Origin of the sequence: Pseudomonas japonica (assembly GCF_900188455.1) — a bacterium.
In the GTDB taxonomy this organism is placed as follows: domain Bacteria; phylum Pseudomonadota; class Gammaproteobacteria; order Pseudomonadales; family Pseudomonadaceae; genus Aquipseudomonas; species Aquipseudomonas japonica.
Genome location: NZ_FZOL01000008.1, coordinates 172,816 through 230,486 on the forward strand (window position 1 = coordinate 172,816; position 57,671 = coordinate 230,486).

The window sequence follows — 57,671 nt, forward strand, 5'->3', positions numbered from 1 at the left end:
AGTTCGAGGATCCGCAGGGTGCTGTCGTACAGCCCTGGCTCGCCCCAGAGCAGGAAGGCGCCGCACTCGCCCTCGCCGAGTTCATCGGCGATCAGCCGGCCATACAGTGCCGCCCGCTGGCGGTGCCAGTCGCGCACCGCGCCCTGGTAGTCGGCGGCCCCGCCGTCGCGCCGCGGATCATCGACCTGGACCAGACGGTAGGGACGCTTGACCAGTTGCTCCAGCAACGCCTTGCGCAGGTGCAGCATGTCGTCGTTGCGCTGGTGCTTGTCGAGCACGAAGAAGACATCCGCGCGGTTCAGCGCGTCGACGGCTTCCAGGGTGATCTGGCGCGGGTTGCCCGGGCCGATGCCGATCAACAGCAGGTGTTTCATGGACGAACTCCCGAAATGCAGCGGCCCATTGTCGACACAGCGGACGCGGACTTACCAGATCGAGAAGTTGTAGCTGACGATGACCCGGGTTTCGTCCATGTCGCGGGCGAAGCGTTCGTAGTTGCTGCGATAGGTGGAATTGCGCAGGCGCACGCTGAGGTCCTTGAACGTGCCGCGCTGGACCTGGTACTTCAGTTCGCTGTCGCGCTCCCATTCCTTGCCTTCGGCGAGGCTGCCGGGGACCTGGATATGCTCGCCGCTGATGTAGCGGGTGAAGAAGGTCAGGCCGTTCACCCCCAGCGCCTTGAAATCGTAGTCGTAGCGCAGTTGCCAGGAGCGTTCCCGGGCGGCGGCGAAATCGTTGACCTGGGCGTAGTTGACCAGGTACGGGTTGCTGCCATCCAGATACGGCATGGCGCTGTCACCGAACATGCGCTGCCAGCCGGCGCTGATCTTGTGCCCGGCCAGGCTGTAGCCGAGCATGCCGCTGAAGGCGCGGTGGTCGATCTCGCCGGCACGGGCGCGGCCGATATCGTCGCTCTTGATCAGGCGCAGGTCAGCGGACAGGCTGCCGACATTCAAGGGCTGGTTGGCGACCAGACCGAGAAAGTGCTGGCGATAGATATTCTCCAGCTTCGCCACCTGGTAGTGGGCGCTGATGCGCTCGTTGACCCGGTAATCGAGCCCGGCCAGGTCGAAATGATCGGCGCGGGTGTCGCAGGCGTAGCGCTTGTTCTTGCAATGCACGCGGATGTCCTGGGCATCGCTGGAATCGCGGGCGGTGTACTTGTCCAGGCGGGTCAGGGTGAAACGCAGGTCACGGAGCTCTTCCGAGGTCAGCGACGCCCCCTGGAACATCGTCGGCAACAGGCGGCCGTCGTTGTACTTGAGCAACGGCATGTCCGGCAGCATCGCGCCGTATTTCAGCACGGTCCGCGAGACACGCATTTTTCCGGCGACGCCGAGCTTGGCGTACTGATCCACCGAGTGCCGCGGATCATGGCCACTGGAGGGCAGCAGGCCACTGTTGCTGTCGGCGGAACTTGAATCGAGTTTCAGCCCATACATGCCCAGTGCGTCGACGGCGAATCCCACGGTTCCTTCGGTATAACCGGAACGCACGTCGAGCATAAAACCCTGCGCCCATTCTTCGCGTTTCGAAGCGCCCTGCGCGGAACTGCTGTGACCATCGCGAAAGTCGCGATTGAAGTAAACATTGCGTGCTTCGAGGCGCGCGCTGCTGTCTTGGATAAAACCGCCGGCCTGCGCCGAAACAGCACCGAACAGCCCCGCCAGCGCACATGACGCGCGCCCGCAAGAGCCGGAAAAAGGGACAAACATGAGGACCACGAATCCGAATAAGAAACCAACAAGCAGCCCCGCGCAAACACCCGGGGCGATGATCGCCGCGGCGTTGCGCACGACGCCTGCCGATTATCCGCGAGCGCTCTGCCACGGGCCATTGGACCATGGTCGCAAGGTTCCATGAAGGCCGTCCGCCAATACCCCGGGAAGACGAACATGAGCAAGTTTGAAAGTTCCCGGCGAGGTGCCATAAAAGTTTGCTGTTAGTCCATGGCCAGCTGGCTACACTGTTAACTATGCTGTTATTACAGCCCCTGTGGACCTCGTGTTATTCGCGTCGATCATCGCGCGCCGCGGCGGCGTCCACCGCCAATAAAGGAGTGATTACCGTGTCCAGACTTGCAGAGTTTCGTGCCGCCGAAAAAGCCCTTCAGGAACAGCTCGCACAACTGGAGGCAATGAAAAAGGACGCCGGCCTTAAACGTGAAATCGAATTCGAACAGAAACTTGTCGCGCTGATGAAAAGCTATGACAAGGGCCTGCGCGACATCATCGCCATCCTCGATCCTGCCGCGGTCGGCAAGGCCGTGCCCAAGGCGACGAAGCAACGCCGCGCGCGGGTGGTGAAAGTCTATGAAAACCCGCACACCGGCGAGCTGATCGAGACCAAGGGTGGCAACCATCGCGGCCTGAAATCCTGGAAAGAACAGTACGGCGGACCAACGGTAGAAAGCTGGTTGCGCAAATGAGTTTCGCTTCACATATTTTTCACAAGCACTGGATCAGGATGAAGGCTGCTAAAGGACTAGCGCCCCATGCGCCCGCTTCGGCGGGCTTCTAATTCAAACGCCCCGTGAGCTTCGGCCACGGGGCGTTGTCGTTTGCGCAATTGATTCAGTTCCGTATGATGGCCGCCTGATTGTTCCGCCGGCGTCACTGGCGTCGGCCTCTACTGCGGAGTGCCCATGAGCCTGCAAGATCTCGATACCTTCCCTGGCGTCACCGCGCAACCCGATGCCGCCACCGCCAACTTCGTCTTCAACCACACCATGCTGCGGGTCAAGGACATCACCCGGTCCCTGGACTTCTACACCCGCGTGCTGGGTTTCAGCCTGGTGGAGAAGCGCGATTTCCCGGAAGCGGAATTCAGCCTGTACTTCCTCGCCCTGGTGGACAAGGCGCAGATCCCCGCGGATGCGGCCAAGCGTACCGAGTGGATGAAATCGATCCCCGGCATTCTCGAACTGACCCATAACCATGGCACCGAGAACGACCCGGCGTTCGCCTATCACAACGGCAATACCGACCCACGCGGCTTTGGCCATATCTGCATTGCGGTACCGGATATCCGTGCCGCCTGCGCGCGCTTCGAAGCGCTGGGCGTGCCCTTCCAGAAGCGCCTGAGCGACGGGCGCATGAAGCACCTGGCGTTCATCAAGGACCCGGATGAGTACTGGGTCGAGATCATCCAGCCGACCGAGTTCTGAGCCACGAAAAAATGCCGCGATCATCGCGGCATTTTTGTTGGTGCATGTGGTGTTGCCATTGGCCTCATCGCTGGCGCCGCCAGCGCCCACAGGTTCCGGCTGGCACAAAACCCTGTGGGAGTCGGCGTTGCCGACGATCAGGCCCTGACCGGCACCGCAGCCATTCAGGGCTTACTCCGTCCGCCAGGCCGCCACCAGCACCTCTCCCCGCCCCCGCGTCGCCAGGCAGTAATACAGTGGCAACGTCACCACCAGGCCCACCAGCCACGACAGGTCCGCCCCCTCCACCAGATTGGCGTAAGGACCGACATACAGCGACGTGTTGGCGAACGGCAACTGCACCAGGATGCCGCAGGCATAGGCGATGATCGCGTGCGGGTTGAAGCGCCCGTAGATCCCGCCATCGGCGGCGAAGATCGAGGCGATGTCGTAGTTGCCACGCTTGATCAGGTAGAAATCGATCAGGTTGATCGAGGCCCACGGCACCAGCACCAGCAGCAGCGCCAGGATCAGGCCGATGAAGTGGCCGATGAAGTCCGAGGTCGCGCTCAGCGCGGTCAGGCAGCACGCCAGCAGGATCACCCCGGCGAGGACCACGCGCACCTTGATGCTCGGTGTCCAGGCACTGGCGAAGGTCTGGATCGCGGTGACGATGGAAAGCACCGCGCCGTACAGGTTCAGGGCGTTGTGACTGATGATGTTGAGCAGGAACAGCACCATCAGGATCGGCCCCAGCCAGCCGGTGGCCTGCTTCACCGCATCCATCGCCTCGGTACCTTCCGGAACGCAGAGCACGGCAATGGCACCGAAGCTGAAACAGAGGATGGTGCCCAGGGTCGCACCGAAATAGGTGGCCCAGAACGGTTTGGCAATCCCTACTTCACGGGGCAGGTAGCGCGAGTAGTCGGAGGTGTACGGCGAGAAGCTGATCTGCCAGATCACCCCCAGCGACAGCGTGGCGATCCAGCCGGACAGGTTGAAGCCACCGCGGCTGAAGAAGTCCGCCGGCAGGTCCTGGGCGAACAGCATGATGAAACCGGCCAGCAGGGCCGAGCCCATCACCCAGGTGCCGATGCGGTTCAGGGTATGGATGAAGCGATAGCCGATCACGCCGATGGCGGTGGCGCTCAGGGCACCGAGGATGATCGCCGTCGGCATCGGCACGCTCGGGGCGATGCCATGGATCGACTTGCCCGCCAGGACGATGTTGGAAATGAAGAAGCCGACATAGATCAGCGCGGTGAAGAACACGATCAGCAACGCACCGTAGCGGCCGAACTGACCGCGGCTCTGCACCATCTGCGGAATCCCCAGCTGCGGCCCCTGGGCCGAGGCCAGGGCGATGACGATACCGCCGAGCAGATGGCCGAGGACGATGGCCAGCAGGCCCCAGAACAGGTTGAGGTGAAACACCTGGACCACCATGGCCCCGGTGACGATCGGCAGTGGCGCGATATTGGTGCTGAACCACAGCGTGAACAGATCCCGCGCCTTCCCATGGCGCTCTGCTGGCGGTACGTAATCGACCGTATGGTTCTCGATCAACTGGTGTTGCGAAGACGGCTGGGACATGGGCAAAAAGCTCGAAAGGTTCTGTTTTTATCTTTGTAGGAAACCGCTAGCGACAGGCGGCAGGCGGCGCCGAAGCTGAAGACCATATTATGGTATTCCAAGCTTTTGACAACACTGATTCGCTGTTTTGCCGACCAACTGATCTGTCTTTCTTAACCTCTCCCTCGCCCTTTCATACCCACAGATCCCCGTATTCATTGGGATTCGACCTGAATCATGACGTTCGTCCGGGTCGAAAAATTCCCCTTGCAAATTAGGTATTACGGTATACCATCAGACACATCAACGATAAAAACGCGGACCAAACCGCTGTATCCGAGGACCACGCCATGATCGACGCAACCGTCTACAAGAACGTTCTGGGCTCCTTCCCGTCCGGCGTTACCGTGATCACCACCCTGGACGACGACGGCCAGATCGTCGGTCTGACCGCCAGTGCCTTCAGTTCCCTGTCGATGGAGCCGCCGCTGGTGCTGTTCTGCCCCAACTACAGCTCCGACTCCTACCCCGTGCTGATCCGCAACAAGCGCTTCGCCATCCACCTGCTTTCCGGCCAGCAACAGGCCGAGGCCTACGCTTTCGCGAAAAAGGGCAAGGACAAGGCCCAGGGCATCGAGTGGACCCTGAGCGCGCTGGGCAATCCGTTGCTGGCCAACGCCACGGCGATCATCGAGTGCGAGCTGTGGCGCGAATATGAAGGCGGCGACCACGCCATCATGGTCGGCGCGGTGAAGAACCTGATCGTTCCGGCGGAGGCGCCAAGCCCGCTGGTCTACTGCCGCGGCAAGATGGCCAGCCTGCCGGCTTTCGCCTGAGCCCCTGTTCCCGCAGCCCCTATTCTTGTGACAGGTGCCGCCTGTCCAACCCGTCAGCCGTCGCCCGACTCGCCGGGCGACCGATAACAAGAGCCGAGGAAACACCTCATGAAATTTTCGTTGTTCGTGCACATGGAACGCTGGGATGAACAGGTCAGCCACCGGCAGTTGTTCGAAGACCTGACCGAGCTGACCCTGATGGCCGAGAAAGGCGGCTTCAGCACCGTGTGGATCGGCGAACACCACGCCATGGAATACACCATCTCGCCAAGTCCGATGCCGCTGCTGGCTTACCTCGCCGCGCGCACCGAGACCATTCATCTGGGCGCCGGCACCATCATCGCGCCGTTCTGGCACCCGATCCGCGTCGCCGGCGAATGCGCCCTGCTCGACGTGATCAGCAACGGCCGCATGGAAGTGGGCCTGGCCCGCGGCGCCTACCAGTTCGAGTTCGACCGCATGGCCAACGGCATGCCGGCCTCCGAAGGTGGCGCGGCCCTGCGCGAGATGGTTCCGGCGGTACGCGCGCTGTGGCAGGGCGACTACGCCCACGACGGCGCGATCTGGAAATTCCCCACCTCCACCTCGGTGCCCAAGCCGATACAGAAGCCGATGCCGCCGATGTGGATCGCCGCCCGCGACCCGGACTCGCACAACTTCGCCGTCGCCAACGGCTGCAACGTCATGGTCACGCCGCTGATGAAGGGCGACGAGGAAGTGGTCGACCTGAAGAACAAGTTCGAAGCCGCCCTGGCCAACAACCCCGGGGTGCCGCGTCCACAACTGATGGTGCTGCGCCACACCCATGTCCACGCGGAAAACGATCCCGAGGGCTGGAAGATCGGTGCCCAGGCGATCAACCGCTTCTACCGCACCTTCGATGCCTGGTTCGGCAACAAGCAGACCCCGGAAAACGGCTTCCTGGCGCCGAGCCCGGAAGCGAAGTTCGCCGAACGTCCGGAGTTCGAGCTGGAAAGCCTGCACAAGACCGCGATGATCGGCACACCGAAGGATGTCATCGAGCGCATTCGCTACTACCAGGAACTGGGTGTCGACGAGTTCAGCTTCTGGTGCGACAACAGCCTGCCGCACGAAGAGAAGCGCAAGTCGCTGGAGCTGTTCATCAAGGAAGTGGTGCCTGCGTTCCAGTGAGGGCACGTTCGTCGGGCCGGGGAACCCTGGTCCGACGCTGTGGTATATCGGTAGGAGACTTCCGATTTTTCCGCAGCGAGGTCAGGACGATGAAAACCCTTAGTTGTGAGCACCGCGACTACATCATCACCGCCAGCGTCGAAGCCCATCCCGGCATCCCCACGCCCTATGCCGCTGGCTGTCTGATCACCGATCCCCAGGGCCATACCAGTCGGCGCATATCGTTACCGTTGAAAATGGCGTTCATAGCCGACCTGGAAAATGCCCAGCATGCGTCGCTGGCCCATGGCCGATGGCTGGTGGATCAGCAACTGGATAAACATCACCGCTCTTTCGCTTGACACATCACGGCGTGGGAGCGGATTCATCCGCGATGGCGGACCACGCGATCGGCGGCGAAGCCGTCGTAAAACCTGAGTCCCGCATCTACCTGACACACCCGGGACTCAGGTTTTATGGCCGCTTTGCGGCCAATCGCGGATAAATCCGCTCCCACGCCGTCCGCGCACTACCCTCCCTCCGCTCCAACCACCTATCCCCTTCCTGTAGAAATTTCTCGATACCTATTGCACATCAAATATTATGGTATACCATCAGACAACAAGACCTGAACACACGCCACAGGAGCCCCGCCCCATGAGTTTCGAAATCCGCAAGATCGTCACCTACTCCGAAGAAACCCGCATCGAAGGCGGCAAGGCCACCGACAAGCCGGTGACCATGGTCGGCCTGGCCGTGGTGATCAAGAACCCATGGGCTGGTCGCGGTTTCGTCGAGGACCTGAAGCCGGAGATCCGTGCCAACTGCTCCGACCTCGGTGCACTGATGGTCGAGCGCCTGACCGCCGCCATCGGCGGTGCGGACAAGATCGAGGCCTACGGCAAGGCGGCCGTGGTCGGCGCCGACGGCGAGATCGAGCACGCCTCCGCGGTGATCCACACCCTGCGTTTCGGCAACCACTACCGTGAAGCGGTGCAGGCCAAGAGCTACCTGAGCTTCACCAACAAGCGCGGCGGCCCGGGCACCTCGATCCAGATCCCGATGATGCAGAAGGACGACGAAGGCCTGCGCTCGCACTACATCACCCTGGAAATGCAGATCGAAGACGCCCCGCGTGCCGACGAGATCGTCGTGGTCCTCGGCGCCGCCGACGGCGGCCGTCTGCACCCGCGCATCGGCAACCGCTACATCGACCTGGAAGAGCTGGCAGCGGAAAAAAACCAATAACAACAATTCCACCGGGCCGGGGCGTGGGTCGCACCACGCCCGACGCTGAAGGAGCGCCCCACCATGATTCAGCCTGTCGCTGAACGTACACCCGCCGGTACCAGCTACCTGGACAGCGGCCAGGGCCAACCCGTGGTACTGATCCACGGCGTCGGCCTGAACAAAGAAATGTGGGGCGGACAGTTCGTCGGCCTCGCCAGCGATCATCGGGTCATCGCCTATGACATGCTCGGCCATGGCCAGAGCCCGCGTCCCGCCGCCGGTACCGGGCTGCAAGGCTACGCCGCGCAACTGCTCGAACTGCTCGACCATCTGCAGATTTCCCAGGCGACCGTGATCGGCTTCTCCATGGGCGGCCTGGTCGCCCGCGCCTTCGCCCTGCACTACCCGCAGCGCCTGTCCGCGCTGGTGGTGCTCAACAGCGTGTTCAACCGCAGCCCCGAGCAGAGCGCCGGGGTCATCGCCCGCGCCGCCCAGGCCGCCGAACACGGCCCCGACGCCAATGCCGAAGCGGCCCTGGCGCGCTGGTTCAGCCGTGAATACCAGGCGGCCAACCCGGCCCAGGTCGCGGCCATTCGCCAGACCCTGGCCGGCAACGACCCGCAGGGCTACCTGACCACCTACGAACTGTTCGCCACCCAGGACATGTACCGCGCCGATGACCTGGGCAGCATCCAGGTGCCGACCCTGATCGCCACCGGCGAGCACGACCTCGGTTCGACCCCGACCATGACCCGCGAACTGGCCGCGCGCATTCCCGGCGCGCAGAGCGTGGTCCTCGCCGAACAGCGGCATATGATGCCGGTGGAGTCGCCGCGCCTGGTCAACCAGATGCTCCTGGACTTCCTCGGGCACGCCCGAACCCTCTCCGATTCAGCCAAGGGGATCGTTGCATGACGCTCACTCGCTTCCAGATGTGCATCGACGGCCAATGGCTCGATGCCCACAACGGCAAGACCTTCGACAGCCTCGACCCGGCCACCGCGCAAGCCTGGGCGCAACTGCCCGATGCCGATGAAACCGACGTCGAAATCGCCGTCCAGGCCGCCCAGAAAGCCTTCGACAGCAAGGCCTGGCGCGCCCTCAGCGCCACCGCCCGGGGCAAGCTGCTGCGCCGCCTCGGCGACCTGATCGGCGAGAACAAGGAGCGCCTGGCCCAGCTGGAAAGCCGCGACAACGGCAAGCTGATCCGCGAGACCCGCGGCCAGGTCGGCTACCTGCCGGAGTTCTTCCACTACACCGCAGGCCTGGCCGACAAGCTCGAAGGCGGCACCCTGCCCCTGGACAAGCCCGACCTGTTCGCCTACACCGTGCACGAGCCGATCGGCGTGGTCGCCGCGATCATTCCGTGGAACAGCCCGCTGTACCTCACCGCGATCAAGCTGGCCCCGGCCCTGGCCGCCGGCAACACCATCGTCATCAAGCCGTCCGAGCACGCCTCGGCGACCATCCTCGAACTGGCCCGCCTGGCCCTCGAGGCCGGCATCCCGGCCGGCGTGGTCAACGTCGTCACCGGCTACGGTCCGAGCACCGGCGCGGCCCTCACCCGCCATCCGCTGGTGCGCAAGATCGCCTTCACCGGCGGCGCCGCCACCGCCCGTCACGTGGTGCGCAGCAGCGCCGAGAACTTCGCCAAGCTGTCGCTGGAGCTGGGTGGCAAGTCGCCGAACATCATCTTCGCCGACGCCGACCTGGACAGCGCCATCAACGGCGCCGTGGCCGGCATCTACGCCGCCTCCGGGCAGAGCTGCGTCGCGGGTTCGCGCCTGCTGGTGCAGGACGAGATCTTCGACGAATTCGTCGAGCGCCTGATCGAGCGGGCCAAGCGCATCCGCATCGGCAACCCGCAGGACGAGGCCAGCGAGATGGGCCCGATGGCCACCGCCCAGCAACTGGCCGTGGTCGAAGGCCTGGTCGCCGCGGCCAATGCCGAAGGCGCGCGCCTGCGCATGGGCGGCAAGCGTGCCGAGGTCGAGGGCGACGGCTGGTTCTACGAGCCGACCCTGTTCGAGTGCGACAGCAACTCGATGAAGATCATGCAGGAAGAGGTGTTCGGCCCGGTCGCGGCGGTGATCCGCTTCAAGACCGAGGAAGAGGCCCTGGCCATCGCCAACGACTCGCAGTTCGGCCTCGCCGCCGGCATCTGGACCCGCGACCTGGGCCGCGCCCACCGCCTGGCCCGCGACGTGCGTTCGGGGATCATCTGGGTCAACACCTACCGCGCGGTGTCGGCCATGGCGCCGATCGGCGGCTTCAAGAACAGTGGTTATGGCCGCGAAAGCGGTATCGACTCGGTGCTGGCCTACACGGAACTGAAAACGGTGTGGATCAACCTCTCCACCGCGCCCATGCCCGACCCCTTCGTGATGCGTTGACAGGTGAACTGACATGATCGAACCCGGCATCTACAAAGACGTGATGGGCTCCTTCCCGTCCGGCGTGACCATCGTCACCACGCTGGATGCCGAGGGCGGCATCGTCGGCATCACCGCCAGCGCCTTCAGCGCGCTGTCGATCGAACCGGCGCTGGTGCTGTTCTGCCCCAACTACGCCTCCGACACCTACCCGATCCTGCGTGACAGCAAGCGCTTCGCCATCCACCTGCTGGCCGCCGGCCAGACCGCCGAGGCCTATGCCTTCGCCGGGAAAGGCAAGGACAAGGCCAGGGGCATCGACTGGCAGCTCAGCGAACTGGGCAACCCGGTGCTGGCCAACGCCACGGCGGTGATCGAGTGCGAACTGTGGCGCGAATACGACGGTGGCGACCACGCCATCATCGTCGGCGAGGTGAAGAACCTGATCCTGCCCGAGCAGCCGGTGACGCCGATGGTCTACCACAAGGGAAAACTGGGGGCGCTACCGCCCCTGGGTTGAAACAACGGCTGGCGATATCCGCCGTAGGAGCTGGCTTGCCTGCGAAGGACCGCGCAGCGGTCCCGGTTCCTGATCTACAGCCAGGCCAATGGTCTTTATCCGGCTTCGGATCGGGAACCGGGACCGTTTCACGGTCCTTCGCAGGCAAGCCAGCTCCTACGGCGGATATCGCCAGCACCCCGTTTTTAGAACCAATGCAGGAACCCACCGGCATGAGCAACGAAAAGTACGAGAAAGGCCTCGCCATCCGCACCCAGGTGCTCGGCGAAGACTACGTCCAGCGTTCGATCCAGAACGCCGACGAGTTCAGCAAACCCTTGCAGGAACTGGTCACCGAATACTGCTGGGGCCATGTCTGGGGCCGCGATGGCTTATCGCTGAAAGAACGCAGCATGATAAACTTGGCAATGATTTCCGCGTTGAACCGGCCACACGAACTCAAGCTGCACATCCGCGGCGCCTTGCGCAACGGGCTGAGTCGTGAACAAATACGCGAGATTCTCCTTCAGGTCGGTATCTATTGCGGTGTTCCCGCGGCCGTGGACAGCTTCCGCCTGGCCCGCGAAGCCTTCGCCGAGGCCGACTCGGAGTCAACCAGTTAAACACTGGCTGTTCGTAACCACCGCAGGGAGCACCCGGTTGTCGAGTGCTCCGATGTCGCTGGCAACAGCCAATTTCAGAGCGCAGACGATGAAACGCCAGCCACTCGACGACACCTTCAAGGTCAACCGCAACCCCGTTACCCTGCGCGAAATCGTGCTGGACAAACTGCGCAGCGCGATCATGAACTTCCACCTCCTCCCCGGCGACCGCCTGGTCGAACGCGATCTGTGCGACCGCCTCGGGGTCAGCCGTACCTCGGTACGCGAGGCCCTGCGCCACCTGGAGTCCGAAGGCCTGGTGGAGTTCGCCGACGCCAAGGGCCCGCGCGTGGCCATCATCACCCTCGAAGACGCCCGCGACATCTACGAGCTGCGCTGCGTGCTCGAAGGCCTGATCGTCCAGCTGTTCACCCTCAATGCCAAGGCCAAGGACATCCGCGCCCTGGAAAAGGCCCTCGAAGAGAACCGCAACGCCCTCACCGACGGCGAGCTGCAACAGGTGCTGGACTCGGTGCAGGGTTTCTACGACGTGCTCCTGGAAGGCTCCGGCAACCACGTCGCCGCCACCCAGCTGCGCCAGTTGCAGGCGCGCATCAGCTACCTGCGCGCCACCTCGGTGTCCCAGGAGAACCGCCGCGGCGCCAGCAACCAGGAAATGGAAAAGATCGTCGAGGCGATCAAGAGCGGCGACCCGCTGGCCGCGCACCAGGCCTCGGTGGACCACGTCCGCGCCGCGGCCAAAGTGGCCCTCGACTACCTGCGCTCGAAGCAGGAAGACGCCGGCAAGATCCGTGAAATCGCCACGCCCATCGCCCTCAAAGAACCCCGCATAGGTCGCTGATCATGCCCGCCGTCCCGCGTTTCTGCCCGCAATGCTCCGCCGCGCTGCACCAGGGACGGCCGGACGGCGATACCCACGAGCGCCTGATGTGCGCCGGCTGCGGCTACATCCACTACGTCAATCCGAAGATCATCGCCGGCTGCATCATCGAGCGCGACGGCAAGTACCTGCTCTGCCAGCGCGCCATCCCGCCGCGCCCGGGCACCTGGACCCTGCCGGCGGGCTTCATGGAAGCCGGGGAAACCACCGAACAGGCGGCCCTGCGCGAAGTCTGGGAAGAAACCGGGGTGCGCGCCGACATCGTCTCGCCCTACTCGATCTTCAGCGTGCCGAAGATCAGCGAGGTGTACATCATCTTCCGCGCGGTGGCCGTGGAGATCACCGGCGAGTATGGCCCGGAAACCATGGACTGCCGTTTCTTCGCCCCCGACGAAATTCCCTGGGACGCCATCTACTACCCGGCGATCCGGCAGATCCTCGAACGCTACATCGAGGAACGCCAGGCCGGGGTCTATGGCATCTACATGGGCAACGACGACAGCGGCAAGGTGCATTTCATACGCTGAGGCGCTCGCGCATGAACTCGATCAGCGCCTGCACCGGCCGCGCGCTCTGCCGGTGTTGCGGGTAGACCGCGGAAAGCTGCAACGGCTCGGGCGCGAAGCTCTCCAGCACGGGCACCAGGTGCCCCGCCGCCAGCGCATCGCCGACGATGAAGGTCGGCAGATAGGTAATCCCCATGCCCTTGATCGCCGCGTCGCGCAGCAGCTCGCCGTTGTTCGCGCGCATCCGCCCGCACACCGTCACCACCCTGGCCTTGCCCTGCTCGACGAAACGCCACTGCACCTGGCGGCCATGGCCGTAGGGCAGGCAGTCGTGGTTCGCCAGTTCGTCCGGGCGTGACGGCGTGCCCTTGCGCGCGAGGTAATCCGGACTCGCGCAGTAGACCCGTTCGATGGCCGCCAGACGACGGGCGATCAGGGTCGAGTCCTCCAGCACGCCGATGCGCAGCGCCAGGTCGTAGCCTTCGCCGAGCAGGTCCACCGAGCGATCGCTCAGGTCCACCTCGACACTGACCTGCGGGTAGCGCTGGAGAAACTCCGGCAGCAGGCAGCCCAGATGGGCCACGGCGAACGACAACGGCGCACTGACCCGCACGGTGCCGCGCGGTTCGCTGGTCTGCCCGGTGATCCCCTGCTCCACCTGCTCGACCTCGCTGAGCAGGCGCAGCGCCGATTCGTAATAGCTCTGGCCCAGTGGTGTGGGATCGAGGCGGCGGGTCGAGCGGTTGAGCAGACGCACGCCCAGGCGCTCCTCCAGGGCCATCAGCCGGCGGCTGACGAACTGCTTGGACAGGCCCAGCTGGTCGGCGGCGGCGGTGAAACTGCCAGACTCCATGACCTGGGAAAAGATACGCATGTCTTCGAACGGGTTCATTGTCACTTCCTGGTGGACAGTAAAACGCTTTATAGCCGCTTTTTCGCTTTTTCGCATCCCAATAATCTAGCCACACCTTACGACCCCACTCATTGCGAAGAAAAGGAATCTGCACATGAACATCCTCAACAAGACCCTCGGCGCCACCCTCCTCGCCCTCTCCGTCGGCAACGCCTTCGCCGCCGGCAGCCCGGGTGTCGAACACACCACCCAGGCCTTCCTCGAAGCGCTGGAAAAAGCCGGCGGCAAACCGCTGGAGCAGCTCCCGCCGAAGGACGCCCGCGCGGTGCTCAGCGGCGCCCAGGCCTCGGTGCAGGTCGACCTGTCCGGCATCGAGGTCAGCGAGAAGATCATCGGCGTCGGCCAGGACAAGCTGACCCTGAAGATCGTGCGCCCGGCCAAGGTCGCCGGCGAGTTGCCGGTGTTCATGTTCTTCCACGGCGGCGGCTGGGTCCTCGGCGACTTCCCGACCCACCAGCGGCTGATCCGCGACCTGGTGGTCGGCTCCGGCGCGGTGGCGGTCTACGTCGATTACACGCCATCGCCCGAAGCCCACTACCCGACCGCGATCAACCAGGCCTACGCCGCCACCCAGTGGGTCGCCGAGCACGGCAAGGAGATCGGTGTCGACAGCCAGCGCCTGGCGGTGGCCGGCAACAGTGTCGGCGGCAACATGGCGGCGGTGGTCGCGCTGCTGGCCAAGGAACGGAAAACCCCGGCCCTGCGCTTCCAGTTGCTGCTCTGGCCGGTGACCGATGCCAACTTCGAAACCGCCTCGTACCAGCAGTTCGCCAACGGTCACTTCCTCACCCGCAGCGTGATGAACTGGTTCTGGGACAGCTACACCACCGATCAGGGTGAGCGCGCGCAGATCCATGCCTCACCGCTGCGCGCCAGTGTCGAACAGCTCAAGGGCCTGCCGCCGGCACTGGTGCAGACCGCCGAGCTCGACGTTCTGCGCGACGAAGGCGAAGCCTATGCCCGCAAGCTGGACGCCGCCGGGGTGACGGTGACCGCGGTGCGCTACAACGGCATGATCCACGACTACGGCCTGCTCAACCCGCTGGCCAGGGTGCCCGCGGTGCAGGCGGCGATGCGTCAGGCGGCACTGGAACTGAAGACGCACCTGAACTGATGACCCTGGAAATCGGAGGGGCCGCGAATGCGGCCCCTTTTGTTTCTTGGATTGCCGCCCTTGGTAGAAGATCTGCACCGCTCCCACAGGGCCCGCGCCTTACTTCAGCGCCGCATAACTGTTCATCAGATTGCGGTAGTTCGGCAGGCGCTGCGACAGCAGGTTGCCCAGCCCTTCGATGTCGTTGCGCCAGTCACGGTGCAGCTCGCAGGCCACGGCGAACCAGTTCATCAGTTGCGCACCGGCCGCGCTCATGCGCGCCCAGGCGGCCTGCTGCACGGTCTCGTTGAAGGTGCCGGAGGCGTCGGTGACGACGAACACGTCATAGCCCTCGGCCAGCGCCGACAGGGTCGGGAAGGCCACGCAGACATCGGTCACCACGCCGGCGATGATCAGTTGCTTGCGGCCCGTCGCCTTGATCGCCTTGACGAAGTCCTCGTTGTCCCAGGCGTTGATCTGGCCTGGACGGGCGATGTACGGCGCATCCGGGAACTGCTCCTTCAGCTCCGGCACCAGCGGGCCGTTGGGACCCTGTTCGAAGCTGGTGGTGAGGATGGTCGGCAGGCCGAAGAACTTCGCCAGGTCACCCAGGGCCAGGACGTTGTTCTTGAACTCGTTCGGCGAGAAATCCTGCACCAGGGAAATCAGCCCGGTCTGGTGATCCACCAGCAACACCACGGCATCGTCTTTGTTCAGGCGTTTGTAGTCGTTGCTCATCTCATGACTCCTCTGCATTGAATGAGGCGCAGGCCCCTGCCCGCGCCGGGGTGGAACTCAGAAAGCGAAGCAGGAACAGCCGAAGGCGCCCCAGAAGCCCTGGAAGTCGCTGACCGGAACATTGGCCAGGCGCGCCCGCTCATGGCTGTGCGAATGCACCGCGCACGGCCCGCTGCACTGGTGCACCTGGGCCTGCAGCGGCGCGGTCGGGCGCCAGTGCCCCGGGACCTTGGCCACCGGCGACCAGTCCGGCAGCACCGGGATCTGCTTCGGTCCCAGCGGCCCGAAGTCACCGGCGCCGTAGACCACCTTGCCGCCGACCACGGTCAGCACCGACTCGATCCACTTGATGGCTTCTTCCTCGACGCTGAAGAAGTCGGCGCTGAGCACCGCGACGTCGGCCAGTTGACCGACCTTGATCTGGCCCTTCCTGCCCTGGTCCGAGGAGAACCAGGCGCTGCCGTGGGTGAACAGTTCCAGGGCGGTCGAGCGCGGCAGGCCTTCCTGATGCAGGGCCAGGCCGCCGACGGTGCGGCCGCTGACCATCCAGTACAGCGAGGTCCACGGGTTGTAGCTGGACACTCGCGTGGCGTCGGTGCCGGCGCCCACCGGCACGCCCTCGGCGAGCATGCGCTTGATCGGCGGCGTGGCCTCGGCGGCCTTGGCGCCATAGCGATCGACGAAGTACTCGCCCTGGAAGGCCATGCGGTCCTGGATGGCGATACCGCCACCGAGGGCGCGGACCCGCTCGATATTGCGCGGGGTGATGGTCTCGGCGTGATCGAAGAACCACGGCAGGCCGTTGAACGGAATATCGCGGTCGACTTTCTCGAACACATCGAGCATGCGGCTGATGGACTCGTCGTAGGTGGCGTGCAGGCGGAACGGCCAGCGCTGCTCGACCAGGTGGCGCACCACCGGCTCCAGGTCCTGCTCCATGGATGGCGCGAGGTCCGGACGCGGTTCGAGGAAGTCCTCGAAGTCGGCGGCGGAAAACACCAACATCTCGCCGGCACCGTTGTGGCGCAGCATGTCGTCGCCCTGGCGCAGCTTGACGCTGCCGGTCCAGTTCCTGAAGTCGGCCAGTTCCTCTTTGGGCTTCTGGGTGAACAGGTTGTAGGCGATGCGCACGGTCAACTGGTCCTCACGGGCCAGGTGCTCGATCACCTCGTAGTCGTCCGGGTAGTTCTGGAAGCCGCCGCCGGCATCGATGGCGCTGGTCAGGCCAAGACGATTGAGTTCGCGCATGAACTGGCGGGTCGAGTTGATCTGGTAGTCCAGCGGCAGCTTCGGTCCCTTGGCCAGGGTCGAGTAGAGGATCATCGCGTTGGGCCGCGCCACCAGCATGCCGGTCGGCTCGCCACGGGCATCGCGGACGATCTCGCCACCCGGCGGGTTCGGCGTGTCCCGGGTGTAGCCGGCGACCCGCAGCGCAGCGCGGTTGAGCAGCGCGCGGTCGTACAGGTGGAGGACGAACACCGGAGTGTCCGGCGCCGCCTGGTTGAGTTCTTCCAGGGTCGGCATGCGTTTTTCGGCGAACTGGAATTCGTTCCAGCCACCGACCACCCGCACCCATTGCGGCGTCGGCGTGCGCGCGGCCTGGTCCTTGAGCATGCGCAGGGCGTCGGCCAGCGACGGCACGCCTTCCCAGCGCAGTTCCAGGTTGTAGTTGAGGCCGCCACGGATCAGGTGCAGGTGCGAGTCGTTGAGGCCGGGAATCGCACAGCGGCCCTTGAGGTCGATGACCTGGGTCGCGTCGCCGCGCGTGGCCATGACCCGGGCATCGCTGCCAACGGCGAGGAAACGCCCGTCCTTGATCGCCACCGCGGTGGCCTCGGGACTCTCGCGGTCCACGGTGTGGAACCGGCCATTGAACAGAATCAGATCGGCATTCATTGCGGGTCCTTGGTCAGGGTTGAAGGAGGCGAAGGACAGCCGCGGCAGCAGCGCCGCGGCGGCGGTCAGCAGCGAACCGGCCAGCAGGTGGCGACGGGTCGGGTCGTTGCGGTCATTCCTGTCGGTCATGGCCGTTCTCCGCTGCGCCCTGCAGCCATGGCGCGAACAGGCGGGTCGCCGCCGGCATGCAGACGTAGACCACCGAGAGCACGATGGTCAGGGTGATGAGCAAGGTGGCGACGAAGTAGCTGGACAGCCACGGGTGGAGCTTGAGCAGCGGTTGCCATGCCAGCGGCACCAGCAGGGTGTGCGGGAGAATCACCAGCAGCGTCACCAGCGCCTGTTTCCAGCGCGGCGGCGGCGCGCTGGCGGTGTCGCTCGGTGGGGTGAACCAGAACTCCTTGAACGGATGCAGCTCGACCTGGTCGCCGTCGGCCAGCATCGCTTCGGCCTGGCTGACCAGCTCGCGGCGCTCGGCGGAATCGAGCCAGGCCTGCAGGGCCTCGACCGAGCTGTAGCGCAGCACGCTGGTGAAGGTATGCAGGCCACCGTCACGCCCGCGCACCACATCGACGCCGAGGTGACCGGGACGCTGCGCGGCGGTGCTCACCGTCTGTCGCAGCCAGCCCTCGTAGGCGGCTTCGTGGCCGGCCTTGATACGGTGACGCACCACCAGGGTCACCCCTTCACCGGCAGTCGCGGCAACCTGGTGTGCGTCGGGCCGCAACATGGATGATTCAGTCATGCGAAGTTCCCCCGTTAGCGCTTGATCCAGTGGATTCTTGGGCGTGAAGCGGGTGAGGCACGAGTTAATCGTTGTTAATTATCCCCCCATGCGGCGTAGTGTCTTTCCTCCGGGTCGGGGCGAACACCCCTGGATACTGGGGTGACGAGCGAAGCGGTACAAGCGTAGTCGTCCGGGGTGGCAGGTATCCAAGTTGCAGGCGTTGCGTTGCTGCGCAAACCCGCCCAACATGCGCGCAAGCCACGGATTAGAGCCCTCTGCGAGGGTCTGCCGATAGTCGGGAACCAGCGTCGGGAGTGAAAGTGTGAGCCGCAACCGTGAACAGGCCGTGCAGTTCGGCCCCTATCGGGTCTATCCCGGCCAGCGCCTGATCGTCGAGAACGATCGCCCCCTGCGCCTGGGACGCCGCGCCATGGACATCCTGCTGGTGCTGCTGGAGCAGCCCGGCGAGGTGATCGGCAAGCAGCAGTTGCTGGCACGGGTCTGGCCCGACAGCGTGGTCGAGGAGATCAGCCTGCGGGTGCATATCGCCGCACTGCGCAAGGCCCTCGGCGATGGCCAGGGCGGCCAGCGCTACATCGTCACCGTGGCCCAGCGTGGCTACAGCTTCGTCGCCGCGCTGGCGCAAGCACGGGAGCTGCCGGCACCGGCCAGCGGCGAGGTCCGGCACAACCTGCCGCCGCGGCGCACGCGCCTGATCGGCCGCCAGGTGCTGGTCAACCAGTTGCTCGGCCAGTTGACCCGTCAGCGCCTGCTGACCCTCGCCGGCCCCGGCGGCATCGGCAAGACCACCGTGGCCCTGCGTGTCGCCGAACAACTGCTCGGGCAGTACCACGACGGCGTGCACCTGCTCGACCTGAGCCCGTTGAACAGCCCCTCGACCATCGTCAGCAACCTGGCCGGCGTGCTCGGCCTGACCCTGCCCGACCAGGCGCCGCTGGAGGCACTGTGCGCCTGGCTGCGCGAGCGCGAGTTGCTGCTGCTGATCGACAACGCCGAACACCTGGTGGACTCGGTCGCCACCCTGGTCGAACACCTGCTGCGCTGCGCGCCACACTTGCGCATCCTGGTCACCAGCCGCGAAAGCCTGCGCGCCGAGGGCGAATGCCTGCAGCGTCTGGAGGCCCTCGAATGCCCCAGCGCCGAAACGCTGTACGACCCACCACAGGCCCTGGGTTTCGGCGCGGTGCAACTGTTCGTCGAACGGGCCATGGCCAGCCGGGAAAGTTTCGAACTGAACACGGACAACCTGGACACGGTCATCGCCATCTGCCGCCATCTCGACGGCATCCCCCTGGCCCTGGAACTGGCCGCCGCGCAACTGGACAACCTCGGCCTCGACGGCCTGCTCGCCGACCTGCGCCGCCACCTGGTCCCGTCCGCCAGCGACGAACAGCGTCAGCACCTGCTCACCGCCACCCTCGACTGGAGCTTCCAGTTGCTGGCCGACAGCGAACGCACCTGCCTGCGCCGCCTCAGCGTGTTTCGCGGCGCCTTCAGCCTGGCCTCGGCGCAGGCCCTGGCCGCGGGTGAACGGCTCGCTCCCGAGCAGGTGCTGGATGCGGTGAGCCAACTGGTCGGCAAGTCGCTGCTCAATGTCGATGTCGGCGACGAGGACGTGTTCTATCGCATGCTCGATACCACCCGCTGCTATGCCCTGGGCAAACTGCAACAGGCCGGCGAACTGCCAGCCGCGCAGAAACGCCACGCCGAGCGTTGCCTGGCGGTGATGCAGCAGGCCGAAAGCGAATGGGCGCAAACCGCCGCCGAGCAATGGCTGGAGCGCTACTCGCGGGGCCTCGACGACCTGCGCGCGGCGCTCGAATGGAGTTTCGCCAGTGGCGACGCCGGGTTGCTCGGCGCCCGCCTGACCGCGGCGTCGGCGCCCCTCTGGCAGGAGCTGTCGCTGCTCGCCGAGCACGGCCGGCATATCCGCAAGGCCCTGCGCCGCCTCGACAGCGAGGCGCATCCGGGCTGGCACCTGCACATCGACCTGAAACTGGCCATGGGCACCTTCAGCTATCACGGCCAGGGCGGCACCGCCCAGACTCTGGAAGCCTTCGCCAGCGCCCGCGAACTGGCCGAGCGCCACGGCGATCTGCCCGGCCAGTTGCGGGCGATTTCCGGGCACATGGCGGTGAATCTGTACCGTGGCGAATACCGCCAGGCCCTGCGCCTGAGCCGTGATTTCGACCAGCGCGGCCCGGCCGAGGATCCCTTGCTGGCCCTCAGCGCCCAGCGCCTGCGCGGGCTCGGCCTGCACTTCAGCGGCGACCAGGCGGACGCCCGCCGCGAAGCCGAGGATGCCCTGCAGCGCATGGCCCACAGCGGCCGCCTGAACCGCTTCACCCAGGGCTTCGGCGTGCAGTACGACCAGAGCGTCGCCGCCCTCACCCTGCTGGCGCGCATTCTCTGGCTGCAGGGCCTGCCGGAGCAGGCCGCGCGCACCGCCGACCAGGCACTGAGCCTGGCCCTGCGGATCAACCATGGCACCACGCTGTGCTACACCCTGGCCCTGAGTGGCTGCGTCATCCCTTGGTACAACGGCGAGCGGGATCTGGCCCGGGAGCGGGTGGCCCTGCTGCGCGAGCAGGCGCTTCGCCATGCGCTGTGGCTGTTCCAGGATTGGGCCGGGCATTACACCCAGGCCCTGGAGGACGCCGCGCCGTTGCCGAGCAGCCCGCCCGGCCTGCTCGGCGACCTGCTGGCGACCCTGGTGCCGGGGCGCGTGGATGCCGGGCAACTGGCCCGCGCCCACAGCGGCGAGGCCGGCTGGGCCAGCGCCGCCCTGCTCTGCTCGCATGCCGCGCGGTTGCTCGCCGGCGACCAGCGCCAGGAAGCCGAGGCGCTGCTGCTCAAGGCCCTGGGCATCGCGCGCCGGCAGCAGGCGCTGGCCTGGGAGCTGCGCAGTGCCCGCGCCCTGGCGCAACTGTGGCTGGACGACGGTCGACCGTTGCCGGCGCGGCAACTGCTGGCACCGGTGTACGCGCGCTTCAGCGAAGGTTTCGCCAGCACCGAACTGGTTCAGGCCGGGCATCTGCTGCAACGCTTGCCAGCCCGCGAGACAGCACCGGGCCGCTATACCAACTGAGCGTGGCGCTGGACATACCAGCGGGTGCTGTTGAGCACGCGATAGCGCGATGGCGCCTCGGCCACCGTGAGCAACGACTTGGCCGCCAGTTGCTCGACCGCCCGCACCGCGCGCAGCGGCCCGATGCCATCGGCGGCGACATGGGCCACCGCCTGCTCCAGGTCGAAGGGGCGTGGCAACTGCGCCAACCGCTGCAGCACCCGCTGTTCGATTTCCGGCAGGCGCTGGAAACTCCAGTCCAGCGCCGCGCACAGCGACTGATGGCGGGCCGCGGCGGTGCGCCGACCGCGATTGAGCACCTGCAGGCCGGCCTCCAGTTGCGCGCGCAGGCCCACCAGACCTAGCACGTCGATCTGTGCCGCCGCCAGCTCCAGCGCCAGCGGCAGGCCGTCCAGGCGCCGGCAGATTTCCCGGAGCGGCTTGAGGTCTTGCGGACGCAGGCGGAAGTCGGCCTGACGGGCCTGGGCACAGCTGACGAACAGGCGTACCGCGGCATAGCACATGAACTGTTCGACACTGTGTCCGTCGCTACTGGGCGGCACCGCCAGCGGCAGCAGCGACAACAGGGTTTCCCCACGAATGCGCAGCGGCTCGCGGCTCACCGCGAGGATCGTCACCCCCGGCGCCAGTGCCAGCAGCGCCTCGGCCAGGCGCCGGCTGCCCTGGGGCAGTGCCTCGCAGTGGTCCAGCACCAGCAGCAGGTGACGCTCCAGCAGATAGCCGGGCAGACCGCCGAGCGGACAGTCGTCGCAGGGCTCCAGGCCCTGTTCGCGCAGCAGATTGGCCACAGCCTGGGCGGGGCACTGCGCCTGGGCGAAATCGATCAGCCAGACACCGTCGCGCCAGCGGCGCAGCTGCGCTTCGGCGGCGCCCAGGGCCAGGGCAGTCTTGCCGACCCCGACCGGGCCGCCGAGGGTGACCAGGCGCCGTTGCGTCAGCAGCCGATCGAGGGCCGCCAGCTCATCGTCGCGACCGACCAGACGCGTCAGGCGGGTCGGCAGATTGTGGCTGGCGACACTGCCTTCGTGACGTACCGCGGCGACGAAGCGGTAGCCCTGCCCCGGCACATTGACGATGAAACCCTCGCCGAGGACGCGGCGCAGCGCGGCGATATGCACCCGCAGGTTGATCTCCTCGACCACGCTGTGAGGCCAGATACGGGCGATCAGGGTGTGCTTGTCGACCACCGCACCGGGGCGTTCGAGCAACACCTGGAGAATGTCCATGGCCCGCCCGCCGATGCGCAGCGGCTCGGCGCCATCGAGCAGTTGGCGCTGTCGGGTGCGCAACGTGTAGCGACCGAAACGCAGCACCGCGTCGTTGCCGGAAATACTGGCGAGCGCACCCAAGACCTTTCACCTCCTGCCTCATGAATCGATGGACTCATCTTGGCAGGCGCGGACGTCAGGGCAACTGCGCCGAAGGGCGGGATCCGGCCAAAGGGGTGTCGGGGACGGACATCAGCCGTAGGAGCTGGCTTGCCGTGTGACGAACCACTGCGAAAGGACCGCGCAGCGGTCCCCTGCGGGTGATGTCAATAAATACTGGGACCGCTGCGCGGTCCTTTCGCAGGCAAGCCAGCTCCTACGGGGTTTTCAGAGTTCAATATCAGCCGAACTGCTCCCGATACTCGCCAGGCGTCACCCCCAACCGCTCGCTGAACACCTGGCGCATATACCGCACACTGCCAAAGCCACTGCGATATGCCACGGTCTTCAACGGCAGATCACCACTTTCCAGCAGCTCCCGCGCCCGATCGATCCGCGCGTTCTGCAGAAAGACCATGGGCGTCATGTTCACCTCACGCTGGAACACCCGGGAAAAATGCCGCGGGCTCATCGCCGCCAGGGCCGCCATGCGCTGGATGCCGAACGGCTCTTCCAGATGCTCCAGGACATGCTGCTGGACCCGGGTGATCGGCGTCTCCTCCTTGGCCACCGCGCCCACCAGCGGGCTGAAACGCGCCTGCCCGCCCTGGCGTTTCATCACCACCAGCAGCACCTTGGCCACATCCTGGGCAAGCTTCTTGCCGTGGTCCTCGGCCACCACCCCAAGGGCCAGGTCGATCCCCGCGGTCACCCCGCCGGAGGTGATCAACCGACGGTCGCGGACATAGATCTGGTCGGTCTCCACCTGGGTCCGCGGAAACGCCCGGGCCATGCGCTCGGTGTAGTGCCAGTGCGTGGTGACGCGATAACCGTCGAGCAGGCCGGCATGGCCGAGAATGAAGGAGCCGGTGCAGATCGACCCATAGTGCCGGGCACGGCTGGCGAGCGTCTGCAGCCACAGGTTCAACGGCGGGCAGATTTCGTTGTAGGCCCCGGGGCCGCCAGGTACCAGCAGCAGGTCCCAGCCGCCGTCGTCCGCGGCGATCGGACGGTCGGGCTGCACCGTCACGCCATTGGACGCGCGGATCGCCCCGGGCACCGCGCCAAGGGTGGTCAACTGGTAGTGGTCCTCGGCCTTGAGGTAGCGGTTGGCGATGGAGAACACCTCCAGCGGCCCCGCCATGTCCAGCAGGAGAAAGTCCGGGAACAGCACCATGGCCACGCTTTTCATCGAAGGGGGTCACCGCAGGTCTAGAGAAGGAGTGCGACGCAGTATGACTTGTCGCACCGTGGCATCGGAACGCTCTGACGAATTGTCCACCCATACAGGACAGTAATTCCATTTACGCCTACTTATTGCGCCAACGGGTAACCAGTAATCTAGCCCCATCACCTCGACGGTTGCCTTCCGCAACCCGACCAGACAAGGAGATTCACCATGCTTACCCTGCGCAAAGCGTCCGATCGTGGCCTGGCCAACCATGGCTGGCTGAAGTCCTACCACACCTTTTCCTTCGCCCATTACCGCAACCCCGCCGAGCAGGGCTTTTCCGACCTGCTGGTGATCAACGACGACCGGGTCAGCGAGGGCAAGGGTTTCGGCCAGCACCCGCACCGCGACATGGAGATCTTCTCCTACGTCCTCGAAGGCGCGCTGGAACACAAGGACACCCTCGGCACCGGTTCGGTGATCCGTCCGGGCGATGTGCAACTGATGAGTGCCGGCAGCGGCGTGGCCCACAGCGAGTTCAACCATTCGCACGACGAGCCGGTGCATTTCCTGCAGATCTGGATCGTCCCGGCGGTCAGCGGTGCCGAGCCGCGCTACCAGCAGGCGCACTTCAGCGCCGAGGACAAACGCGGTCGGCTGCAACTGATCATCTCGCCGGACGGCGCCGACGGTTCACTGCATATCCGCCAGGATGCGCGGGTCTACGCCGGGCTGTTCGATGGCGACGAGCGCGCCACCCTGACCCTGCCGGCAGAGCGCAACGCCTACGTGCATGTGGCCCGCGGCAGCGTGGTGCTGAATGGCCTGCAACTGCGCGAAGGCGACGGCGTGCGCCTGCGCCAGGAGCAGATCGTCGAGCTGCGCAACGGCGAGGATGCCGAAGTGCTGGTGTTCGACCTGCGTCCGCACGAACTGCCAGGCATGGCCTGATCGCCCGCGAGCCCTGCACCGTCTGTCGGTTCAGGGCTCGCAGCCTTCGACGATGATCACTTCCGCCTTCGCCACGCCCTGGCGAAACCCGCACGCCTCCTGGTACTGCGCCGAGCGGTAGCAGGCCACGGCCTTCTCGTACGATTCGAACTCGATGACCACGCTGCGCTGCGGCGTCGGTCGCCCCTCCATCGCCTCGCTGCGCCCGCCACGGGCCAGCAGCCTGCCACCGAACGCGGCGAACGCCGCCGGGGCGCGCTGGGTGTATTGCTGGTACTGCTGGGGGTCGCTCACATCGACATGGGCAATCCAGTACGCCTTCATCGGTTCGTGCTCCTCTACTGGGTCAATTCGTATTATGGTATACCATAATTCTCAACGAACCACAGTGAGCGCGCAGCATGGCTTTCAACAGCATCGAAGAAATTCTCGAAGACTATCGCCAGGGCAAGATGGTCCTGCTGGTGGACGACGAAGACCGGGAAAACGAAGGTGACCTGCTGATCGCCGCCGAGCGTTGCGACGCCGCCGCCATCAGCTTCATGGCCCGCGAGGCGCGCGGCCTGATCTGCCTGACCCTGACCGACGAACACTGCCAGCGCCTGGGCCTGGAGCAGATGGTCCCGGCCAACGGCAGTGCCTTCAGTACCGCCTTCACCGTGTCGATCGAGGCGGCGCGCGGGGTCACCACCGGCATCTCCGCCGCCGACCGTGCCTGCACCGTGGCCGCGGCGGTGGCCGCGAACGCCACGGCGGACGACCTGGTCCAGCCCGGCCATATCTTTCCCCTGCGCGCTCGCGAAGGCGGCGTGCTGACCCGCGCCGGGCATACCGAGGCCGGCTGTGACCTGGCGCGCCTGGCCGGCTTCACCCCGGCCTCGGTGATCGTCGAGGTGCTCAACGACGACGGCACCATGGCCCGCCGCCCCGACCTGGAAGTCTTCGCCGCCCGTCACGGCATCAAGATCGGCACCATCGCCGACCTGATCCACTACCGCCTGAGCACCGAGCAGACGATCAAGCGCATCGGCGAGCGTGAGCTGCCGACGGTGCACGGCACCTTCCGCCTGGTGACCTACGAGGACCGCATCGAGGGCGGCGTGCACATGGCCATGGTCATGGGCGATATCCGTCGCGAGCAGCCAACCCTGGTGCGGGTGCATGTGATCGACCCACTGCGCGACCTGGTCGGCGCCGACTATGCCGGACCGGCCAACTGGACGTTGTGGGCGGCACTGCAGAAAGTTGCCGCCGAAGGCGCCGGGGTGGTGATCATTCTCGCCAACCATGAATCGTCGCAAGCCCTGCTGGAGCGGGTACCACACCTGACCCAGCCGCCGCGGCCGTATCAGCGTGGGAGCACCAAGACCTATTCCGAGGTCGGGACCGGGGCGCAGATTCTGCAGGACCTGGGCGTGGGCAAGCTGTGCCATCTGGGTCCGCCTCTGAAGTATGCCGGGTTGACCGGGTATGACCTGGAGGTAGTGCAGAGCATTCCTTTTGAAGAAGGGATGCTGGGCTGCCCCCAACCTTGAGGGCTCTATCGCTATCGCGGTTGGGCCCCGCCAGACCAGGCACTGGATAACCACCCACCTGACATTTCTGTCAGTTGTACCGCTTATCCCCACTCACTACCGTAAAGCGCATCCATCCCTTTCTTGTGGTTGTCGCGTCGGTCCGACGATGCTTTGCGCAGCCGTCCTCCGATGCTCATCCGAGGAGCTTGCGCAATGGCGAACAAATGGACGGAGCTGGGTGACGTATGGTCCGGCCGTGATCTGGCCGAGGGCGAGCGGGTTACGGTCAACGTCTTCGACCGGGCTACCCAGACCGTGCTGGAGCAGACCACCTTCGTGCCCAAGGCCGGTCGCCTGGACCAGTACACCTGGGTGATGGACCTGTGCGAGCAGGTCAATGCCCAATTGAAGCTGATTCGTGCTGGCATCAAGGTCGGCAGCAAACTGGAGATCAAGAACAGCGGCTATCTCAACAAATTCTGGGGCATCACCGACCGCGACGTGCAGGTCATCACCACGACAGCGCGCGCCAACAACTGGACCACTGACAAACGGGTCAACATCGATCTCACCGAGGACGTCACGGTCGGTGCCACCCTCCAGCTCAAGGTGCACAACGCGAAGGGCGTGTTGCTGGAAACCGTCAGCTTCAAGCCAACGGCCGGGCGTAACACTCCCGGGTTCTGCGGCAAGGACTTCGCGCTCGAGATCAACAGGACCAGCCACTATGTGCGCGCGGGCCACAACAGCGGACATCAGATCAAGGCCTATGCGGAGCATCTGGCGAACTGGATCTGGATTCCGTTCAACGCCGATTTCACCGTGAGCTGGTCGGTCGACCTGTCCTCCCTGAAGGAGCTGGACGAGGTCTGGTCCGGCCGTGATCTGGCCGAGGGCGAGCGGGTCACGGTCAACGTCTTCGACCGGGCTACGCAGACCGTGCTGGAGCAGACCACCTTCGTGCCCAAGGCCGGTCGCCTGGACCAGTACACCTGGGTGATGGACCTGTGCGAGCAGGTCAATGCCCAATTGAAGCTGATTCGTGCTGGCATCAAGGTCGGCAGCAAACTGGAGATCAAGAACAGCGGCTATCTCAACAAATTCTGGAGCATCACCGACCGCGACGTGCAGGTCATCACCACGACGGCACGCGCCAACAACTGGACCACTGACAAACGGGTCAACATCGATCTCACCGAGGACGTCACGGTCGGTGCCACCCTCCAGCTCAAGGTGCACAACGCGAAGGGCGTGTTGCTGGAAACCGTCAGCTTCAAGCCAACGGCCGGGCGTAACACTCCCGGGTTCTGTGGCAAGGACTTCGCGCTCGAGATCAACAGGACCAGCCACTATGTGCGCGCGGGCCACAACAGCGGACATCAGATCAAGGCCTATGCGGAGCATCTGGCGAACTGGATCTGGATTCCATTCAACGCCGATTTCAGGGTGAGTTGGTCGATCGACTGGTCGACCGCCGTGACAGATCACGAATACGGCTGGTCGATCGACCTGTCGAGCACCTGGACCGAGCTGGGCGACGTCCGCACGGGCCGCGATCTGACCGCGGGTGAGCGCGTCACCGTCAATGTCTTCGACAAGGCCACGGGCACCGTACTGGAGCAGACCACCTTCGTGCCCACGGCCGGCCGCCTCAGCCAGAGCGTCTGGATGACCGACCTGTGCCGACATGTCAACGGTAACCTCAAGCTGATCCGCGCCGGCACCCACGATGCCGCCGGTAACTGGGACATCATGCTCGGCGACCGCATGAACAAATACTGGACCTGGTCCCTGAGCGAGATCGAAGTCGTTACCACGGTGGCGCATATCGACAACTGGGATAACGTCCGTCGCTCGAAGATCGACATCACCCAGACGGTCTCCAGAGATGATGTACTGCGGGTGGAGGTGCGCAACAGGTTTCGCCGCCTGATCGAGACCATCATCTTCACCCCGAATGCGCTGCAGACGGATCCCGGAGGATGCGGCCATGATTTCGCTGAGCATATCAACAACACCAGCCATTTTGTCCGGGCGGGCGTGCAGAGCCCGGACAACCCCAGTCTGATACAGCCCGACCGGGCGCCGGGCTCGAACTTCATCTGGCTTCCTGCCAATTCCAATTACGGTGTGTCCTGGACCATCGACAAGGTGAAGGAGGCCTGCAAGATCAGCGCTGACCGCGATGCGCAGGAAGGCGAGCGCATCACCTTCTTCGCCTTCGACAATAGCGCCAACCTGTTGCTCGATCACATCGTCCTGACCGCCCGGGCCAGTGCCAACACGCTGGCCAAGGACAGATGGCCGGACGCCCTGGCCAAGCTGATCAACGCTTCGTCCGTCCATGCCTCGGCCACGGCGACCGCGATCAGCGAGAAATACGCCAATCTACGCCTGTTCACCACCGCCCTGCACCTGGACAACTGGGTCGATGACAACAAGATCACGGCCACCGAGGTGCTGACGGCCGCCGACCGCATCGTGGTCAAGGTGGCGAGCATGACCGGGAAGAACTTCTGCGAAGCGCTGACCTTCACTCCCGATCCAGCCAGGCTGGCCGCGACCCAATGGGCCAAGGACCTGGCGACCTATATCAACGAGAACAGCCTTTACCTCAAGGCCGGAGTCAAGGACACCACGAAAAAGACCATCGTCCCGGCCGAGCACGCCAGCAACAACGTGCTCTGGCTGCCCAAGAAGTCGTTTCTGACGGTGACTTGCGAGAAAACCCAGCTAAAGGAACTGGCGCCGATCTCCCTGCAGCACGATCTGACGGTGAACGAGAAGAGCCATGTCTACGTGATGGACAACGCCAGCGACGTCATCCTGCGTGAGATCACCTTCACGCCGGTTGCTGGGCGCACTGGCCGCTTTTCGGAGGCACGGGATTTTGCCGCCGCGATCGACAAGGCGACGGAACTGGTGGTTGCCGGGGAGAAAGTCGGCGATGCCGTCCCTAAACCAACGTCGAGCAGCTATCTGAACAAGATCTGGGGTTGTGCAAGCAATGTGCGGGCGTTCCACACCCTGCCCAGCCTGGGCAACTGGGACCAGGGGAGTGTCATCGGCGACCACAACCTGGTGGAGAACGAACGGGTGGTAGTGAACGTCAAGAGCCAGAACACCGGGCGGATCCTGGAAACGCTGTCGTTCACGCCCAAGGCGAACCGGTTGGCCCTGGGACTGTGGCCGAAGGACTGCGCCGAAGAGATCAACAAGACCAGCAAGTTCATCCGCGCCGGTCGGGAAAACACCGAGAAGGACTTGATCGAGCCGTTCCAGGAGGAGAACAAGAACCTCTTGTGGACGCCCAAGGGCTCGATGCTGGAAATAGAGATGCAGACGCTCGTGCCCATGAGCGAGCCGCAGCCGGGAATGAGCAGCGAGACCATGCAAGTGTTCGAGCAGTGCATGGAGTCACGCAAGCACGTCACCGTCGATGCCAGGACTGGCGAGGGGGTGTTGCGCATCCCCTTGGCGGAGTTGTTTGCCGATGACAGCCTGAAGAACCCCCTGGCGATCAATCTTTCATACGAAAAGTCCAATGGCATCCATGTCCAGGTGGGCAATTTCCTGAACCGGGTGAAGCTGGTCGCTGGCAACGACGGGACTGCGGCGCTGATCACCTTGAGGGATGGGCGGGTTGTCAGCGTCAGCCATGGAAGCGTTTCGATGAATGGCGGGGATTTCACCGTCCGGCCATTCACCGAGGAGATAGTGAGCGAACTCGGAGGCCCTCAGACCGTCAGGGCGGGCTATGTGGTCAGCTACAAGGACGGTGGCCGCGACACCTTCAGGTTCCGCATCCAGACCGCAGATGAATATCAAGTGAACTGGACCCAGTACATGCTCCCGTCCGGCCTGTGCCTTGACTTGAAATACAACTTCTTCGGGCTGGAGCAGGTCAGCAAAGGCGAGCGGGTGCTGCTGCAGGTCGATTGGCATTCATTCGAGGAGCTCAAGGGATCCGGGATGTGGCGACTGCCCAAGACCATCGTCATATTTCCGGACAGCACGACGGAAAAAAGAACCTTCACCTTCGTCAAGGCCAGTTGCAACGGACAACAGACCAGCCTGAACGGAGACGGTTTCGCCACCTCGGGCAAGATCGCGTACCTGATCAAGCGAGACGCGGCCGGCAACCTGACCAGTTTCGAAGCCGAGCATCAGCACCCCTTCGAGAAGGTGACCGACAAGGCAATGCATCGCGAAACCCTGGAATACGCCCCTGACAACAGGGTCACTCGCCATACGCTGGCTCCGGGAGCCGGCATGGACGATCTGGTGCATGACTATGCCTATTCCGGCACCACGACCACCCTGGTCGGTTATTACAAGAGCGCAACACCCCGCACCACGTTGCTGCGCCATTACAACTTCCACAACGAGCAGAGTTGCACAGAGCGCTACGGCAGCGACGCGGTGCCGCTCTGCAAGCAGCGTATCCATAGCCTGGATACCAGGAACAAGTGGGTAGTGTCGCAAAACCGCACCTGGGAGGGCGACGTGCTGGTCGATCAGCAGACCCTGGCGCTGGACGGCATTGGCAACCCGATACGGCGCACCAACAACGATGAAATCACCCAATGGACCTACTACAACAACTACCAGCAGTTCAGGGTCACGGAAACCGAGACACATGTAGAGGACTGGAGCTTCTTCGCCTGCCTGTTCAAGGTCATCGACTATGCCAACCCTCTTGGAGCGGTATTTGCCCTTGGTAGCTACAGCGGCATGACCTGGGGGACGCGCCTGGATACCACGGTCGAAATGCTGCCGGCCGTCAACGACTATGCGAAAAAGGCCTTCGACCTGCCGGTGGCTATCGTCCACTGTGGCAGCGACCGGCCATTTTCCGGCGACGTGGAATCCGAACTGGTCAGCCGCAGGATCGGCGGCCAGGAAGTGCCGCAGCGCCTGACCTTCTTCGGCTATGGCAACTTCGACGGGCACATCCGGGCCAAACAGAAACTGACCATTCTCCAGCCCGACTGCAGTTCGGTGGATGTGACCACGGAGCAATTGGCCGTGGCGACCAATGCCGCGGCCCCCTTGGTCAAGAGCCTGAAAACACAGATCAGTGCGGCGAACGCCCAGGAAAAATCCGGTTACGAGGAGATGCTGAAAGACCTGAACAAGAGCGTCGAGGAACAGAGCAAGGCCAACAGCCAGGGCTTCAGGCTGAATAGCAGGAAGTCGACCGGCATGACCCTGGAAACCTACGATTACCACATCGACAAGACCAAGCCAGGCTACGGCATGGTCGCTTGCTGCAAGAACAGTTTCGTCGATGACAAGGGTGCCAGCGACACCATCAGCACCACCATCCGCTATGCGTACAGCCTGGATCCGTCGGATAGCGACAAGCTCATCCTCGAGACCACCGTCACCGACAACGTCAGCAAGAAGGCTGTCACCACCCGCCAGACCCGCTCGCGGTTGACCGGGCGCCTGTTGGAAAGCACCGACAGCGAAGGCTGCAAGACCGTCCGCAGCTACGATCCCCTGGGCAACCTGCTCAGCGAAACCGTCAGCCTGGACACCGTGGATATGCGCAAGACCACCTGCACCCTGGCACGCAATCTGGTCTGGCAGTACGACATGGAGGAGCGCAAGGTCTTTACCCGGGTCGAGCGCGATGCCATCGGGCGCAGGATCTCCCAGGCGGCCAAGCTGCCGGGTGGTACCAAGTACGTGGAAACCCATCGCTGGAACTACGACAACCTTGGCCGCATGGCCAGCCTGGTGGAAACCGACTACAACGCAAGCAGTGAAAAGCTTGCCGCGCGCGAGACCCAATGGAGCTATGACGCCAGTGGCATCATCACCACGACCCTCCTGCTCAAGGACAACACGGGCAAGGAATTGAACAAGGTGATCCGCAAACGCACCCCCGGTGCCAGGGGCGAGTGCGTTACCCAGGGCAAATTCAGCATCGATCGGCAGTTCGATGCCGGCAAGAACCTGATCACAGAGCAGTATTCACTGACCGGTGGCGAGGGCTGCAAGATAGAGCGAAGCATGTCTCCCGAAGGGCTGATGCAGTCGGTGCGCTATATCAGGGTCGAGTCCGCCAACAAGGAAACCGAGCAGGACAAGCTCGACTTCACCTACGACAAATACGCCCAGTTGACCGAGGTCGCGCCCAGGACCGGAGCGGCCTCCAGCTACACCTACGATGCTTCCGGGCGTCTGCTGACCAGCACACGTGAGGGTGTGGTGCTGCGCAACTCATATGGCCAGGGCAACCTGGCGGCCGCCGCCAACGGTGCCTGGGTCAAGAGTGGTGCCGCCACCGAGGTCGAGCTCGGCTCCCAGACTGTGGACTTCCTCGGCCGCGTCACCGAACAGTGTGCCGGAGACAACACGGTTTCATTCAGCTACAGCGGTGCGTCGACCAAGGGCACACGCACGACACCCGATACCGCACCGACGCCAATGGAGGGTTGCAGCGACATCCTCGACCCGATCTCCCTCAAGCAAACCCAGCACCTGTCCAGGCAAAACGCGAGCTCATCGCTGGAGTTCAGCCTTGGCGGGCGGGTGATCGGCTTTACCGACCTTACCCAAGCAGTCACCACCTACGAGTACGATTTCTTCGATCGCCTTGTCGGGTCCAAGAGTGAACACTGCGTGTGCAGCCGGATCTATGCCGACAATGGCCTGCTCAGCAGTGAAACCGTCAAGGCGGTGAAAGCCTCCAATCTCGAGATGAAGGTGGAGTACACCTACGACGGGCTCGGGCAGGAGATCAAGCGCACCTTCACCTGCACAGGGGTGGAGGTGAGCGTGGAGCGCACCCTGCGTGGGGATGGACGCCTGAGCAAGACCGTTATCAAGGAAAAAGGTACGGAAAAGTTCGCCGACAGCTACGAATACGACGACTGCCTGCGCCTGAAGAAATGGGTGGAATCCTCCAGCCGGACGGATACCTACAGCTACGACCTGCTCGGCAGCACGGTCAGCCATGCCAACTCGTCCAGCGGCAAGTCCGACCTGTTCTACTACGTCGATCTCAAACCCGGCATGGTGACCCAGGTGCTCACTCAGAAAACCACCGACAAGGTTCCGGACACCGCACCAGGTACGGCAAAAACCTACGACGCCAAGGGCAGCCTGACCATCGACGGAAACCGACGCCTGAGTTACCACGACAACGGCCAGGTCAATACGTATTCGACCGATGCCGACAAGACCCAATACACGTTCAGCTATGACGGCGAAGGCCGGGTGCGCGGCGGCGGCAACGGCACCCAGACCGATATCTATCACTACCGTGGCGAGTGCGTGTATGCCCTGGTCCAATCTGATACCGCCCCGGGCGCGGCCTTCGCCGAGCGCTCGCTGGTGCTGCGCAATGAAAGCCGCGCCTGCCTGTTGCAGGACGCCAACACCGACAAAAAGGAAAGCCGCTCATTCGAACTGCGCGACGCCAACGGCACGGTCTTCGCCAGCATCGACCTGGCCACCAAGGCCATCACCTACTTCCGCTACGAGCCTTATGGCAAGCGGCATTCAGGGGCCAAGGCGGAGAACTGGCTGGGCTTCAAGGGTGAACCGCTTAACCGCGTGGGCCTGTATCACCTGGGCAATGGCTATCGCCTCTACGACCCGGCCTGGGGGCACTTCCTGTCCCGGGATATCAAGAGCCCGTTCGGTGTGGGCGGGGCGGCGGGATACGTGTTCGGCAACGCCGATCCGGTCAACCACGCGGACCCCAGCGGGCGCGAGGTCATCGCCCAGTACTCGCGCTGGCTCGGCACGGGGATTATCCATAGCACCGCGTTCCGCATCGTGGTCGGTGCGGTGGGTGTGCTGCTGGCGCCATTCACCGCGGGGACATCGATGCTCCTGGCGGTCGCCACAACGATGCTGGCGGTGCTTTCCTTATCCTTCGACGTGGCCTCGATCATCATCTCGGAAAGCGATCCGGGTCTGTCCCGGACCCTCGAAAGCTGGGGGCATGCCTTCGGTGTCGCCAGCGCCGCGGCCGGAATTGGCATGGGCCTGAATGGTCTCAGGAGCTTGCCGCGCAACTGGTTCCGCGTTCGTGGCGGGCCGTCGATACGGTTCCCGGTGAAATGGCCCAAGCTCGCCAACGAGCTGCGCATCTCCCAGGAAGCCCGCAGCAGAGCTTTGACCCAGTTGATCCAGCAGGCAGACGAAGCCAAGGCGGCAGGGAGATTCGATGCATTCAAGGTGGCCCACCTGAACAATGACGCTGCCGGGACTGTCGGTGACGTGGTACGGGGCGCGGGCTCAGGCATCAGCTTCTTGCAGGAAGCGGCTGGCACCGGGCAGAGCCTGTTCAAGGGCAGCATCCGCCAGTTCGATGATTCGCTGCTCGACCTGCTCGGTTACACGCTGGACGCCCACTCGGGGCCCAATGTGCTGATCCAGAAGTTCATGCCGGAAACGGACAGCGAGACCGAAAGCCGGTCGCTGGTCGCCCTGCCGATGCCAGGCCGGGAAAAGCTGTTCCCCTGACCTGGCGTGAAACGACAGGCCTCATCGCTGCACGGGTATCTGCACAGCTTCGAAGGCTTGTCGGGGGACCGCATCAAGGCCGCAAGGGGCCTGTCTTGAGTCTTGCAGCGCCCTCCAGATCGAGCGCCGCCCGCGCGGCGCATCGCGGATGAATCCGCTCCCACATCTATTGCAACGTGCCATGGCCTGTGAGAATTGAGTTGTCAGCCTTTGTCTTTCGGCGATGTATCGCGGGGAGGCTGTCGGGTTCGACTCGGTATCGAGTCGAACCAACAAGGCGGACAACCATGGCCTGTCAGGCATAGGCACGTTGCAACAAATGTGGGAGCGGATTCATCCGCGATGCGCCGCGCGGGCGGCGCTCGATCTTCAGAGCGCTGCAAGACTCAAGACAGGCACCTGGCGGCCTTGATGCGCTTTCCGCCAGGTTTTCAGAGATGTGTAGATACCCATGCAGCGATAAGGCCTGTTCATTCGCGACAAGCCCCCAAACCAGAAACGGATCGCCGAGTGATGGCCGGTCGCACCCTCCTCTTGCCAAAATCTTGGAATACCATAATATGATATCCCGTAGACCTTAAAACTGCCCGGCCGTTTCCTACACTCAGATCCGGCCACCGACACTGTTTCAAAGCTGCTCCCCGAACATGATTGGCGGGCGACAGAAGCCCGCCTCGAATAACAAAAGCAACGAGGGCGTAACCATGCTGTTGAGCAAACGTGTAACCGCAGTGCTGTCCGCCAGCCTGTTGACCCTGGCCTGCCAGGCCACCCAGGCCGCCGACAGCCTGAACTTCGTCAGTTGGGGCGGTACCACCCAGGACGCCCAGAAACAGGCATGGGCCGATACCTTCAGCAAGAGCAGCGAGATCAAGGTCGTGCAGGACGGCCCGACCGACTACGGCAAACTCAAGGCCATGGTCGAAAGCGGCAACGTGCAGTGGGATGTGGTCGACGTCGAAGCCGACTTCGCCCTGCGCGCCGCCAGCGAAGGTCTGCTCGAGCCCCTCGACTTCAACACCATCAAGCGCGATCGCATCGACCCGCGTTTCGTCTCCGACCATGGCGTCGGTTCGTTCTTCTTCTCCTTCGTCCTCGGCTTCAACGAGGGCAAGCTGGGCGGCAACAAGCCGCAGGACTGGAGCGCGCTGTTCGACACCAAGAGCTACCCCGGCAAGCGTGCCCTGTACAAATGGCCGAGCCCCGGCGTGCTGGAACTGGCCCTGCTGGCCGACGGCGTACCCGCCGACAAGCTCTATCCGCTGGACCTGGACCGCGCCTTCAAGAAACTCGACACCATCAAGAAGGACATCGTCTGGTGGGGCGGCGGCGCCCAGTCCCAGCAACTGCTGGCCTCCGGCGAGGCGACCCTCGGCCAGTTCTGGAACGGCCGGGTCTACGCCCTGCAGCAGGACGGCGCACCGGTCGGCGTGAGCTGGAAGCAGAACCTGGTCATGGCCGACTTCCTGGTGATCCCGAAAGGCGCGAAGAACAAGGACGCGGCCATGAAGTTCCTGGCCAATGCCAGCAGCGCAAAAGGCCAGGCCGACTTCGCCAACCTCACCGCCTACGCCCCGGTCAACCTGGACAGCATCGGCCAGCTCAAGTCCGACCTCGCGCCGAACCTGCCGACCGCCTACGCTCAGGATCAGGTCACCCTGGACTTCGCCTACTGGGCGAAGAACGGTCCAGCCATCGCCACCCGCTGGAATGAGTGGCTGGTCAAATGAAAGTCGCCATCAACGCCTTGCATAACGCGACCGGTGCCGGCGGCACCGGCGCCAAGGGAGCGACCATGCCGTCCACGCCCCCGCTGCGCCAACGCTGGCGCGGCAGCCGCAACCTGCTGCCGGCCCTGCTGTTCCTCGGCCTGTTCTTCTTCGCACCGCTGATCGGCCTGCTCCTGCGCGGTGTGCTGGAACCGGTGCCGGGGCTGGGCAACTACGAGCAGTTGTTCGCCAACTCGGCCTACGCCCGGGTGCTGTTCAACACCTTCTCGGTGGCCGGCCTGGTCACCCTGATCAGCGTGCTGCTCGGCTTTCCCCTGGCCTGGGCGATCACCCTGGTGCCACGCGGCTGGGGCCGCTGGCTGCTGAACATCGTCCTGCTGTCGATGTGGACCAGCCTGCTCGCCCGCACCTACTCCTGGCTGGTGCTGCTGCAGGCCTCCGGGGTGATCAACAAGGCGTTGATGGCACTGGGCATCATCGATGTCCCGCTGGAGATGGTGCACAACCTCACCGGCGTGGTGATCGGCATGAGCTACATCATGATCCCGTTCATCGTCCTGCCGCTGCAGGCGACCATGCAGGCCATCGACCCGATGGTCCTGCAGGCCGGCTCGATCTGCGGCGCCAGCCCCTGGACCAACTTCTTCAAGGTGTTCCTGCCGCTGTGCCGCTCGGGCCTGTTCTCCGGGGCCTTGATGGTCTTCGTCATGTCCCTGGGCTACTACGTGACCCCGGCCCTGCTCGGTGGCGCGCAGAACATGATGCTGCCGGAATTCATCGTCCAGCAGGTGCAGTCGTTCCTCAACTGGGGCCTGGCCAGCGCCGCCGCGGCGTTGCTGATCCTGATCACCCTGGTGCTGTTCTACTTCTATCTGAAGCTGCAACCGGAATCCCCGGTTGGCAACGCGAGGTAAGCGACCATGCTCCTGACCCCCAATGCCATGAGCCGGCGCCTGCGCTTCGGGCTTTACACCACTACCGGGCTGATCGCGCTGTTCCTGCTGCTGCCGATCGTGTTCATCGTCCTGCTGTCGTTCGGCTCGTCGCAGTGGCTGGTGTTCCCGCCGCCGGGCTGGACCCTGAAGTGGTACACGCAGTTCTTCTCCAACGCCGAATGGATGGACGCGGCCCTGGCCAGCCTCAAGGTGGCGGTGCTGACCACCGTGTGCGCCGTGGCCCTGGGCCTGCCCACCGCCTTCGCCCTGGTGCGCGGGCGCTTCCCTGGCCGCGAGATGCTCTATGGCCTGTTCACCCTGCCGATGATCGTGCCGCTGGTGATCATCGCCGTGGCGGTGTACGCGCTGTTTCTCAAACTGGGCTACACCGGCACGCTGTTTTCCTTCGTGGTCAGCCACGTGATCGTCGCCCTGCCCTTCACCATCATCTCGATCATCAACTCGCTGAAGCTGTTCGACCAGTCGATCGAGGATGCCGCGGTGATCTGCGGCGCCTCGCGCCTGCAGGCGGTGTTCAAGGTGACCTTCCCGGCGATCCGCCCGGGGATGATCGCCGGCGCCCTGTTCGCCTTTCTCGTCTCGTGGGACGAAGTGGTGCTCAGCGTGATGATGGCCAGCCCGACCCTGCAGACCCTCCCCGTGAAAATGTGGACCACCCTGCGCCAGGACCTGACGCCCGTGATCGCCGTCGCCTCGACGCTGCTGATCGGCCTGTCGGTACTGGTCATGGTGATCGCCGCCGCTCTGCGCCGGCGCAACGAAGTCAGCGCCTGAGCGCCTGGAGAGAATAGACATGAGTGCAGTGATCAAAGATGCCGCCCAGGCCAAGACCCTCGTCAGCCTGCGCAACCTGAACAAGCACTACGGCGACTTCGCCGCGGTGGACAACATCGACCTGGAGATCCAGGACGGCGAATTCCTCACCTTCCTCGGCTCCAGCGGCTCGGGCAAGAGCACCACCCTGTCGATGCTGGCCGGCTTCGAGACGCCGAGCAGCGGCGAAATCCTGGTCAATGGCCAGTCGCTGGTCAACGTACCGCCGCACAAACGCGACATTGGCATGGTGTTCCAGCGCTATTCGCTGTTCCCGCACCTCTCGGTACGCGACAACATCGCCTTCCCCCTGGCCATCCGCAAGCGCAGCGCCGCCGAGCGCGACAAGCAGGTGGACGCCATGCTCAAGCTGGTGCAACTGGACAAGTTCGCCCATCGCCGCCCGGCGCAACTGTCCGGCGGCCAGCAGCAACGCGTGGCCATCGCCCGGGCGCTGGTCTACGAACCGCGCATCCTGCTGATGGACGAACCGCTCGGCGCGCTGGACAAGAAACTGCGCGAAGACCTGCAGGACGAACTGCGCCAACTGCACCGCCGGCTGGGCATCACCATCGTCTACGTGACCCACGACCAGGAAGAGGCCATGCGCCTGTCGCAGCGCATCGCCATTTTCAGCCACGGCAAGATCGTCGGCCTGGGCACCGGCTACGACCTGTACCAGAACCCGCCGAATGCCTTCGTCGCCTCGTTCCTCGGCAACTCCAACTTCCTGCGGGTGCAGGCCCAGGGCAATGGCGTGGCCAGTTTCGAGGGCCAGGCGGTGGCCATGCGCCTGACGCCGGGCCTGAACAAGGGCCAGGATGCGCTGCTGATGGTGCGCCCGGAGAAGGCCCTGGCCCTGAGCCGCGAGCAGGCCGCGCTGGAAGCGTTGCCAGCGGGCTGGAACGAGGTGACGGCGAAGGTCTGCGAGGTGCTGTTCCTCGGTGAAAGCCAGACCTGCAGCGTGATCACCGCCGGTGGTACGGCCATGACCGTGAAAGCCTTGTCGGCGGCGGGCATGTCGATGAAGCCGGGGGATGAGGTGAAGGTGCGCTGGGCGGTGGCGGATGCCTGTGTATATACCGAGTGGCAGGAGAGCGATCTGAGCAAGGCGGCCGGGGCGCATTGATCGACCCGGCACAATCCGCACCTGGAATCATGCGGCGGCGCCAAGGCCGGTAATTGCAAATCGGTCTATCGAACGTTAGCGGCTCCTGAGGCGAGGGGCTTCACTGGAATGGAAGCCTCCCGCAGGACACCGACATGCGTGCCTTGTTCGCCCATACGCCGACCGTGACCGCTCATGACAGTCGCGGGCTGGAAGTCTGCACTGTCTCTTACCATCGCCACCCGGACAACCCGGTGGTGACGGATACCCGCAGGTCCGTTCAGCATTATGATCTGGCCGGACGTGCGGCGCGGTTGTTCGATCCACGATTGAACGAAACGCCCTGTGTGCAGCACATTCACACGTTGAGCGGTGCCATTGCGCTCACCGACAGCGTCGATGCCGGTGTGAGCATCAGCCTGATGGATGCCGCAGGGCGACCCTCGTTGCTGTACACGGGGGTTGGCAGTGACAGCCTGATAACCCGTGAGTGGGGGTACGAGCCTTCCTCGTTGCCAGGCCGTGTGCTCAGCATCCGCGAGGGACTGGCGGAGCAGCCCGCGATGGTCAGCGAACGCTTCGTCTGGGCACAGCAATTGCCTGAAGAACAGCGCCACAACCTCTGCGGCCAATGCGTAAGGCACTACGATCCTGCCGGGCTGGATCAGACCGACAGCATCTCCCTGTGCGGCCAGCAGCGCTCGACAACGCGCCGACTGACGACCCCGACGCACAACGTGGACTGGCAAGGTGCCAGTGAAGACGACTGGCGCCTGCTGCTGGAGCCCGACACGCTCACCACCCGCGCCCTCCATGACAGCACCGGCAAGCCGGTCGCAATCATCGACGCCATGGGCCATCTCCGGCGCATGGCATACGATGTGGCGGGTCAATTGATGTGCGGCTGGATCACGCTCGCGGGTGCCGACGAACAGCCTGTCATTCGCAATATCACCTACGGTGCCGCAGGAGAAAAACGTTCCGAACACCTGGCCAATGGCGTGTCCACCGAGCATGGCTACGAAGCCGAAACCTTGCGCCTGATTCGCCTGACAAGCCGTCAAGGCACACACATGCTGCAAGACCTGAACTATGAATATGACCCTATGGGCAATGTCCTTTACATCAAGGACCTGGCCCAGCCCGAGCGCTACTGGCGCAATCAGAAGGTCTCGGCGCACAGCGCGTTCGAGTACGACACGCTGTACCAGATGACCCATTCGACCGGTCGTGAGATGGCCAACAACGCCACCAATGAGTGGCTGGCCACACTCCCCCCGCCCGTGACCGACGACAGCTGGACGCGGTATAACCGCAGCTACCGTTATGACCGTGGCGATAACCTGACACGTATCCGTCACACCGCTCCTGCCGCCAACCACAGCTTTACGCGCGACATGACGGTTTCGCAGTACAGCAATCGCGCGGTGATCGCTGCCCTGACGGACGATCCCGAACACGTCGATGCGCTGTTCAGCCCGCAGGGACAACAGCGCTACTTGCAGCCTGGCCAGGTACTGCACTGGAACACCCGCGGCGAATTGAGCCAGGCCACTCCCGTCACGCGACCGGGAAACGACTCCGACATCGAGTTGTATCGGTACGGGGCCGACGCACGGCGCATTCGCAAGATACGCCGCTCCCACACCCGCAACACCGTCGTACAGAGCGCCGTGGTCTATCTGCCGGGCCTTGAAATACGCACGACCACAATTGATGACGTACAGAAGGAATGCCTGCATATCGTGACGTTGGGTCAGGTGCGGATAATGCACTGGCAATCCGGTCTACCGGACGGCATTGACAACGATCACGTCCGCTACAGCCTGACCAACCTCGTGGGCAGCCACGAACTGGAACTGGACGACCGGGGCGCGCTGATCAGCCGCGAAGAGTTCTATCCGTACGGCGGCAGAGCGCTCTGGAGCACATCCACCCCTGGCGCGGCCGACTTGAAGATCGCCAGATACTCCGGCAAGGAACGGGATGCTACCGGCCTCTACTACTATGGGTACCGCTATTACCAACCTTGGGCGGGGCGTTGGTTGTCGAGCGATCCGGCCGGCACCGTTGATGGACCGAACCTGTATCGAATGGCGCGCAACAATCCGGCATCCCTGATCGACAGCGACGGCCGGGTAGCGAGTCTGGCATGTGTTGACTCGGCAAACGGCGCACGGTTCGACGAACTGATCGACGCGGAAGTCGCCCGACTGCCCATGCGCGCGATCAAGAAAGCTATCCAGATGATCTGGATCGGAACTGCGCCGCTGTCCGAAAAGAACAGTGCGCTCTCCCGTGACACCGCACGGATGAACAGCGACTATGCCACGCACGTCTGGTTCGACAGTGCGATCAAAGGTCACGAGGCCGCCCTCGAGAGCATGCGCCAGCAGTTCGATTCAAGCGCAATCAGGCTGCAGGACATTCGCTCCGCGCGATGGTTGTCCGATGCCAGAAAACATCCCTCCTTCGGCCTCTATGAACAGGCCACCGCAGAAAGGAAATATGCACAGGCCAGCGACCTCCTGCGACTGATGCTGCTCAAGTATGAAGGGGGTGTTTACAAAGACATCGACGACCGGCAAGAGCACCCCTTCGGCGCGCTGGAATTTCCCGGAGGCCTGGGCGTGAATGTCGAAAGCCACATGATCGGCTACGGGGATCTCATCGGTAATTCACCGATAGCAGCAGTGGAAGGACATCCCGTCATCGAGCAGATGCTGGAAAACGCTGTCGCACGTGTCGAAGGAGGTGAACAGGACATTTTCAGGATTGCAGGCCCCAGGGCATTCACCACGACCCTTTACCACCACTACCGAGGCATGGCACCCGCCGATTTCAATCTCAAGCTGGACCTGTTCACCGCACACAAGCGGCGTTTGGTCGGCAAGAATGCCAATCTGAGCCTCGACAACATCGCCGCACTGCACAGGCCCTACCGGCAGATCCGCGGGCTGGGCAAATTCATATCCAACGGGGGGGACCATTCCTGGGCACGATGAGTCACCCACGAAAAGCAAGCAACACGTGCCCCGACCCACTTGCTCGGGCCAGGGCACGCGTTGCTCAGGCCGGTGCGCTAGTACGGATCAGGTGATCGAAGGCCGCCAGCGACGCCTTGGCCCCCTCGCCCACCGCAATCACGATCTGCTTGTACGGCACCGTGGTCACGTCACCCGCGGCGAACACCCCCGGCAGGTTGGTCTGGCCCTTGGAATCGACGATGATCTCGCCCCGCGGCGACAGCTCGACCGTGCCCTTCAGCCAGTCGGTATTGGGCAGCAGACCGATCTGCACGAAGATCCCTTCCAGCGCCAGCTCATGCTCGGCATCGGTGGTGCGGTCCTTGTAGCGCAGGCCATTGACCTTCTGTCCGTCACCCAGCACTTCGCTGGTCAGCGCGCTGGTGATCACCTTGACGTTGGGCAGGCTGTGCAGCTTGCGTTGCAGCACGGCGTCGGCGCGCAGCTGGCTGTCGAACTCGATCAGGGTCACCTGGGCGACGATGCCGGCCAGGTCGATGGCCGCTTCCACACCGGAGTTGCCCCCGCCGATCACCGCCACGCGCTTGCCCTTGAACAACGGACCGTCACAGTGCGGGCAGTAGGCCACGCCACGGCTGCGGTATTGCTGCTCACCCGGCACGTTCATTTCCCTCCAGCGCGCACCGGTGGCGAGGATCACGGTCTTGGCCTTGAGCGTCGCGCCGCTGGCCATGCGTACTTCGTGCAGGCCACCAGCGGCCGCCGGCACCAGGGCCTCGGCACGTTGCAGGTTCATGATGTCGACATCGTACTGCTTGACGTGTTCTTCCAGCGCCGTGGCCAGTTTCGGGCCTTCGGTTTCCTGCACCGAGATGAAGTTCTCGATGGCCATGGTGTCCAGCACCTGGCCGCCGAAACGCTCGGCCGCGACACCGGTACGGATGCCTTTGCGCGCCGCGTAGATGGCCGCCGCCGCACCGGCCGGGCCGCCACCGATCACCAGCACGTCGAAGGCGTCCTTGGCGTTGAGCTTCTCGGCCTGGCGCTCGCTGGCACCGCTGTCGAGCTTGGCGACGATCTCTTCCAGACCCATGCGGCCCTGGCCGAACACCTGGCCATTGAGGTACACGCTCGGCACCGCCATGACCTGGCGCGATTCGACTTCGGCCTGGAACAGCGCACCGTCGATGGCGACATGGCGCACATTGGGGTTGAGCACCGCCATCAGGTTCAGCGCCTGGACCACGTCCGGGCAGTTCTGGCACGACAGCGAGAAGTAGGTTTCGAAATTGAATTCGCCCTTCAGCGCGGCGATCTGTTCGATCAGCTCGGCGCTGGCCTTGGACGGGTGCCCGCCGACCTGCAGCAGGGCCAGGACCAGGGAGGTGAATTCATGGCCCATGGGGATGCCGGCGAAACGCAGGCTGATGTCGGCCCCGGGGCGATTGAGCGAGAACGACGGGACACGGGCGTCGCTGCCGTCCTCGCGCAGGGTGATCAGGTTCGACAGGCTGGCGATCTCGCGCAGCAGGTCGTGAAGTTCGCGGGACTTCGCGCCGTCATCGAGGGAAGCGACGATCTCGATCGGCTGAGTGACCCGCTCCAGGTAGGTTTTCAACTGAGTTTTAAGCGTGGCGTCCAACATACGGGCGATTCCTTTTTTCAGATTCTGTAAATGCAAACGCCCGGGCGAAAGCGCCCGGGCGTTTGTGCGGGGCGGGGTTGCGGCTACAGGGTGCGGTCGAACACCGCCCTCGGCGACATGAGCGGCTTAGATCTTGCCGACCAGGTCCAGCGAAGGGGCCAGGGTGGCCTCGCCTTCTTTCCACTTGGCCGGGCAGACTTCACCCGGGTGGGCGGCGACGTACTGGGCAGCCTTGACCTTGCGCAGCAGCTCGCTGGCGTCACGGCCGACACCACCGTCGTTCAGTTCGACGATCTTGATCTGGCCTTCCGGGTTGATCACGAAGGTGCCGCGATCGGCCAGGCCGGCTTCTTCGATCAGCACATCGAAGTTGCGCGAGATGACGTGGGTCGGGTCACCGATCAGCGGGTACTGGATCTTGCCGATGGTGTCCGAGGTGTCGTGCCAGGCTTTGTGGGTGAAGTGGGTGTCGGTGGACACGCCGTAGATTTCCACGCCCAGTTTCTGGAACTCGGCGTAGTTGTCGGCCAGGTCACCCAGCTCGGTTGGGCAGACGAAAGTGAAGTCGGCTGGGTAGAAGAACACAACGGACCATTTGCCTTTCAGATCGGCGTCGGAGACCTGAACGAAGTTGCCGTTGTGGTAAGCGGTTGCGGTGAACGGTTTGACCTGGCTGTTGATGATAGGCATCGGTGACTCTCCTTCAGGGGTTGTGAAAACTTGATGGAGAGATCCTAGTCAATAGAGTCGGTTAATGCTCATTGGCAAAAACCATGCAGGTGATTGGTTTTGGCTATAGGGAAATCGTAGGAGCTGGCTTGTCGTGTGACGAACCACTGCGAAGGACCGCGTTAGCGGTCCCTAATAACGGTGACGTCTGGGACCGCGTTGCGGTCCTTCGCGGGCAAGCCACGCTCCTACAGTGGACACGCACCGATATTCCTCAGCGGGTGACCGTCCTCATGGTCACGAACTCCTCCGCCGCCGTCGGGTGTACGCCGATGGTCTCGTCGAACTGCTGCTTGGTCGCCCCGGCCTTCAGCGCGATGCCCAGGCCCTGGATGATCTCGCCGGCGTCCGGACCGACCATATGGCAACCCAGCACGCGGTCGCTGTCGGCGTCCACCACCAGCTTCATCAGGGTCTTTTCCTGGACCTCGGTGAGGGTCAGCTTCATCGGCCGGAAGCGGCTTTCGAAGATCTTCAGCGAATGCCCGGCCTCCAGCGCCTGCTCTTCCGTCAGGCCGACGGTGCCGATCGGCGGCTGGCTGAACACGGCCGTCGGGATATTGCGGTAATCCACCGGACGGTATTCTTCCGGCTTGAACAGCCGCCGCGCCACCGCCATGCCTTCGGCCAGGGCCACCGGGGTCAGTTGCACGCGGCCGATAACGTCACCGATGGCGAGGATCGACGGCTCGTCGGTCTGGAATTCGTCGTTGACCCGAACGAAGCCGCGCTCGTCCAGTTGCACCTCGGTGTTCTCCAGGCCAAGGTTGTCCAGCATCGGCCGGCGCCCGGTGGCGTAGAACACGCAGTCGGTGAGCAGCTCGCGGCCGTCCTTGAGAATGGCCTTGAGGCTGCCGTCGGCCTGTTGCTCGATGGCCGCGATATCGCTGTTGAACTGCAGGTCGAGGCCGCGTTTCTCCAGTTCTTCCTTGAGGTGATTGCGCACCGCGCCGTCGAAACCCCGCAGGAACAGATCGCCGCGATAGAGCAAGGTGGTGTCGGCGCCGAGGCCCTGGAAGATCCCGGCGAACTCGACGGCAATGTAGCCGCCGCCCACCACCAGCACACGCTTGGGCAGGTCCTTCAGGAAGAACGCCTCGTTGGAACTGATCGCCAGCTCACGGCCCGGAATCTCCGGAATCTGCGGCCAGCCACCGGTGGCGATGAGGATGTGTTTGGCCGAGTAGCGCTTGCCCTCCACTTCCACTTCGTGGGGCGCGGTGATCCGCGCGTGGCCTTCCAGCAGGGTCACGCCGCTGTTGACCAGAAGGTTGCGGTAGATACCGTTGAGGCGCTGGATCTCGCGGTTCTTGTTGGCGATCAGCTGGCTCCAGTCGAACTGCGCATCCTCCAGCGACCAGCCGAAACCCGAGGCCTGCTCGAACTCGTCGGCGTAGTGGGCGCCATACACCAGCAACTTCTTCGGCACGCAGCCAACGTTGACGCAGGTCCCGCCCAGGTAGCGACTCTCCGCCACCGCCACTCGGGCGCCGAAGCCCGCGGCGAATCGCGAGGCACGCACACCGCCGGAACCGGCGCCAATCACAAACAGGTCAAAATCGTAGGCCATATCAATCTCCTCGGCAGGTCGCCAGCATAGCGCCAGTGCCCGGCATAAACAAAAAGCCACCCGAAGGTGGCTTTTTTCTTCCGGACAACGGCTACCGATCAGTAAGCCTTGCCAGTCTTGTAGAAGTTCTCGAAGCAGAAGTTGGTCGCATCGATGTAGCCTTCGGCGCCACCGCAGTCGAAACGCTTGCCCTTGAACTTGTAGGCCATGACGCAACCGTTCTGCGCCTGCTTCATCAGCGCGTCGGTGATCTGGATCTCGCCACCCTTGCCTGGCTCGGTCTGTTCGATCAGGTCGAAGATGTCCGGGGTCAGGATGTAGCGACCGATGATCGCCAGGTTCGACGGCGCGTCTTCCGGCTTCGGCTTCTCGACCATGCTGTGCACGCGATAGATGTCGTCGCGGATCATGTCGCCGGCGATCACGCCGTACTTGTTGGTTTCCTGCGGATCGACTTCCTGGATGGCGACGATCGAGCAGCGGAACTGCTTGTACAGCTTGACCATCTGGGTCAGCACGCCGTCGTCGTCGAGGTTGACGCACAGGTCGTCGGCCAGGACCACGGCGAACGCTTCGTCACCGATCAGCGGACGGCCGGTGAGGATGGCGTGACCCAGGCCTTTCATCTCGGTCTGACGGGTGTAGGAGAAGGAGCACTCGTCCAGCAGGCGACGGATGCCCACCAGGTATTTTTCCTTGTCGGTGCCCTTGATCTGGTTTTCCAGCTCGTAGCTGATGTCGAAGTGGTCTTCCAGGGCGCGCTTGCCACGACCGGTGACAATGGCGATTTCGGTCAGACCGGCTTCGAGGGCTTCTTCGACGCCGTACTGGATCAGTGGCTTGTTGACCACCGGCAGCATTTCCTTGGGCATGGCTTTGGTTGCTGGCAGGAAGCGAGTGCCGTAGCCGGCTGCCGGGAACAAGCATTTCTTGATCATAAAAGTCCTTAACGAAGGGCTGTGCGTACGAAATTCGGCGCAGTCTAATCAGGCGGCGGGCACCTTACAATGCCCCACCCGGGCGCAACGGTTGCCATCATAGAGAAATCCAGCGGGAGATAGTTCCCGACCACTGGAAATATTGGCTTCGCGCCATTGGTCTGACGCCACGAAGGCGCCGTTCGCGGAGCACGAAACGGCGCCATGGCCATCACTTTTCAGCGTGTCATGTCATCACTTGCCGGTGCCCTGTCCGATCAGCACGCCATCGAGGGTCTGGCCGTAGAGGTTGACGCCATCGTTGGCGTGGAACTTCACCCGCGTCTTCTCCACCGAACCCTCGACCAGCCGCGGATCCTGCGGGCGTTCGTGCTTGTTGACGAACGCGGCGACATCCCACGCCTGCTGGTCGCTGAGGCTGCCCGGCTTGCCCAGCGGCATGTTGTGCTTGATGAATGACGCCGCGGTGTTGATCCGGTGCATGCCGGCCCCCCAGTTGTAGGAGTCCTTGCCCCACAGTGGCGGCATCACGTAGTCGTTGGCGACCTTCTGGCCTTCGCCATCGGCACCGTGACAGATCGCGCATTGCGCCTGGTACACCTGCTCGCCACGGGCGATGTCATAGCCGCCAGCCGGCTGCGCGACATCGGGATAGCCACGCCCCGGCGGTTCGACACCGACCTGGGCCTTGCTCGCCAGCCAGTAGGAATACACCGACAGCGCCGTGATCTCCGGGCTGTCAGCCGCAGGTGCCTTGCCGTTCATGCTGAACTGGAAGCAGCCCTGGATGCGTTCGGCGTAGGTGTTCACCTTGTCGTTCTTCTTGCGGTAGGCCGGGTACATCGGATATGCGCCCCACAGTGGCGCCGAGTGCGCCAGGCGCCCCTGGTCGAGGTGGCAGTTGCTGCATTTCATGCCGTTGCCGACGTAGTCCGGGGCCAGGCGTCCGGTATCGACGAACAGCGCATAACCGTCGCGCACCATCTTGCCGAAGGCGTTGTCCGGCAGTTCGCTCTGCGCCGGCGGGACGAAGAACGGCGTCTGGCTGGCCGGCGGCACTTTCAGTTGCGACTGGTCTTCCATGGCAACCTGCGCGGCATGAGCCGTACCCAGCGCGAAGGCCAGCGTGGTAACAACGAATGCTTTCATGGCTTGACCTCCTGCCCGGCGGCGAAGTACTCGGCGATGGCTTTGACCTCGTCATCGGTCATGGCCTTGGCCACGCCTGCCATCAGCTGGTTGGGATCGTTGTGGCGGCTGCCATCGCGCCAGGCGTTGAGCTGCGCGGTGAGGTAGCCGGCCGGCTGATGAGCCAGCGGCGGGAAGTGCTCGCCCACCCCGCTGCCGCCCGGGCCATGACATTGCACGCAGCCGGGAATCTGCCGGCTCCAGTCGCCATACAAGGCCAATTGCTGCACGGCACTGCTGGCCATCTGCTGACGGCGGTCGTCCGGCGCGGCGGGGGCCGGCATGGTGGCGAGACGGCCGCTCACGGCGGCGATTTCCTCGTCGCTCAGGGCCGCGGCCAGGGGCTGCATGATCGGGTTCTTGCGCGTGCCGTCGCGGAAATCGCGCAGTTGCTTGCTCAGGTAGGCGGCCGGCAACCCGGCCAGACGGGGAAAACCGGCGGCGGCCATGCCCAGGCCATCCGCCCCATGGCACCCCTGGCAGGCCATGGCGGCGGGATTGGCACCGCCCTGGGTGAAGACGTTCTGGCCCTGATCGGCATGCGCCGCCGGCAGGGCGAACAACAGCAGGCTGCTGATCAGGACTCGATCCAGTGGACTCATCACGGAGCTCCTTCTTATGGTTATATGCTTAGACTCAAAAAATATAAGCCTATGAATAGTAGGACTATCCCTTCGCCATCACAACGGCGAAATGCACCAAAAGAGAGCATCTGGAGGAGTGAATCGATTAACTCATCAAGGACGGCGCCGCGACGGGCACCCTCCCACAAGGCCATTCACAGGCCAAGGCGGCGGATTCCGCTCAACCGGAGATACAGCGAGTCGCCGCGTTCTTCACGTCCGAAAGCCGCAACGGGAAGTTGTTCAGGCGCTCATGCAGCTTGATGGCGCTGCCACTGGAACGCTCGCTGATGTCCATCACCGCCGCCGGCCCGTCCGACAGCTTCTGCGGCACGACCACCCGGATCGAGTTCTTGTCGCGGGTCACCTGCAGCGAATCGCGGCTGCCCTTCAGCCGCTCCTGGACACAGTTCAGGTATTGCTCCGGCGTTTTGCCGGAAATCACATCGAGAGTTTCAGGGCTCTGTTCCAGCTCGGTCACACTGGCGCAACCAGTCAGCGTCAAGGCCAAGGCAGATACAAACCATTTCATCGAGTCCCGCTCCCACATATAAAAATCCTCAGACCGCTATTAGGCCAATTTGCTCCCTTGAATGTCATATTTATCGCAGGGAATGTGACGACTCCTACATTCCTCCTACATCCATCTGTTATCGTGCCGCTTTGCCGAAACATCCCCTGCGGAGCCGTGACATGAAATTCGTACACCAGCGCGAACACCTCAACGAAGACGATATCGTCGTGATCGAGTGTTCCCAGCGCTGCAATATCCGCCTGATGAACGACGCCAACTTCCGCAGTTTCAAGAATGGCGGTCGGCACACCTATCACGGCGGGGCGTTCGATCGTTTCCCGGCGAAGATCACCGTGCCGAGCACCGGTTTCTGGAACATCACCATCGACACCGTCACCCCGCGGCCGATCTCGGTGACCCGCAAACCGACCTTCAGCCACAAGATCAAGATCATCCGTCGCTCGTCGTCGCAACTGAGATAAGCCCCATGACCGCCACCATCAAATACGTCATCAAGTACAAGCTCGACGGCGAACGCCGCTGGGATTTCGCGCAGTTGCCGGACAACTCGCTGGAGCAGGCCCAGGCCGCGCTGCGCAAGATCCATGGCGACGACGCGGAGAAGATCACCGACATCCAGGTCAGCAAGGCACTCTGAAGCCCACGACCACCGCAAGGAGACCGCAGCATGAAGCAATGGCCGGACCCGCGCATTCTCGATCTGTTCGCCATCGAACTGCCGATCCTCCAGGCGCCGATGGCCGGCGCCAGCGGCTCGGCGATGGCCATTGCGGTGAGCAATGCCGGCGGCCTGGGCTCGCTGCCCTGCGCGATGCTCAGCGCCGAGCAGATCCGCCAGGAACTGGAGACCTTCCGCCAGGCCAGTCGCGGCCCGCTCAACGTGAACTTCTTCTGCCATACCCCGCCAGCCGACGATCCGGCGCGCATCGAGCGCTGGAAGCAGGCGCTCAAGCCCTACTACGACGAAGTCGGCGCCGACTTCGAGGCGCCGACGCCGGTGTCCAGTCGCGCGCCCTTCGACGACGCGGCCTGTGTGCTGGTCGAGGCGTACAAGCCAGAGGTGGTCAGTTTCCACTTCGGCCTGCCCGAGCCACGCCTGCTGGCGCGGGTCAAGGCGACCAGCGCCAAGGTGATTTCCAGCGCCACCACGGTGGCCGAGGCCTTGTGGCTGGAGCAACGCGGCTGCGACGCGATCATCGCCATGGGCTACGAAGCCGGCGGTCATCGCGGCATGTTCCTCGGCAATGACCTCCACAGCCAGGTCGGCACCTTCGCCCTGGTCCCGCAGATCGCCGACGCGGTGCGCGTGCCGGTGATCGCCGCCGGTGGCATCGGCGATGCCCGCGGAATCGCCGCCGCCTTCACCCTGGGTGCGTCGGCCGTGCAACTGGGCACCGCCTACCTGTTCTGCCCGGAAGCCAAGGTGTCCCCGGCGCACCGCCGCGCCCTGCACACCGCACGGGAAAGCGACACGGCGCTGACCAACCTGTTCACCGGCCGCCCGGCCCGCGGCATCGTCAACCGGATCATGCGCGAGCTGGGGCCGGTCAGCGACCTGGCCCCGGCCTTCCCCCTGGCCGGTGGCGCACTGATGCCGCTGCGCGCCATCAGCGAACCCCAGGGCAACAGCGATTTCAGCAACCTCTGGTCCGGCCAGGCACTGCGCCTCGGCGTCGAACGTCCGGCCGCCGAACTGACCCGCGAACTCGCCGAACGCAGCCTCGCCCTGCTCCATCGCTGAAACAGGGCTTTCCGTTTGCAAGGCAATCGCTATATATTTCGATATATAGCGATTGCCTTCACTCACCCACGGAGCTGTTTCATGCGTATGCCTGCACCTCGTATTGCCCTGACCGGTCTGTTCACCCTGATGGCCCTCAACAGCGCGTGGGCCGATGACGTCCAGGTCGCCGTCGCGGCCAACTTCACCGCGCCGATCCAGGCGATCGCCAAGGATTTCGAAAAGGACACCGGCCACAAGCTGGTCGCTGCCTACGGCGCCACCGGACAGTTCTACGCACAGATCAAGAACGGCGCGCCGTTCGAAGTCTTCCTCGCCGCCGACGACAGCACCCCGGCCAAGCTGGAAAACGAAGGCGCCACGGTCAAGGGCTCGCGCTTCACCTACGCGATCGGCACCCTGGCCCTGTGGTCGGCCAAACCCGGCTATGTCGACGCCAAGGGCGAGGTGCTGAAGAAGAACGAATTCCAGCACCTGTCCATCGCCAACCCGAAAGCCGCGCCTTACGGCCTGGCCGCCACCCAGGTGCTGGACAAGCTGAAACTGACCGAAGCGACCAAGGCCAAGATCGTCGAAGGCCAGAACATCACCCAGGCCTTCCAGTTCGTCTCCACCGGCAATGCCGAGCTGGGCTTCGTCGCCCTGTCGCAGATCTACCAGGACGGCAAGGTCAGCAGCGGTTCGGCGTGGATCGTCCCGGCCGAGCTGCATGACCCGATCCGCCAGGACGCGGTGATCCTCGAAAAAGGCAAGGACAGCCCGGCCGCCAAGGCCCTGGTCGACTACCTGAAAGGGCCGAAGGCCGCCGCGGTGATCAAATCCTACGGCTACGAACTCTGATGCCGCTCGACGCCAGCGATTTCGGCGCAATCTGGCTGACCCTCAAGCTGGCGTCGCTGACCACCCTGATCCTGTTGCTGGTCGGCACGCCGATCGCCTGGTGGCTGGTGCGCACGCGCTCCTGGCTGCGCGGGCCGGTCGGCGCGGTGGTGGCCCTGCCCCTGGTGCTGCCGCCGACGGTGATCGGCTTCTACCTGCTGCTGGCCCTCGGCCCTCATGGCTTCATCGGCCAGGCTACCCAGGCCCTGGGGCTGGGTACCGTGGTGTTCAGCTTCAGCGGGCTGGTGATCGGCTCGGTGGTGTACTCCATGCCGTTCGTGGTGCAGCCGTTGCAGAACGCCTTCAGCGCTATCGGCGAGCGGCCGCTGGAAGTGGCCGCGACGCTGCGCGCCAGTCCCTGGGATACCTTCTTCAGCGTGGTCCTGCCCCTGGCCCGACCCGGCTTCGTCACCGCCAGCATCCTCGGCTTCGCCCACACCGTGGGCGAGTTCGGCGTGGTCCTGATGATCGGCGGCAACATTCCCGACAAGACCCGTGTGGTTTCGGTGCAGATCTACGACCACGTCGAGGCCTTGGAGTACGCCCAGGCCCACTGGCTGGCCGGGGCGATGCTGGTGTTCTCGTTCCTGGTGCTGCTGGCCCTGTATGGCAGCCGCCGCAAATCGGCCTGGAGCTCCGCATGACCTCGCAGATCCACGCCCGGCTCAAGATAGCCCGGGACGACTTCACCCTGGACGTCGACCTGTGCCTGCCGGGCCTGGGCGTCAGCGCCCTGTTCGGTGCCTCCGGTTCGGGCAAGACCACCTGCCTGCGCTGCCTGGCCGGCCTGGAGCGGGCCGGCGACGCGTATGTCGAAGTCGCCGGGACGGTCTGGCAGGACTCGGCGAAAGGCATTTTCGTGCCGCCGCACCAGCGCCCGATCGGCTACGTATTCCAGGAGGCCAGCCTGTTCAGCCACCTCTCCGTGCGCGGCAACCTGGAGTTCGGCTGGCGCCGCATCGAGGCCGCCAGCCGCCGCATCAACCTGCAGCAGGCCTGCGAACTGCTGGGCATCGATCATCTGCTGGAGCGCAAGGCGGACACCCTGTCCGGCGGCGAGCGCCAGCGCGTGGGCATCGCTCGCGCCCTGCTCACCAGCCCGAGCCTGCTGCTGATGGACGAGCCGCTGGCGGCGCTGGACGCACCGCGCAAGCGCGAGATCCTGCCGTACCTCGAGCGCCTGCACGACGAGTTGCGCATCCCGCTGATCTACGTCAGCCATGCCCAGGAAGAAGTCGCCCGCCTCGCCGACCACCTGGTGCTGCTGGAGCAGGGCCAGGTCCTGGCCAGTGGTCCGATCAACCAGACCCTCGCCCGCCTCGACCTGCCACTGGCCCAGGACGACGAGGCCGGGGTGATCATCGAAGGCCGGACCGGTGCCTACGACGCGACCTACCAGTTGCTCGACCTGCACCTGCCGGACAGCGACCTGCGCCTGCGCATCCCCCATGCAGCGCTGCCGCCGGGGTCGCTGCTGCGGGTCAAGGTCCAGGCCCGCGACATCAGCCTGAGCCTGGCCGAGGACAGCCGTTCGAGCATCATCAACCGCCTGCCGGTGACCCTGCGCGCCTTGAGCGTACAGAGCAATCCGGCGCAGGTGCTGGTCAGTCTGGACGCCGCCGGACACCCGCTGCTGGCCCGGGTCACGCGCTATTCCAGCGATCAGTTGGGGCTGCACGAAGGACAGGTATTGTGGGCGCAGATCAAGGGCGTGGCCTTGCTCGGCCACAGTGCCTGAAATGCTTTCTCAAGACAGCCCGTGCCCCCTGTGGGAGCCGCCATCCCGCCCGGATTTCGCGAGTGCGCCAGCAACATCGACGGGCAGGCCCTTCAGCCGTTCTCCGGAACAGATCATCGGGGCCTTTTGGACAGGAATGAAACTCATTTGAGGCAGGGCATTAAAACCCTACTGAATGAAAGTTAATTCACGAAAGTTTCTCTTTTCACAAGAGAAATTTCCCATATTCGTTGAAGCCCCCTATGCTTGCGGGGTGAACAAATTCGCCACGCGAAATTCACACAGCCCGATCGACTCCCAACCCGAAAAAGACATCAGCAAATATTTTGCTCGGGGAATTAATTTTCAACGAATGCGTCTTTAATGAAGGGAAAGAGGGAAGCGCTCCCCGGCGCCCCCATCCTCAGTGGGTACCGCCTGCGAGGCATTTCAAGTTACCAAGGAGAAATACATGCTGATACTCACCCGCAAGGTTGGCGAAAGCATCGTCATCGACGATGACATCAAGGTCACCATTCTAGGCGTCAAAGGGATGCAAGTGAGGATCGGCATCGATGCACCGAAGAACGTTCAGGTGCACCGTGAAGAGATCTACAAACGCATTCAGGCTGGCAGCCCGGCACCGGAGAAAGGAGAAAACAATCAGTAAGCTGTCCGTTTGATTGGAGCCGCACGGACGCGCCTGGTCTCATGCCCGCATGGACCATCGAACCCACTGATCGCGAAACCGGGGCTCAGTCCCCGGGCGGCGGCACAAGCCGCTGAACCATGGCAATCAGCATTTCGGTATCGAACGGTTTATCCAGCACGCCATCGAACAGCCCCGGGTTCTCCCGACCGATACTGGCCTGCGCACCACTCATGAGAATGATCGGCAAGGCCCTGAATTGCGGGTCGTCGCGAAGCTTGCGGGCGAGTTCCTCGCCATTCATCACCGGCATCATGTAATCGGTGATCAACAGCTCGACCCGTGTCTTGTCCAGCACTTCCAGTGCCCTCAAGCCATTGCTGGCTTTCTCCACCTGATACCCCGCGTCTTCCAGGGCAAGCTCCAGGATGTCGGAGATCACGTACTCGTCGTCGACCACCAGGACTGTGCTCATATCGTCAGACCGCGTCCATCAGGACCGCTCCAGCGGCTGCGCCGTGCCGGAAAGCACCGCGGCGGCCTCGTTGAATGTATTGCGCAGCTCCATCCCGCCGGCGCCGAAGCACACCTCGCGCAGGGACGGGTCGTAGCGACTGTCGCGCACCTTGAGGATCGACAGCACGCGCTTGAGCTGCGAGTTCAGTTCGACGAAGCGCATCAGCAGCAGGTTGTCGACGATGCTCGACAGCTCCGGGGCCGGCGCGATGATTTCCGCGCCGAACAGATCGCGCATTTCCCAGGTCGCCAGCACCGTCACGTCGCGCGCGCGCAGTTCGCCCATCAGTGCGCGGAAGAAGCCATTGAGGCGTTCAGGACGAGTCGCCAGGCGGGCGAAGGCACCGAGGTTGTCGATCACCACCCGCTTGCTGCCATGCTCGCTGACCAGGCGCAGCAGACGCGCACCGACGTCGTCGAGCAAACCCTCCGTGGTCGGCTGCCAGGCAATGTGCAAGCGCCCTTCGCGCTCCATCGTGGCGAAGTCCATGCCCAGGCTGGCAGCCTTGGCGCGCAGGCGCGCGGCCGGCTCGTAGAAGCCGAAATACAGGGCCGGCGCCTGAACCGTCGCGGCAGCGAGAAAGCTCAGGCCGAGAGAGGTCTTGCCGCTGCCGGACGGCCCCATCACCAGGGTCACCGAACCCTGCGCCAGGCCACCGTCGAGCAGTTCATCGAGACAGGCGACGCCGCTGCCGACCCGGGTCCAGGTCTCGCTGCCGGGTCCGGACGGATGGCCATGGAGGGATTCGAGGCGTGGATAGACCTGCAGACCGTCGCTGCCGATCTCGCACTCGTGCAGGCCGGACAACGCCGCGCTGCCGCGCGTCTTGCGCAACTGGATGCGGCGCACCGCGCGGGCTCCGTGCAGGTCCTCGCCCAGCTCGATCACACCGTCGACCATGGTGTGCTCGGGGCAGTCATCCTCCAGATGGCTGCTGGTCAGCAGCAGCAGCGTGCAACCGGCGAACGCCGCGTGGGCCTGCAGCTCGGAGATGAATTTCTTGGTATCGAGCACGGTCTCCGCACGCGAGCGGGCATTGAGCAGACCATCGATGATCAGCAGCGAGGCGCCGTGCCGGGCGATCTCACCACGCAACAGGCGCACCACGGCCTCCAGCCCCTCCTGCTCCAGGGTGTCGAAGGCACTGAGGAACTGGATCTGATCGCCGATCTTCGCCGCGTCGAAGAACGACAGGGTCGACAGGTACTGGAACAGGCGCTCATGGGACTCGCTGAGCAAGGTCGCGACCAGTACCCGACCACCCTGCCCGACATGATTGAAGGCCAGTTGATTGGCCAGCACGGTCTTTCCCGAGCCGGGCCGGCCCTGGACGATGTACGCGGCACCGGCGATCAGCCCGCCCATGAGCAGATCGTCGAGACCCTTGATCCCCGTCGCTAGACGCTGGAGCTGTTCCACGATGCACTCCCCTCCCCGTTGTTCACGAGCGGCAGGCACAGGGTCATGCAGGTGCCCTGTCCCGGTTCGCTGTCGACCCAGATCCCGCCATTGCTCTGCTTGGCGAAACCGTATACCTGGCTGAGGCCCAGACCGGTGCCCTTGCCGAAACCCTTGGTGGTGAAGAAGGGTTCGAAAATCCGCGGCAGCACCTCGGCATCGATGCCCTTGCCGGTGTCGCTGACACTGATCAGGGCATAGTCGCCGACCAGACCATCGCGCTCACCCAGCAGCGCCTGGTTGCGCGCGTGAATGCGAATCTCGCCACCCCCGTCCATGGCATCGCGAGCGTTCAGCACCAGGTTGAGCAGAACCATCTGCAGCTGCCCCGCATCCACCTCCACCGGCGAGAGGTTGTCGTCGCAGCACACCTGCAGCTCGATGTCCTTGGGCAGGGCCTGGTGCAGCAGCGCGCGGATCGACTCGATCACCTCCGACAGATCGACGCGCACCACGTTCAGTTCCTTGCGCCGGGCGAAGCTGAGCAGTTGCTGGGTCATCTGGCTGCCGCGCTGACCGGCGTCGAGCACATGTTCGAGCAGACGCCGGGTGCGCTGCGCATTCTGGCTGTTCATTGCCAGCCGCGCCGAATTGATGATGATGGTCAGCAGATTGTTGAAGTCATGGGCCATGCCCCCGGTCAGTTGGCCGAGGGCTTCGAGTTTCTGCGACTGGAACAGTTGCGCGCGCATGGCATCGAGTTGCAGCGCGGCATCGCGGCGATCGGTGATATCACGGGTGATCTTCGCCAGGCCGATCACCTCGCCCTCTGGCGAGCGCACCACGTCCAGCACCACCAGTGCCCAGAATTGCGTACCGTCCTTGCGCACGCGCCAGCCCTCGTCCTGCGCGCGCCCCTCGCTCAGGGCCTTGTCGAGGAGAGAACCGGGGCGGTCGGCGAGGCAGTCGTGCTCGGTGAAAAACAGCGAGAAATGCCGGCCGATGACTTCCTCGGCACGGTACCCCTTGATGCGTTCGGCACCGGCGTTCCAGGAAATGATGTGGCCTCTGAGGTCCATCATGTAGATGGCATAGTCCACCACCGTCTGCACGAGTTGCTCGTACAGACCGGCATTCATGCCATGCAGATCAACACGTTCGGATGGATCCATTTCGGAGTCCGCT

49 protein-coding genes (1 of these 49 running past the window's edge) are annotated in these 57,671 nt (G+C 64.0%); 29 read left to right on the forward strand and 20 right to left on the reverse strand.

The window, feature by feature from the left end; all coding sequences use genetic code 11:
- Together cobF and CHB99_RS12450 are read right to left on the reverse strand one after the other, a co-directional pair.
- A protein-coding gene (gene cobF / locus CHB99_RS12445) for a precorrin-6A synthase (deacetylating) (protein ID WP_042128980.1) crosses the window boundary here: on the reverse strand, nt 1-374 show its 5' portion. The gene continues 367 nt to the left of window position 1, outside the view; the window shows 374 of its 741 coding nt (coding positions 1-374); it begins with the start codon at nt 372-374; the stop codon falls past the left edge of the window.
- Between the two features lie 51 nt (nt 375-425).
- Nucleotides 426-1,715 (reverse strand): OprD family porin, encoded by a 1,290-nt coding sequence (locus CHB99_RS12450; RefSeq protein WP_042128978.1) that lies wholly within the window; start codon nt 1,713-1,715, stop codon nt 426-428.
- A 353-nt stretch (nt 1,716-2,068) separates the two neighbouring features.
- On the opposite strand from CHB99_RS12450, the gene CHB99_RS12455 reads away from it, so the two are divergent.
- Together CHB99_RS12455 and gloA are read left to right on the forward strand one after the other, a co-directional pair.
- A complete protein-coding gene (locus CHB99_RS12455; protein ID WP_042128976.1) occupies nt 2,069-2,428 on the forward strand; it encodes a histone-like nucleoid-structuring protein, MvaT/MvaU family in 360 nt (119 codons plus the stop codon).
- Between the two features lie 216 nt (nt 2,429-2,644).
- Entirely contained in the window at nt 2,645-3,166 is a 522-nt protein-coding gene (gene gloA, locus CHB99_RS12460) for a lactoylglutathione lyase (protein WP_042128974.1), read from the forward strand.
- A gap of 171 nt (nt 3,167-3,337) precedes the next feature.
- On the opposite strand, the gene CHB99_RS12465 is transcribed toward gloA, so the two are convergent.
- Nucleotides 3,338-4,738: a purine-cytosine permease family protein gene (locus CHB99_RS12465; protein WP_042128971.1), complete on the reverse strand. Its 1,401-nt coding sequence runs from the start codon at nt 4,736-4,738 to the stop codon at nt 3,338-3,340.
- 329 nt (nt 4,739-5,067) lie between these two features.
- On the opposite strand from CHB99_RS12465, the gene CHB99_RS12470 reads away from it, so the two are divergent.
- The 10 genes from CHB99_RS12470 (at nt 5,068) to CHB99_RS12515 (ending at nt 12,815) form a co-directional block, all read left to right on the forward strand.
- Nucleotides 5,068-5,553, forward strand: coding sequence for a flavin reductase family protein (locus CHB99_RS12470; RefSeq protein WP_042128968.1), 486 nt, complete (start codon nt 5,068-5,070; stop codon nt 5,551-5,553).
- A 108-nt stretch (nt 5,554-5,661) separates the two neighbouring features.
- Nucleotides 5,662-6,705, forward strand: a complete 1,044-nt coding sequence (locus tag CHB99_RS12475) for an LLM class flavin-dependent oxidoreductase (protein ID WP_042128967.1) — start codon at nt 5,662-5,664, stop codon at nt 6,703-6,705.
- 89 nt (nt 6,706-6,794) lie between these two features.
- Nucleotides 6,795-7,046, forward strand: coding sequence for a hypothetical protein (locus CHB99_RS12480; RefSeq protein WP_084702938.1), 252 nt, complete (start codon nt 6,795-6,797; stop codon nt 7,044-7,046).
- Between the two features lie 295 nt (nt 7,047-7,341).
- On the forward strand, nt 7,342-7,932 hold the full coding sequence (locus tag CHB99_RS12485) for an amino acid synthesis family protein (RefSeq protein ID WP_042128965.1): 591 nt from the start codon (nt 7,342-7,344) through the stop codon (nt 7,930-7,932).
- 63 nt (nt 7,933-7,995) lie between these two features.
- Nucleotides 7,996-8,829 (forward strand): alpha/beta fold hydrolase, encoded by an 834-nt coding sequence (locus tag CHB99_RS12490; RefSeq protein ID WP_042128963.1) that lies wholly within the window; start codon nt 7,996-7,998, stop codon nt 8,827-8,829.
- Nucleotides 8,826-10,307 carry an aldehyde dehydrogenase gene (locus CHB99_RS12495; RefSeq protein WP_042128960.1) on the forward strand — a complete coding sequence of 494 codons (1,482 nt, stop codon included), beginning with the start codon at nt 8,826-8,828 and terminating at the stop codon, nt 10,305-10,307. The genes CHB99_RS12490 and CHB99_RS12495 overlap by 4 nt, the downstream gene beginning before the upstream one ends.
- Nucleotides 10,308-10,320: 13 nt before the next feature.
- Nucleotides 10,321-10,806 (forward strand): flavin reductase family protein, encoded by a 486-nt coding sequence (locus tag CHB99_RS12500; RefSeq protein ID WP_042128958.1) that lies wholly within the window; start codon nt 10,321-10,323, stop codon nt 10,804-10,806.
- A 212-nt stretch (nt 10,807-11,018) separates the two neighbouring features.
- Nucleotides 11,019-11,408 (forward strand): carboxymuconolactone decarboxylase family protein, encoded by a 390-nt coding sequence (locus CHB99_RS12505; RefSeq protein ID WP_042128956.1) that lies wholly within the window; start codon nt 11,019-11,021, stop codon nt 11,406-11,408.
- Between the two features lie 88 nt (nt 11,409-11,496).
- Complete coding sequence (locus CHB99_RS12510) at nt 11,497-12,249, forward strand: GntR family transcriptional regulator (protein WP_042128954.1); 753 nt, start codon at nt 11,497-11,499, stop codon at nt 12,247-12,249.
- 2 nt (nt 12,250-12,251) lie between these two features.
- Nucleotides 12,252-12,815 (forward strand): NUDIX hydrolase, encoded by a 564-nt coding sequence (locus CHB99_RS12515; RefSeq protein ID WP_042128952.1) that lies wholly within the window; start codon nt 12,252-12,254, stop codon nt 12,813-12,815.
- On the opposite strand, the gene CHB99_RS12520 is transcribed toward CHB99_RS12515, so the two are convergent.
- Entirely contained in the window at nt 12,805-13,686 is an 882-nt protein-coding gene (locus tag CHB99_RS12520) for a LysR family transcriptional regulator (protein ID WP_042128950.1), read from the reverse strand. The genes CHB99_RS12515 and CHB99_RS12520 overlap by 11 nt on opposite strands.
- Nucleotides 13,687-13,801: 115 nt before the next feature.
- Between CHB99_RS12520 and CHB99_RS12525 the strand changes: the two genes are divergently transcribed.
- Nucleotides 13,802-14,821, forward strand: coding sequence for an alpha/beta hydrolase (locus CHB99_RS12525; RefSeq protein ID WP_042128948.1), 1,020 nt, complete (start codon nt 13,802-13,804; stop codon nt 14,819-14,821).
- Between the two features lie 99 nt (nt 14,822-14,920).
- Here the strand turns inward: CHB99_RS12525 and ycaC are convergent, their stop codons facing one another.
- From ycaC to CHB99_RS12540, 3 genes are all read right to left on the reverse strand, one after another.
- Nucleotides 14,921-15,538, reverse strand: a complete 618-nt coding sequence (ycaC, locus tag CHB99_RS12530) for an isochorismate family cysteine hydrolase YcaC (RefSeq protein ID WP_042128946.1) — start codon at nt 15,536-15,538, stop codon at nt 14,921-14,923.
- A 57-nt stretch (nt 15,539-15,595) separates the two neighbouring features.
- Nucleotides 15,596-17,434, reverse strand: coding sequence for an amidohydrolase (locus CHB99_RS12535; RefSeq protein WP_042128987.1), 1,839 nt, complete (start codon nt 17,432-17,434; stop codon nt 15,596-15,598).
- A 112-nt stretch (nt 17,435-17,546) separates the two neighbouring features.
- Complete coding sequence (locus CHB99_RS12540) at nt 17,547-18,179, reverse strand: antibiotic biosynthesis monooxygenase (RefSeq protein WP_042128944.1); 633 nt, start codon at nt 18,177-18,179, stop codon at nt 17,547-17,549.
- Nucleotides 18,180-18,483: 304 nt separating this feature from the next.
- Here CHB99_RS12540 and CHB99_RS12545 point away from each other — a divergent pair, with 304 nt between their 5' ends.
- A complete protein-coding gene (locus CHB99_RS12545; RefSeq protein WP_042128941.1) occupies nt 18,484-21,270 on the forward strand; it encodes an ATP-binding protein in 2,787 nt (928 codons plus the stop codon).
- Here CHB99_RS12545 and CHB99_RS12550 read toward each other — a convergent pair.
- Nucleotides 21,258-22,619 (reverse strand): ATP-binding protein, encoded by a 1,362-nt coding sequence (locus tag CHB99_RS12550; protein ID WP_052419538.1) that lies wholly within the window; start codon nt 22,617-22,619, stop codon nt 21,258-21,260. The genes CHB99_RS12545 and CHB99_RS12550 overlap by 13 nt on opposite strands.
- 259 nt (nt 22,620-22,878) lie before the next feature.
- On the reverse strand, nt 22,879-23,829 hold the full coding sequence (locus CHB99_RS12555) for a GlxA family transcriptional regulator (RefSeq protein WP_042128939.1): 951 nt from the start codon (nt 23,827-23,829) through the stop codon (nt 22,879-22,881).
- A 207-nt stretch (nt 23,830-24,036) separates the two neighbouring features.
- Between CHB99_RS12555 and CHB99_RS12560 the strand changes: the two genes are divergently transcribed.
- Nucleotides 24,037-24,759, forward strand: a complete 723-nt coding sequence (locus tag CHB99_RS12560) for a pirin family protein (RefSeq protein WP_042128937.1) — start codon at nt 24,037-24,039, stop codon at nt 24,757-24,759.
- A 30-nt stretch (nt 24,760-24,789) separates the two neighbouring features.
- Here the strand turns inward: CHB99_RS12560 and CHB99_RS12565 are convergent, their stop codons facing one another.
- Nucleotides 24,790-25,083 carry a DUF1330 domain-containing protein gene (locus CHB99_RS12565; RefSeq protein ID WP_042128935.1) on the reverse strand — a complete coding sequence of 98 codons (294 nt, stop codon included), beginning with the start codon at nt 25,081-25,083 and terminating at the stop codon, nt 24,790-24,792.
- Between the two features lie 77 nt (nt 25,084-25,160).
- On the opposite strand from CHB99_RS12565, the gene ribBA reads away from it, so the two are divergent.
- The 7 genes from ribBA (at nt 25,161) to CHB99_RS12600 (ending at nt 42,375) form a co-directional block, all read left to right on the forward strand.
- On the forward strand, nt 25,161-26,294 hold the full coding sequence (ribBA, locus tag CHB99_RS12570) for a bifunctional 3,4-dihydroxy-2-butanone-4-phosphate synthase/GTP cyclohydrolase II (protein WP_042128932.1): 1,134 nt from the start codon (nt 25,161-25,163) through the stop codon (nt 26,292-26,294).
- Between the two features lie 195 nt (nt 26,295-26,489).
- Nucleotides 26,490-34,763, forward strand: coding sequence for an RHS repeat-associated core domain-containing protein (locus CHB99_RS12575; RefSeq protein ID WP_089266521.1), 8,274 nt, complete (start codon nt 26,490-26,492; stop codon nt 34,761-34,763).
- 704 nt (nt 34,764-35,467) lie between these two features.
- Nucleotides 35,468-36,493 (forward strand): ABC transporter substrate-binding protein, encoded by a 1,026-nt coding sequence (locus CHB99_RS12580; protein WP_042124671.1) that lies wholly within the window; start codon nt 35,468-35,470, stop codon nt 36,491-36,493.
- Entirely contained in the window at nt 36,490-37,407 is a 918-nt protein-coding gene (locus CHB99_RS12585; RefSeq protein ID WP_042124673.1) for an ABC transporter permease, read from the forward strand. The genes CHB99_RS12580 and CHB99_RS12585 overlap by 4 nt, the downstream gene beginning before the upstream one ends.
- A 6-nt stretch (nt 37,408-37,413) precedes the next feature.
- Nucleotides 37,414-38,223, forward strand: coding sequence for an ABC transporter permease (locus tag CHB99_RS12590; protein WP_042124675.1), 810 nt, complete (start codon nt 37,414-37,416; stop codon nt 38,221-38,223).
- A gap of 19 nt (nt 38,224-38,242) precedes the next feature.
- Nucleotides 38,243-39,391, forward strand: a complete 1,149-nt coding sequence (locus CHB99_RS12595; RefSeq protein WP_042124677.1) for an ABC transporter ATP-binding protein — start codon at nt 38,243-38,245, stop codon at nt 39,389-39,391.
- Between the two features lie 134 nt (nt 39,392-39,525).
- The gene (locus CHB99_RS12600) at nt 39,526-42,375 is read left to right on the forward strand and encodes an RHS repeat-associated core domain-containing protein (RefSeq protein WP_084702706.1); all 2,850 of its coding nucleotides are present in this window, start codon (nt 39,526-39,528) and stop codon (nt 42,373-42,375) included.
- A 64-nt stretch (nt 42,376-42,439) separates the two neighbouring features.
- On the opposite strand, the gene ahpF is transcribed toward CHB99_RS12600, so the two are convergent.
- The 7 genes from ahpF to CHB99_RS12635 form a co-directional block, all read right to left on the reverse strand.
- Complete coding sequence (ahpF, locus tag CHB99_RS12605; RefSeq protein ID WP_042124679.1) at nt 42,440-44,002, reverse strand: alkyl hydroperoxide reductase subunit F; 1,563 nt, start codon at nt 44,000-44,002, stop codon at nt 42,440-42,442.
- 126 nt (nt 44,003-44,128) lie between these two features.
- On the reverse strand, nt 44,129-44,692 hold the full coding sequence (ahpC, locus tag CHB99_RS12610) for an alkyl hydroperoxide reductase subunit C (RefSeq protein WP_042124681.1): 564 nt from the start codon (nt 44,690-44,692) through the stop codon (nt 44,129-44,131).
- Between the two features lie 253 nt (nt 44,693-44,945).
- Nucleotides 44,946-46,301 carry a glutathione-disulfide reductase gene (gorA, locus tag CHB99_RS12615; RefSeq protein ID WP_042124683.1) on the reverse strand — a complete coding sequence of 452 codons (1,356 nt, stop codon included), beginning with the start codon at nt 46,299-46,301 and terminating at the stop codon, nt 44,946-44,948.
- A gap of 98 nt (nt 46,302-46,399) precedes the next feature.
- The gene (gene galU / locus CHB99_RS12620; RefSeq protein WP_042124685.1) at nt 46,400-47,239 is read right to left on the reverse strand and encodes a UTP--glucose-1-phosphate uridylyltransferase GalU; all 840 of its coding nucleotides are present in this window, start codon (nt 47,237-47,239) and stop codon (nt 46,400-46,402) included.
- Nucleotides 47,240-47,473: 234 nt separating this feature from the next.
- Nucleotides 47,474-48,322, reverse strand: coding sequence for a c-type cytochrome (locus CHB99_RS12625; protein WP_245655604.1), 849 nt, complete (start codon nt 48,320-48,322; stop codon nt 47,474-47,476).
- A 62-nt stretch (nt 48,323-48,384) separates the two neighbouring features.
- A complete protein-coding gene (locus CHB99_RS12630; RefSeq protein WP_042124689.1) occupies nt 48,385-49,029 on the reverse strand; it encodes a c-type cytochrome in 645 nt (214 codons plus the stop codon).
- 202 nt (nt 49,030-49,231) lie between these two features.
- Nucleotides 49,232-49,582, reverse strand: a complete 351-nt coding sequence (locus CHB99_RS12635) for a hypothetical protein (RefSeq protein ID WP_042124726.1) — start codon at nt 49,580-49,582, stop codon at nt 49,232-49,234.
- Between the two features lie 161 nt (nt 49,583-49,743).
- Here CHB99_RS12635 and CHB99_RS12640 point away from each other — a divergent pair, with 161 nt between their 5' ends.
- The 7 genes from CHB99_RS12640 to csrA all read left to right on the forward strand — a co-directional run bounded on the left by CHB99_RS12640 (nt 49,744) and on the right by csrA (nt 54,592).
- Complete coding sequence (locus tag CHB99_RS12640) at nt 49,744-50,046, forward strand: DUF1883 domain-containing protein (RefSeq protein ID WP_042124691.1); 303 nt, start codon at nt 49,744-49,746, stop codon at nt 50,044-50,046.
- 5 nt (nt 50,047-50,051) lie between these two features.
- Nucleotides 50,052-50,222: a hypothetical protein gene (locus CHB99_RS29775; RefSeq protein WP_089266523.1), complete on the forward strand. Its 171-nt coding sequence runs from the start codon at nt 50,052-50,054 to the stop codon at nt 50,220-50,222.
- Nucleotides 50,223-50,252: 30 nt separating this feature from the next.
- Complete coding sequence (locus CHB99_RS12650; RefSeq protein ID WP_042124693.1) at nt 50,253-51,326, forward strand: NAD(P)H-dependent flavin oxidoreductase; 1,074 nt, start codon at nt 50,253-50,255, stop codon at nt 51,324-51,326.
- A gap of 87 nt (nt 51,327-51,413) precedes the next feature.
- Complete coding sequence (modA, locus tag CHB99_RS12655) at nt 51,414-52,166, forward strand: molybdate ABC transporter substrate-binding protein (protein WP_377697292.1); 753 nt, start codon at nt 51,414-51,416, stop codon at nt 52,164-52,166.
- Nucleotides 52,166-52,849, forward strand: a complete 684-nt coding sequence (gene modB / locus CHB99_RS12660; protein ID WP_042124697.1) for a molybdate ABC transporter permease subunit — start codon at nt 52,166-52,168, stop codon at nt 52,847-52,849. The genes modA and modB overlap by 1 nt, the downstream gene beginning before the upstream one ends.
- Nucleotides 52,846-53,943 carry a molybdenum ABC transporter ATP-binding protein gene (gene modC, locus CHB99_RS12665; protein ID WP_042124699.1) on the forward strand — a complete coding sequence of 366 codons (1,098 nt, stop codon included), beginning with the start codon at nt 52,846-52,848 and terminating at the stop codon, nt 53,941-53,943. Before modB ends, modC begins: the two co-directional genes overlap by 4 nt.
- Nucleotides 53,944-54,394: 451 nt before the next feature.
- Nucleotides 54,395-54,592 (forward strand): carbon storage regulator CsrA, encoded by a 198-nt coding sequence (gene csrA / locus CHB99_RS12670; protein ID WP_042124702.1) that lies wholly within the window; start codon nt 54,395-54,397, stop codon nt 54,590-54,592.
- Between the two features lie 85 nt (nt 54,593-54,677).
- On the opposite strand, the gene CHB99_RS12675 is transcribed toward csrA, so the two are convergent.
- The 3 genes from CHB99_RS12675 to CHB99_RS12685 are packed head-to-tail and all read right to left on the reverse strand — an operon-like array spanning nt 54,678 to nt 57,658.
- Nucleotides 54,678-55,046 carry a response regulator gene (locus CHB99_RS12675; RefSeq protein WP_042124704.1) on the reverse strand — a complete coding sequence of 123 codons (369 nt, stop codon included), beginning with the start codon at nt 55,044-55,046 and terminating at the stop codon, nt 54,678-54,680.
- A gap of 18 nt (nt 55,047-55,064) precedes the next feature.
- Nucleotides 55,065-56,453 carry an ATPase domain-containing protein gene (locus tag CHB99_RS12680; RefSeq protein ID WP_377697290.1) on the reverse strand — a complete coding sequence of 463 codons (1,389 nt, stop codon included), beginning with the start codon at nt 56,451-56,453 and terminating at the stop codon, nt 55,065-55,067.
- A 32-nt stretch (nt 56,454-56,485) separates the two neighbouring features.
- A complete protein-coding gene (locus CHB99_RS12685; protein ID WP_042124706.1) occupies nt 56,486-57,658 on the reverse strand; it encodes a two-component system sensor histidine kinase NtrB in 1,173 nt (390 codons plus the stop codon).
- Nucleotides 57,659-57,671 lie beyond the last annotated feature (13 nt).

Coding starts and splice junctions, on each gene's coding strand:
- CHB99_RS12450 (WP_042128978.1), bottom strand. CDS start 1,715: ATGTTTGTCCCTTTTTCCGGCTCTTGCGGGCGCGCGTCATGTGCGCTG.
- gloA (WP_042128974.1), top strand. CDS start 2,645: ATGAGCCTGCAAGATCTCGATACCTTCCCTGGCGTCACCGCGCAACCC.
- CHB99_RS12465 (WP_042128971.1), bottom strand. CDS start 4,738: ATGTCCCAGCCGTCTTCGCAACACCAGTTGATCGAGAACCATACGGTC.
- CHB99_RS12470 (WP_042128968.1), top strand. CDS start 5,068: ATGATCGACGCAACCGTCTACAAGAACGTTCTGGGCTCCTTCCCGTCC.
- CHB99_RS12475 (WP_042128967.1), top strand. CDS start 5,662: ATGAAATTTTCGTTGTTCGTGCACATGGAACGCTGGGATGAACAGGTC.
- CHB99_RS12480 (WP_084702938.1), top strand. CDS start 6,795: ATGAAAACCCTTAGTTGTGAGCACCGCGACTACATCATCACCGCCAGC.
- CHB99_RS12485 (WP_042128965.1), top strand. CDS start 7,342: ATGAGTTTCGAAATCCGCAAGATCGTCACCTACTCCGAAGAAACCCGC.
- CHB99_RS12490 (WP_042128963.1), top strand. CDS start 7,996: ATGATTCAGCCTGTCGCTGAACGTACACCCGCCGGTACCAGCTACCTG.
- CHB99_RS12495 (WP_042128960.1), top strand. CDS start 8,826: ATGACGCTCACTCGCTTCCAGATGTGCATCGACGGCCAATGGCTCGAT.
- CHB99_RS12500 (WP_042128958.1), top strand. CDS start 10,321: ATGATCGAACCCGGCATCTACAAAGACGTGATGGGCTCCTTCCCGTCC.
- CHB99_RS12505 (WP_042128956.1), top strand. CDS start 11,019: ATGAGCAACGAAAAGTACGAGAAAGGCCTCGCCATCCGCACCCAGGTG.
- CHB99_RS12510 (WP_042128954.1), top strand. CDS start 11,497: ATGAAACGCCAGCCACTCGACGACACCTTCAAGGTCAACCGCAACCCC.
- CHB99_RS12515 (WP_042128952.1), top strand. CDS start 12,252: ATGCCCGCCGTCCCGCGTTTCTGCCCGCAATGCTCCGCCGCGCTGCAC.
- CHB99_RS12520 (WP_042128950.1), bottom strand. CDS start 13,686: ATGAACCCGTTCGAAGACATGCGTATCTTTTCCCAGGTCATGGAGTCT.
- CHB99_RS12525 (WP_042128948.1), top strand. CDS start 13,802: ATGAACATCCTCAACAAGACCCTCGGCGCCACCCTCCTCGCCCTCTCC.
- ycaC (WP_042128946.1), bottom strand. CDS start 15,538: ATGAGCAACGACTACAAACGCCTGAACAAAGACGATGCCGTGGTGTTG.
- CHB99_RS12535 (WP_042128987.1), bottom strand. CDS start 17,434: ATGAATGCCGATCTGATTCTGTTCAATGGCCGGTTCCACACCGTGGAC.
- CHB99_RS12540 (WP_042128944.1), bottom strand. CDS start 18,179: ATGACTGAATCATCCATGTTGCGGCCCGACGCACACCAGGTTGCCGCG.
- CHB99_RS12555 (WP_042128939.1), bottom strand. CDS start 23,829: ATGAAAAGCGTGGCCATGGTGCTGTTCCCGGACTTTCTCCTGCTGGAC.
- CHB99_RS12560 (WP_042128937.1), top strand. CDS start 24,037: ATGCTTACCCTGCGCAAAGCGTCCGATCGTGGCCTGGCCAACCATGGC.
- CHB99_RS12565 (WP_042128935.1), bottom strand. CDS start 25,083: ATGAAGGCGTACTGGATTGCCCATGTCGATGTGAGCGACCCCCAGCAG.
- ribBA (WP_042128932.1), top strand. CDS start 25,161: ATGGCTTTCAACAGCATCGAAGAAATTCTCGAAGACTATCGCCAGGGC.
- CHB99_RS12575 (WP_089266521.1), top strand. CDS start 26,490: ATGGCGAACAAATGGACGGAGCTGGGTGACGTATGGTCCGGCCGTGAT.
- CHB99_RS12580 (WP_042124671.1), top strand. CDS start 35,468: ATGCTGTTGAGCAAACGTGTAACCGCAGTGCTGTCCGCCAGCCTGTTG.
- CHB99_RS12585 (WP_042124673.1), top strand. CDS start 36,490: ATGAAAGTCGCCATCAACGCCTTGCATAACGCGACCGGTGCCGGCGGC.
- CHB99_RS12590 (WP_042124675.1), top strand. CDS start 37,414: ATGCTCCTGACCCCCAATGCCATGAGCCGGCGCCTGCGCTTCGGGCTT.
- CHB99_RS12595 (WP_042124677.1), top strand. CDS start 38,243: ATGAGTGCAGTGATCAAAGATGCCGCCCAGGCCAAGACCCTCGTCAGC.
- CHB99_RS12600 (WP_084702706.1), top strand. CDS start 39,526: ATGCGTGCCTTGTTCGCCCATACGCCGACCGTGACCGCTCATGACAGT.
- ahpF (WP_042124679.1), bottom strand. CDS start 44,002: ATGTTGGACGCCACGCTTAAAACTCAGTTGAAAACCTACCTGGAGCGG.
- ahpC (WP_042124681.1), bottom strand. CDS start 44,692: ATGCCTATCATCAACAGCCAGGTCAAACCGTTCACCGCAACCGCTTAC.
- gorA (WP_042124683.1), bottom strand. CDS start 46,301: ATGGCCTACGATTTTGACCTGTTTGTGATTGGCGCCGGTTCCGGCGGT.
- galU (WP_042124685.1), bottom strand. CDS start 47,239: ATGATCAAGAAATGCTTGTTCCCGGCAGCCGGCTACGGCACTCGCTTC.
- CHB99_RS12625 (WP_245655604.1), bottom strand. CDS start 48,322: ATGGAAGACCAGTCGCAACTGAAAGTGCCGCCGGCCAGCCAGACGCCG.
- CHB99_RS12630 (WP_042124689.1), bottom strand. CDS start 49,029: ATGAGTCCACTGGATCGAGTCCTGATCAGCAGCCTGCTGTTGTTCGCC.
- CHB99_RS12635 (WP_042124726.1), bottom strand. CDS start 49,582: ATGAAATGGTTTGTATCTGCCTTGGCCTTGACGCTGACTGGTTGCGCC.
- CHB99_RS12640 (WP_042124691.1), top strand. CDS start 49,744: ATGAAATTCGTACACCAGCGCGAACACCTCAACGAAGACGATATCGTC.
- CHB99_RS29775 (WP_089266523.1), top strand. CDS start 50,052: ATGACCGCCACCATCAAATACGTCATCAAGTACAAGCTCGACGGCGAA.
- CHB99_RS12650 (WP_042124693.1), top strand. CDS start 50,253: ATGAAGCAATGGCCGGACCCGCGCATTCTCGATCTGTTCGCCATCGAA.
- modA (WP_377697292.1), top strand. CDS start 51,414: ATGCCTGCACCTCGTATTGCCCTGACCGGTCTGTTCACCCTGATGGCC.
- modB (WP_042124697.1), top strand. CDS start 52,166: ATGCCGCTCGACGCCAGCGATTTCGGCGCAATCTGGCTGACCCTCAAG.
- modC (WP_042124699.1), top strand. CDS start 52,846: ATGACCTCGCAGATCCACGCCCGGCTCAAGATAGCCCGGGACGACTTC.
- csrA (WP_042124702.1), top strand. CDS start 54,395: ATGCTGATACTCACCCGCAAGGTTGGCGAAAGCATCGTCATCGACGAT.
- CHB99_RS12675 (WP_042124704.1), bottom strand. CDS start 55,046: ATGAGCACAGTCCTGGTGGTCGACGACGAGTACGTGATCTCCGACATC.
- CHB99_RS12680 (WP_377697290.1), bottom strand. CDS start 56,453: ATGGGCGGGCTGATCGCCGGTGCCGCGTACATCGTCCAGGGCCGGCCC.
- CHB99_RS12685 (WP_042124706.1), bottom strand. CDS start 57,658: ATGGATCCATCCGAACGTGTTGATCTGCATGGCATGAATGCCGGTCTG.